A 52,668-nucleotide genomic window follows, 5' to 3' on the forward strand; every position below is an offset into this window, starting at 1 on the left:
TTCTGGCTGGCAGCCTGGCGGTTTGGAAGCCGGGTAGGGCTCGACCTGGGAATGCGGCAGGAACCCTTCGAGCGGGCTTTTGCCGCACTCAAAGAACGCCTGCCGGAGCTACCCGAAGCGCTGCTCGAGCGCAGCCGGGAGGCTCTGGGCTGGGGGAAGGAAGAGCTGCGGGAGCTTCGGGCAAAATAGGGGGCGCATCGCCTTCATGCGCCGGGACGGAGAACGGTTGATCCTGATAACGAGCTTGCGAGCGTACAGCACCCGCAGCCTCAAGAACACCCTCAAGCGCATGGGATGGTACAGCCGAAGCAAGCAGGGTGAGGCGGAATGGGTGCGGGTCTACCACCCCTACCCGAAGCGGTTTGACCGGATGGAGCGGGAGGGGGGTCTGGAAGTAAGACCGGTGAGCGAAATCTTACCCCCGGAAGTTAATGGTGAGGAGTGAGGGGGGGCAAGAAAGGGCAAAAAAGAACCTCCCGAAGATAAGGACTATCCTCGGAAGGGAAGGACGGACGAGCTAGGCCAGCATCAGCATCCAGCGAGAGTTCCGGCCAGGGCGCTCTGGCAGGGGCCAGGCAACGAGGTCGCCTGAGCGGACAGACTTCCCCACCTCACTCGCCTCGATGCCACAAAGGCGGAGGAAGGGCAGGACCCGGGGCGCTGCCTTGACCGGGTAGAGGCTGGTGAGGCTCAGAAGTTTTTCTTCGGTGCATACCTCAAAGAAGGTTAACTGAGCCCGCAGCTCCGCCGGGGGCTCTTCGGCAAGGATGACAAGGCGCATTGTTGCTCCTTTCTTGCGCGAAAAGCTCCCCCTGGCCCAGGGAACCCTCGCGCGAAGGCGACGGATTCCCTGGAACGCCGGACGGCCAGAACCGGTTTTCAATGTGCTCGAGCTGACCCGCTCAAGTAAGATGATAGCAAAGATGCGAGCAGAATTAACTGACCTCTTTGATCGCAGCCTGTCCAGCGGTGTGCGGATGGTGGCCGAGCGGTATGGGCTCGAGGCGGAAGCAGCAGACGGAGCCCTCACCCGGCCCACGCTGGAAGCTGCCCTGGAAGCAGTCCCCCCACCGCACCAACGCTTTATGCAGGAACATCTGGACTATTACCGGCGGCGTCTATCGGTACTGGAGAAGGAGAGGGCGGAAGCGGCGCTGGTGGTGTGGAGCCTGGAAGAGCCGCTGGTCTGGCTCACCGGTATAGTCGATATGCTCGAAGTGGAGCGCCTGCCGTGGGTGCGCGGCAGGCCCTTGAAGGAGGGCTTCAGGGATGCACCCCCCCTGCTCACGCCGGGCGAGACCCTGCGGCAGGTGGTGCACATACTGAAAGCCGAGGGCTATACCCCGCGAGAGGAACCGAGGCTGCTCCCCCCAGAACCCCATCGCCTGGTGGAGGTGGTGACGCCCCGGCTGCGGGTCATTGCCCAGGGGCGAACCCTCGAGGAGAGCGCCCGGCTGGTGGTGGAGCGGACCATGACCCGGTGGAAGGAGGAGGGGGAGTGCCCCCAGGCGGTAGCGGTCGTGGACGTGGGCGGCCCGATTCCGGTGATGCTGGCCTTTGACGATCCCCGCCCCCTGGTGTGGGCGGAGGCGGGGGCCTGAATCTTGCCCCCGCCCGCGTGACCCCAGGCTCCCGAAGGGGGCAAGGGACTACCACCAGGGCGCAGCCAGCACGAACCGTCCATCCAGCCCGAAGGGGGCCAGCCTCTCCCGCAGGCTGGCGGCCTTCCTTTCCGTGGGAGCGCCCCAATACTGCCCCACGAAGCGCAGGGCAAAGGTCTGCACCTTGCGCTGGAGCAGGCCCAGGGAGTAGCTTCCCGCGTCGTATTCAATCGCAAAGGGGCCCAGCCTGCTGTACCAGTAGGCATCGGGTTGCTCACGGTAGTGGATGCGGTGGGTGTCGGTACGCCAGTCGCCCACCGCAGCCCCCAGGATGTGCCGCATCTCCCCCACCCCGGCCAGGTGGCGCAGCAGGGGCGGCCCCAGGCGGCTGACCCAGAGGTAAGGGGTGTAGAAGCGTACCTCCATAAGCCGGTTGGCGTGGTGCGAGGGGTTCAGCACCGCCCGCACTACGAAGAGGCCCATCTCGTGGGCCTCCTTCTCCGAGGGAACCACCCCGTAGTGACGCAACAACTGGCCCTCACTGAGGGCCAGGTCGCAGCGTATGGTGGTACGGATGCGCTCGAGGATCTCCCGGCGCTCACTTCCCCGTAGCGGCGTCTTGACCTGGAACAACAAGGATCACCACCTCCGTTCCTTTCTCGGCCTGGGCGACCCGTACTACCGCCTTCTTGTCCTGCTGAAGGGCAAACAGGTTGGCCAGGCTTCCGGCCATGAATAGTTCGAGGGGGGGCGTTTGCGAGGACTGCGCCACACCCCCGCCCGGCAGCACAGTCACGCTCTTGGCCTGGGAGGCGGCGGTGACGTAATCGCTCACCCCGCGCAACGACCCCCGGATCAGGTCGGCGGCGATGGAGGGGGCTTCCTCACGCACTTTAGCTGCCACCCCTAGCGTCCCCTCGGCGTCGAGGAGGGTTGCGCTGACCGCGTACTCCCGGCCATCCTTGATGACCCGGGTGAGCTTCCCCTTGAGGCGGCGGGTCTCATCCAGAGTGACCTCCCCCACCCAGGTCGAGCCGTCCTCGGCGTCTATCGCTACTGCCCCCGGCGTCCCCTCGGCGATGAGCACCCCCACCCCCAGGCGGCCCTTGAGGCGGGTGCCCAGGGTGTAGGGAGCCGCTGGAGGGGTGGCCGCAGCCGCCGGGGCGGAGGGCTGGGCCGGAGGGAAAGCCGGGGCCTGCGCCGGGAAGCCCGGCACCGAGGAGGGCGCAGCCGCGCTTGGAGGCGTCCCCACCGGGGCCTGGGCCTGGGGCCCTCCCACCAGGTAGAAGCTACCGCCCTGCCCGCCCTGGCCTTCCACCGAGCGCACCGCGAAGGTGGATTGGGTTTCCTTCTTGAGGGTCAGGCCGCCGCCGGGGGCGTTGCTGGCGCTGGCAGAGGCGGACGGCACCGGCTGGCCTTGCAGGCTCGCCGCCACATCCTCGGCCACGCTCCCGGTGATGGGGCGGGAGGAGGGCCCGGAGGCGGATGGAGCCGCCGGACGGCTCAGGGTGAGGGGCTGCGCTCCCTGGCTCCCCCCACCCGTGTAAAGGGTGAGGGGCTGGGACGACGCAGGGGTGGCGGTGTTGGTGTTGGAGCCGGTGGTGGGTGCGGTGGTGCTACCACCGGATGCAGGCTGTACCGCCCCAGGGCTGGCGGCGTAGAGGGTGAGAGGCTGGGGCGGGGCCGGTTGCGTTACGCCGCCGGTGGTTGAAGTACCCGTCGGAGGGGTGGAAGCCGGATACCCTGAAGGAGGGGGTGGCACCTCAGAGTAGCCCGAGGGAGGCGGGGGCACGCTGGAGGAGTCCGAGGCGGACGACTGAGCGTTCCCCTGAGCGTTCCCCGGCTCGCTTCCGGGAGCGGTGGGGCTGTCCTGGGCAGCGGTGCTCCCGGCCTGGGTCTGGGTGGTTTCCGGTGCGGAGGGAGCCTCTGGAGCGGGGGTCGGTTTGGGTGCGGTTGCCACCGGCAGCGGCAGGCCGCCCTGGGCGGCCTTGGTCTCCCGGGTGGAGAGGGCAAACCACAGGGAGGTGGCTACCACCAGGCCCAGAAAGCCCACCGCAATCTGCTTGGGGCGGGAGGGCACCCACTCCCCGGTGAGCTCGTCGTAGCGATCCAGCAGCCGGTGCTTGAGGGAGAGGAAGAAGCTACGTCGTGCCACCGCCCGGGCGGTCTCCTCTTCCGGGGTGGGCAGGTCGTCGAAGAGCACCCCCGACTCGAGCAGATCCGCCAGTTCAGGATTCTCTTTACGCAAGCGGAGCAGCAGTTCGTCGAAGGCCGGGTCGGTGGGCGGAGGGACTGGATTTTTCAGCGCAGCCTCCACCTGCTTTTTTACCTCTGGGTCAAGGCGCATATGGTAATATTATATTGCCCACAATGGGTAATAAAAAATCGTTGAGGTGAGAGAATGCACAAAGCGGCGATTTTGGCTAAACGGTTGGCGGCTCTGCCGGAGGTTCGCGGGTTGCTGATGGGGTTGGTGCTGGTGGGGATGGGCAACGTGGCCCACGCCCAGGCTGAACAAGCGTTCAACAACCTGACCATCGCCATCTGCAACATCTACAATGCGCTGCGCGGCCCTTTTGGCCTGGCGCTGGTGGTCATCATGTTCGCCATCGGCGGCATCAGCTTGATGATCGGCGGGAAAAAGGCCGTGCCGATCATGATCGGGGCGGCTATCGGCGGGGTGATCCTGGCGGCGGCCCCTTCGTTTGCGCGGATTTTCGTTTCCGGTACGGGCTGCGCCTGATGCGTCGTCGGGTGTACCGCCTCTACCAGCCCATCACCATCGTGGGGCTGGAACTCTGGCAACTCCCGGTCATCGGGCTGGGGTTCGTGATCGGCCTGCGCCTCATGGAAGGGGTGCATCCGGCGGCAGGGCTCCTCTCGGGGGCCCTGACCGGCTACCTGGCGCTGACAGCGGCGGAGAAGCTGCGGGAGCGCTACCCGGGTGCTTCGCTTTTGCATGAGGCGCTGTGGCTCACGCAGAGCGACCGCTATACGCCGGGAAAGGATCAGGAGACCACACCGCTGTTGATTCGCAATGACCACGAATAGTCCTACCAGTTTGCTCAACCGGCCTCGGGAGCGTTCGCTCACCGAGGAGTTTCCGTATTGGGAGATCCACGACGGGGCGATGTTTCTTGAGGATGGGCGGTGCGAGGTGGGGGTGGAGTTGTTGCTCCGCCCCACCCTGCTCCTATCCCAGAACGAGCTCGAGGGCCTCCTCTACATGGTGCGGAGCGTGCTCAGGAACGGGGTGCCACAGGGGGCACGAGCCCGGCTGGTGGTGGAGGCGGCCCCGGCTCCCCAGGAAACCGTGGAGGCGTATGGGAGGGCCTTCGACCCATCCCACCCTACCGCCCGCTTCTTGCAGAACGAACGCTACAGGTTCTGGAGCGATTTGTGGGCCAGAGGGCAGGTGATGACCCGGCGGGCCTTCCTTACCGTGCTCTACGGCAACAAGCGCCCCCGGCGGCTGCCGTTTGGCAAGGCTGAGCTGGCCGAGCGGGTCAAGGAGGGGGGCAAGATCCGCGAGCGAATCCGCATGATTGCCAAGGGGCGGGGGGTGGCGGTGCAGGAGATGGACTCGCAGGAGGTCTTCGGCCTGGCCTACCGCTACCTCAACCCCGGGATGCGGCAGGCCGGGGTGCCCCGCTACCGCCCCACCTGGCAGCGCTACCCCCGCAGTGCGGTGGAGAAGATACCGGGGCTCAGGCCCCCCACCCTGCGCACCCAACTGGTGCGGAGCGAGGTGGACAACTCCCACCGCGACGCCCTCTACATCGGGGGAAAGTGGGCCAGCATGTTCACCCTCTACACCATCCCCGACGAGACCTATACCGAGATGGGGGACGTGCTGGCCCTGGCCGGAGGGGGGGAGTTCTACCTGGTGGTGGATGTCTACCACGAGCCCTACGAGAAGGCCCTGAAGGCGCTCAAGGCGCGGGCCAGGCGGTTCTACGCCGCCAGCGCCAACACCGAGACCTACGTTGATCCCAACATCCTGGTCGGGCAGCGGGAGACCGAGGGGGCCATCCAGCACATCTCCCAGACGGGCGACCACGTGTACCGGGTGGGGGTAGCCCTGATCCTGATCGAAAAGGAGCGGGAGGCCCTGGAGCGCCGGGCGAGTCAGGTGGTGGGGCGGCTGTCGGAAATCCCCGGCAACCCTTTCCGGCAGCTCAAGAACGGCCTCTTCGAGCCCTGGAAGAGCCGGGCCCCGTTTAGCGGGGGGATGAGCGACGAGGTGGTGAGCCTGCTGGAATCCAACGCCGCCGACCTGATCCCCCTCACCGGGGCCTGGAAGGGGCACGAGAAGCCGGTGGCGCTCTTCCACAACCGCTTCCTCTCCCTCACCCGCATAGACCCCTTTACCCCTACCACCAACAACTGGAACGGGATTATTGCGGGCGGATCGGGCTCGGGGAAGACCTTTTTCACACAATACATTCTTTCCGAACTGCTGCGCCGCAACGAGGTGGACGTGGTGATCCTCGACCGGGGACGCAACTACGAGGCGCTGGTGGAGGCCTTTGAAGGGGCCTTCATTGACATCCGCCCCGGCGGGGAGACGGCGGTCAATATGTTCGACCTGGACGAGGGCGAACACACCCCCAGCCCGGAGAAGCTCCAGGACGTGCTGCGCTTTTTGCGGGCCATCCTCCCGGCGGGGGACGACCGCACCGAGGAGGCGGTGGAGAACGCCATCCTGGAAGCGGCCATCGAGCAGACCTACAAGCGGGCCAGCCCCGACCTGCCCCAGCCGGACGGCACGTACCGCAAGGTCTACCAGGGGGCCCGACTCTCTGACCTGGTGCAAACCCTGGTGCTGCTGGACGAGGTGGGCAGCCGCCCGGCCTCTCCCTCGGAGAAGGAAGTCGCCCGCAAGCTGGCCTTGCGGCTTCAGTCCTGGGTAGGTGACAGCCCCAAGGGGCAGTTCCTTGACCGGCCTACCAGCGTCCCCCTGGCCCGGGCGCGGGTGGTGTGCTACGAGCTCGAGGGCCTGAAGGACGACCTGGAGGTGATCGGCACGCTCCTGATCGCCGACCTGGTGTGGAAGCGGGCCAAGAAGGGGCAGGGGCGGCGGGTGCTGGTGGTGCTGGACGAGGCCTGGAAAGTATTTCAAAGCCCGTATGCCTCGCAACTGATCGAGGAGCTCTACCGGCGCTTCCGCTTTCTGGGCGGGGGCATCTGGAGCATCACCCAGAGCCTCGCAGACTTCGCCGGGGAGGGCCCCAAAGCGCTTTTGCAGAACACCAGCTTCCACTTCCTGCTGCGCCTTTCGGGCAGCGATGCCGAGCACGCGGTGATGCGCGACGTGCTGGGGATGCCCGACCGGGCCATTGCGGTACACGCCAGGCTGACCGGGGTCAAGGGGGTGTATTCGGAAGGCCTGGCCTGGATTCGCACCGGCGAGGGCCGGGAGGGCGAGGTGATTGTGGTGCGGCCCAACCCGGTGGACTACTGGATGTTCACCACGGACAAGGGCGAGGTGGCGCGGCGGCGGGCGGCGGTGCAGCGCTACGGCGACGTGATCCGGGCGGTGCGGGCGCTGGCCTATGGGGAGGAGAAAACATGAGAAGGCTGTTTTTGAACCTGCTTTTCCTTCTTCCGGGGATGGGGCTGGCGCAGAACTACTACATTGACCTCTCCCCGACCCCGGTGAGCGTGGCACCGGGGAAAAGCGCCAAGTCCACCCTGGCGGTGCTGTCGGAGGGCTTCACCGGCACGCTCGCCATCGGGATCACCGGCCTGCCTGCCGGGGTGACCTACAGCCCCACCAGCATCACCGTGAGCGACCCCCGGAAAAACGCCACGGTGGAGGTGGTGTTCACGGCAGCGGCCAACACCCCGAGCGGCTCGAGCCCGGCCCGGCTTACGGTGGGGGCAAAGACCATCTTCTTCAGCGTGGTGGTAGATCCGGCGGCGGAGCCGCCCTCGCAGAACCCACCGGCCCTGGAGGCCCTGTGGAACCAGGTGCAGCAGTGGGGCAGCACCGCCTGCGCCACCGTCAATGCTTTCAGCCTGGAGAGCGTGCGCTGGGTATGCACCCTCTACCGCACGCTGGATCGGGCGGTGGGGATGTGGGATGAGGTACGGCAAGACTTTGACATGCTCAAGCGAGAGGGCTTCATTACCGGGGTGAGCTACCTGGTCAACGGGCTGGGGGCGGAGATGGGGCTGGCCAGGGGCAACGTCGAGGCGGATCAACTCGAGCAGGATTTCCTTGCCATCAGGCGCAGCTACCGTCAGATGGTGGCGAAGGTGTCCAACTGGATGACCCGGGTGCGGGAAAAACAGGTGGACGCCATCAGGAACAACCCCTACCCCAACGGCAGCCCCTCGTGGTGGGCGGTGGAGGCCATCAAGCTCAACCCCAACCTGCTGATGGCCGAGCTCGGCAGCCTGCAACGGAAGGAGCAGCTTCTCCAGCTACGAACCAAGGTAGAGGCCAACAACGCCGCAGCGGAGAAGCAGGTGGAAGCCGCCACCAACCAGACCCAGGATGACCTGGCCAAGGCGCTCCAGGTGACCAACCCCCTGCCTTCGCAGGAGGGGGAGGCCGAGCAGGTGGTGCGGCGGGCGCGGGAGGCCAACTCCACCCGGGAGGTGCTGGAGATCCTGGTGGACGCCCAGGCCAAGATCATGCGGCAGAACCTCACCAACACCCAGGACGTGGTGGGGGCGGTGCGGCAGAGCGCCGCCCAGCAGGCCTACACCACACGGCAAATCGCCAACCTGATTGAGATTGAGCTCGAGCGTCGCGCCGACGAGATCGAATCCTGGAAAGCCGAGGTTGAGCGCACGATGGCCCAGGTCAGCGAGGAAGCCGAGAGCCAGACCGCCAACCTGCGGATGCTGGCAACCCTCTCCCGCACGGTGGCCTGCCCGGATGGGGTGCTGGGGCCGGGGGCGGATGGGAACATCACCTGCTTGCGTCCATAGGAGGGCTTTTGTGCGCTGGATTCCTGTTCTGTTGACCCTGGTGCTGCTGCTGGTGAGCGGGCCGGCCCTGGCCGAGCAGCCGCAGGTGCCGCCCCCCAGCGGCACGGCACAGCAGCAAAACCTGCTTCAGACCGTCTTCGACATCTCGCGCTGGCTCAACAGCATCAGCCGCGACATAGCCCGGCTGGAACGGGGGATTTCCGCCCTGGCACTGGCCCTGGTGATGCTGGGCTTCGTCTACGGCATCGTGCAGGGCATCCTGGGCGGAGGCCTGGAGGCCATCAAGGGGGCCTTCGTGCGGCTGGCGGTGGCAGGGCTGATGCTCTCGCTGTGGACGAGCGGGTTCGTGGGGAACACCCTGGATGCGGCCATGACCGCAGCGCGGGAGCGGGGCACCGACTCGGTGGCGGCTACCCTGTCCGATGCGGGGGATAGCCTCGATGCGCTGGCGATGCGGGTGGTACCCTTCATGGGTGCGGTGGGGGCGGTCAAGGTAATGACCGCGAAAACCGCCGAGAATGCGGCCAAGAACGCTACGACCCGATCCGTCGCCTCGGGCACCAGCGCGGGCTCGTCCAAGGTGCTGCAATACCTCAACTGGGCCACGCTGCTGCTCATTCCGCTGATGCTGTTTTTCTTCATCCTGATCGTGGTGGCCTCGTTCACGGTGGAGGTGGGGGTGGCGCTGTTCCCGCTGGCGGCGGCGCTGCTGGTCTTCCCCAAGGGCTCGGCGGCAGACTGGTTTGGCAAGTGGGTGGCGGCCATGATGGGGGCCCTGCTCATCGTGGTTCTGCTGCCGGTGGGGTTCAAGGCGGCGGTGGAGATCGGTATCAACCGCCCGGTCAACCAGGTCAACGCCTACGTGGATCAGGCAGTGGATCGGCTGGAAGCGGTCAAGGAGAAAAGCGAGGATGCGCTGGAGCAGGCCAAGCAGTCCCAAAAGTGCCTTATTGTCGATCCCTTCTGTGCGCTGGAGGCCAAGTTCGATGCGGTACGCACCGACCTGAGCCTGGCCTTGCAGGCCTTGCAGACGGTGATCACGGCCTGGCTGCTGGGGATCATCCTGCTGCTGGCAGGGATGGCGGCGGCGGCCTACATCCTGTTCAACGTCGAGCGGGTGGCGATGAGCTTCGTCGGGGGCTTCGTTGCTACCGGCGTGCGCCAGATGCTCGGCACCTCGAGCCTGGGCGGACGGATCTACGCCGGGCGTGCAGGGGGCGGTGGAGGAGCCGGTACGGAGCGTACCGTTGTACTGCCAGGAGAACGGGCCCTGCCCGCCGGTGGAAGCCCTGGGGCCCTGCCCGCCGGAGGCGGATCGCTGCCCCGCCCGGCGGCCTACGAGATGCAGCCCTATTCTTCTTCTATCCAGCGCTACGGGGATGACGTGATTGAGGGCGAGTGGAGGCCGGTGCGGGAACTGCCCAACCCCTCGCCACGGGGTCTGCCTCCAGCGTCCAGCGATAGCTAACGTGAGGGAGATATGTTGAACGTATCGGACTTGATCGAAGGAAAGCAACTGGTAGGACGTTGGTTCACCCACCAGAACCACGACTGCGTGGTGCGGGCGGTGGAGGCGGTGCTGGAGAGCCCGGGCCGGGCCGGTAAGGAGGTGGGCCTGTGGCAGCTTGAGGTGGATGGACGGGTGCTCGAGCGGGTCTACGGCACCCTGGATGCGGCCACCCGGAGGTTGGCGGAGCGGCTATGAGCGTGACCCGGCGGCAGTCGTTGCTCGAAGTGCCCACCTCCCAGAAGCTCCTGCGGTTTCTGGGAGGTCTGGTAATGCTCTCCACCCTGGCCCTGGCCTTCGGGGTTGGATGGCAGGCCGCGCTGGAGGTGGCCCAGGGGATGCTGCGGGCGGGGTGGGGAGCCGCGCTGAAGGCGTCGAGCCCTGCCGAGCTGATCCTGCGCTGCTACGGTGACCTGACCGGCAACTGCACGGAGGTCATGAACGGCCTGTGGCAGAAGGCCCTGCCCCTGGACACCCTGCGGATGGTGGTGGCCGGGGGGTTTGTCCTGGGGATGATCCCCTTCCTGATCCGCCCGCACCGCCCGCGCAAGCTGCCGGGGCAGGGGCGGTGGGCCAGCGCCAGCGACCTGAAGGGTTACTTAGGGGAGGGCACCGGCTGGTACGGGCTGTTCGAGGGGAAGCCGCTCAGGGTGCCCTCGATGGAGCGGCGCACCGGGACGCTGGTGGTGGGCAAGCCCGGCGGGGGCAAAACGACCGGCTACTACCAGCCCAACTTGCTGCTCGACGCGCGGGACGGCTGGAGCGCCATCGTTTTCGATCTCAAGTGGCCCGACGAGGGCGGGCTGATGGAGGCGATACGCTACTACAGCCACTTCGGGCGGGCGGTGTATGCCTACACGCCCTTCGCGCCGGGCTCGGCCCGCATTGCCCTGCTGGAAGGTGCGGAGAACCCCCAGGAAGCCAGCAACATCGCGGACATCATCGTGCCCCGCCTGGCCGACGGGGGGGCGGAGTTCTACGCCAACCTCGAGCGGATGCTCCTGGCCGGGTTGATATGGGTGGAGGGGCAGGAAGGGCGCTACTCCCTGCGGCACATCCTCGAACTGTTGCGCCAGGGCAAGGAGGAGATCAAAGCCTACGCCGAAGTCCGCCCACATCTGAAGGACCGGATCGGAGCGGTCATGCAGACCCGCGAGGACATCATCGCCGGGGTGGTGGCAGGGCTGGCAGGCAGGCTGGCCCTCTTCGAGAACGACCATTTGGATCGCTCGAGCCTGCCGGGTGCAGGGGCGGTGCCCTGGCCTCGCCTGTTCAGCGAGCCCAGCCTGCTTTACATCGGCATCCCCCAGGAGCACCTGGAAGGGGGCAAGGCCACGGCCCTCTTGTGGCTGGTCAAGCGCATCCTGGACCGGGAAATCCACCGGGCTGCTGCCCGGAACGGGGGGACGCTTAAAGCGCTCACCTCGGTCTACCTCGACGAGTTCACCGCCTTCGGCAAGCTCCCCGGCATCGAGGACAACCTCAAGACCATGCGCAGCAGGGGAGCGGCCTTCCACGTGAGCGTGCAGAACCTGGCCAACGGGCGCTCGGTATATGGGCGGGATGTGTGGGAGAGCATCCAGGGGACGTTCGGGCAGCAGGTGTATCTGCTCGAGCGCCTCTCGGAGGAAGACCGCAAATGGCTGGCCCGGACGCTGGGGTACGAGACCGTGGTGGGATACTCCAGAAGCGCCTCCAAAATGGGCTTCCTCTCGGGCAGCGAGGGGGAGGGCGAGCGCGAGGAGGCCCGCTTCCTGCTTTCCGCCGAGGAGATGCGGGAGGTGAAGAAAGGCGAGACGGTGGTGATCCTGGACGGCAAGCCGCCGGTGCGCACCTACCTGGGGGGGATGTGGGAGAAAAAACACCCCCTGCATGGGCTCTACGAGAAGGCCCGGAAGGCTGTCCCGGCAGTGCGGGCGGGAGCCGCCCGGGACAGGGCCTACGCCGAACCCCAGCCCCGGCCTGCTTCCTCTTCCGTGGAAGAGCGCCAGCCTGAGCCTGAACGCCAGCCCGTCGAGCTCCAGCCAGAGGAGCGTTCTCTGGTGCAGGAGGCCAGCGATCCCCGCAGCCTGGAAGCCTACATCCGGCGACTGGCCTCCACCCTGCCGGTCTTCCAGCGCTACTACCACAAGAAGACCACCACCGGGATTCGCTTCGTGCTGCCCGCGGGCTTCCCCCCACCCGAGACGGCCTGGGTGCGGGAGGGCTGGATCGAGGTGCGGGGCAAAGAGGAACTCTCGGTCAACCTCACCAGCAAGGGCCTGGAGACCCTGGAAAAGACCTTCGTGGCGGCCCTGGTGCGCTGGTGCCGGGTGCGGGAGTGGGCCCGGCGGCAGAACCAGGAACGCCAAAGCCTGCTCTATATGAGCGAGGAGGAAGCCGAGACCGTGCTCAGGGAGTACGCCAAACAACTTCCCACGGAAGGGGGGCGGGTGAGGGTCGAGATTTCATTGGAGGCGTTGGGCGATGCAAGGGCTTGAGGCGCAGGCGTTCTGGCAGATGCTCGAGCACGCTACCTGGGTGGTGTGGGACAGGCAGCGGCGGCACTGCTTCGTCTGGCTTCCCGGCGAAGGTGGCCGAGTGTTCCGATACGAGGGGGCTCGAGCCGTGCAGGTGGCTGAGGGAGAAGAAGCGGTGCGGATGGGCCGGGCAATGGGGGTAGAGGATGTTGCGGCTTAGCTTAACGGTGCTGTTTCTCCTAAGCTCTCTGGCGGTTGCCGAGACGAGCCTTTCGGAAGCCGAGGTGACCCGGCTGATCGCTGCTGCTCGCAGCGAGGTGCTGCTGGAGATGGCGGTCTTCGACGACCGCTCAATAGCCGAGGGCTACCGGGTGGCGGTGGCGGAGCGGGGGGCCAGGGGCTACATCCTCACCCGGGGGGACACCGCCGAGATCGGGGCCTCTTACCTCCCCTGGGCTTCCATCCTCCAGGGGACGGGGGCAAGATTGATAGCCTACACACGTGGCGACTACGCCGTGGTGGATCGCCGGGTGGCGCTGATCCGTGAGGTGCGGATGGGGTTGCCGGTCTACCGGCTGGAGGAGAACCCTGCCCAGGTAGCCGCCCTGGTGCGGCAGTTCGTGGACGCCTACGCGGTGGGCCGCCCCTACCGCATTGACGGGCTGGTGCAGCGCCTCGGCGCACGGTTTTTGAGGTGAGTATGGAGCGATTTGTACGCATTGCAGGTTGGGTCGGGGTGATCGTGGGGCTCTCGGGCGTGGTGCCGGGGGCGTTTCTCCTGCGGGGGAGCATGATCGAGTTCGGCATGGTGCTCTTGCTGCTGGGGGTGCTGGTGCTCTGGCAGGCCGCTGCTTTGGAGGAGCTACGGGCTACCCGAGCGGCGCTATCCCGGATGGTGCTGCTGATGCAGCGGATGAGCTCGAACGACGCAACCCAGATATCCGGCTACCGCATGGTTCCGGGAGATGTGACCGGCAGCTACGGGATAGTGGCGGAAGAGGAGAACGATGCTGCTGCAAACCGGTAGGGGCTACATCATCCCTCAAGGAGAGATCACCCTGGAAAACTGCGGCCACTCCGAGCGGCTGCTGTGGTTGGCTTCCTGGGCGGCGACCCGCTTCGGCCTGTGGGGCGAGTTCGTAGACGCGGCACAGATTCACGACGCGGGCAAGCTGTACCTGCCCCGCTACGACCTGCTGCGGCGTCCGCTCAAGGCGTCCGAACTGGAGGTGCTGCGCTCTCACGTCGCCCTGTCCTGGCAACATGCCTCGAAGAACGGATACAGCCGGACGGCGCAGGACGTAGCCCTGATGCATCACGAGCGCTGGGACGGGAAAGGGTACATCCTCGGAAGGGGAAAAGAGGAAATCCCCCTTTCCGCGCGGGTCATGGCGGTGCTGGACGCCTACGATGCCATGCGATCCGGGCGGCCTTACCGGGAGGCATTGAGCCCGGTGGAGGCCCGCCGTGAAATCCGGCAGGGGGCCGGGACGCAATTTGACCCTCAAATAGCGGGGCTGTTCCTGGAGTACCTGGAGGTGGAATGGCCCGACTGCTAGCCCTGTTGGTTCTGGCCTCGTGCTCGTGGGGGCTGGCTTGCGGTCGCATCCCCCCTGACCTGGCGGGGTGGGCGGCCTACTACGCCAGGGGGTACGGGCTGGACCCGGATTTGCTCGTCGCCCTGGTGTGGGTGGAGAGCCGCTTCTGCCCGGATGCGGTCTCTCCCGACGGGGCGGTGGGGCTGGGGCAGATTATGCCCGCGACGGGCAGGGCGATTGGCATCTCGAGGGAGCGGCTTTCGCACCCCCAGTGGAACCTGTGGGGAGCGGCGCGGCACCTGCGGCAGCTATGGGACAGCTTCCGGGACTGGCGGCTGGCGCTGGCGGCCTACAACGCCGGGTCGGGGGCGGTGCGTAGGTACAGGGGCATTCCTCCCTACCCCGAGACGCAGAAGTATGTGAGGGACGTGCTATGGGTGTACCGGTGGTTGAAGCAGAACAGAAAAGCCTAGTGCGGGTACACGAGCGCTTCCCCGAGGAGTTCGCCCGCCTGATGGAACGCCTGCCGCCGTGGGTGCGGGTGGAGGTGGAGGGGCACCGGGACAGCCTGGACGAGATCGTGCTGGATCTGGGCAAGCCCCTCATCTACACCGCAGCGGATCAGGTCTACGTCCTGGAGGGGCGCACGGTGAGCAAGGACGACCTCTCCTACCTGACCCACCGGCTGGGGGGGTTCAAGGAGAACAACCGGGCGGGCCTGGAGGGCACCCTGCACCGCATTTCCCGCATCCAGGACGCCTATGGGGAGACGGTAGGGGTGACCATCCGCATCGGGCGCTTCGTGATGGGGGTGGCCGAGGCCCTGCGGCCCTGGCTCGAGCAGACCGGCTCCCTGCTGGTGGTGGGGCCGCCCCGCACCGGCAAGACCACCCTGCTGCGGGACATCGTGCGTATCCTGGCCGGGCGCTACGGGCCACGGGTGGCGGTGGTGGACACCAGCAACGAGATCGGGGGGGACGGCAAGCTCACCCACCCCGGCATCTCCCCTGCCCGGCGCTTGCAGGTGCCCGACCCGCCCTCCAAGAACCAGGGCTGGGTCATCTACCAGGCCATCGCCAACCACTCACCCGAGGTGGTGGTGGCCGACGAAATCGGCTACAACGAGGACGTTTTCCAGTGCCTTACCGCGAGCCGCCGGGGGGTGCGGGTGGTGGCCACCGCCCACGGCGAGACCATCCTGGACCTGCTGGAGAACCCGGTGCTGCTGCCCATTTTGGGCGACCCGGTGGAGGGGAAGCGCAGAAGCCGCCCGTCCTTCGCCATGTGCCTGGAGGTGCGGGGCAAGGGGAAGTTCGTGCTGTACCCCGACTTTGCCGAGGCCCTGGACACCCTGCTCGCGGGAGGTGAACCCGAGGGCTTGCGACTGGGGAGGTGGGATTGATGCGATGGATGCTGGCCGTTTTCATTCTTCTGGGGTTGGGGTCTGCTTTGGCCCAGGACCCGCGCTACCCCGAGACCACGCGCTATCTGGTGAGCGCACCGGACTACCGGCTGGACCGACTCACCCTGCTCAAGTGGCCCTTCATAGAGGTCATCCGGGCCGACCGCTGGAAGGAGCACCAGGCCGCGAAGGAGGGGGGCAAACCGGCGGTGGCCCACGAGTGGCGCTTGCCGATGAGCGACCTCGCCACCACCCAGGAGGTGGCCCGCGACCTACGGAGGGCCTGGCAGAGGTTCGAGGAGCGCTACTACTGGCACGCCATCACCCGGCTCAACAACCCCGCGCTCTACGCGGTGTACTGCTGGGCCGGGCTCAAGGGGCCTGACCTCAACCCGCCTCTGCCGGAGGTGCGGGTGGACACGCCCTCGGGGATTGTGCCTCAGGGGTTTGATCCCGGCCTGGGGTGGCCGCAGCCCGCCGCCCAGGGCCAGCACATGCTGGATGCCTACTGGCCCATTCCGCAGCTAGACAACGAGGAGTTTTGCGACGACCTCAGCCTGCAAATCCTGCCCCTGATGTACGTCCCCGGCTTCTGCATTGACATTGACGCTATCGGCTTCTCCTGGTGCACGCCGGGGTACGAGGGGGGTGAGCCCCTGTGGTTCAACGACGCCGAGGCGCAGAAGCGGGTCTCGGACGGCATCGCCCACGCGGTGAGCGCCTACTACCCGGACTACCAGAAGGATGTGCTCACCGCGTTGCGGCCTCGAGTACCCACCGACCTGTCTAACCCCACAAAGCTCAGGGTCTTTGCCCCCATGCCCTGGCAGGCGCACGTCCTCGAGGGGGGCGCGGTGGTGACGCCGGTGATGCGAACGCTGGACGGGCTCACCCCCCAGAACCTCGTGAGCGAGGCCCAGGGCATCGTGAGCACCTTACGGCAAGCCCTGCCCCGCCTCCCGGAGGCCGAACGGCTGGCGGGGACGGCGTACTACTACCAGGCGGTGCGAGGCCTGGCCCGGCTGCCCTTCCTGGCCCCGGTGAGCAACCAGCTTTCCGGGCTGATCGGCGGGATGGACGAGCAGGTGATGGAGCGGGCCCTGCTGGCCCTGGCCGCCGCCGACGAGGGGAGCAAGCTGGTCGGACGTGACCTCTTCATCAACAGCAAGAACGCCCCGGGGGCCTGGCGGCTGGAGGAGCTCAAGCGGTGGTTCCCCCCTTCCAATCCCTACATCTACGAGCGCTTCGGCTACCTGAGCTTCTTCCAGGTGTGGAACCGGGCCGAGGTGAGCACGGTGCCGGACTTCCGTGCCGACCGCAATCCGCTGGGGGTGGCAGCCTCCCTGGGGATGCGGGCCCTTTTCTACTGGTGGGTGCCGGTGCGGATCAAGGTCAGCCTGCTGCCCACCCCGCCCTTCATCTCCCTCTCGGGGGCGCTGGACTGGCCCCGGCCCATCCCGGTAGCGCCCTACGTGCTCCCCTTCGCAGGCGAGCGCACCTATTGGGGCTGGGTGAGCGTGCCCGAGGGCTACGAGATTCCCAGGGTCAGGGGAACGCCGGGGCTGGGGGTGAGCGGGGTCAGCATCCCCGGCTTCGGGCCGGAGGTCTACAACATCCTGCTGAGGTGAACGATGCGCTGGATCTACCTACCCGTGCTCTGCCTCTTCCTCGGAGGAGGAAGTCTGGCGATTGATGCGAAGGACTTCAAGACCGCCTACGACCTGTTGCGGAACGGGCTGTGCAGCCTCAAGATCACCTGCCTGCTGCCAAAGGACATGATCTACCCGGCAGACTGGCAGAACGACGTGGAGGCCCGGCTGTCGCGCTCGAGGGAGGTGCTCCTGATCGGGGACGTGCAGTCGTTGCAGCCGGTCATCGGCTACCTGGACGGCTGGCTCAGAACCAGCGACCCCACCCGCAAGCAGAACCGCCCGCAGATCTTCGCCGTCGTGCCGCAGGAGCAGATGGTGTGGTTCCGGGGGTGGACGACGAACCCCGAGCTCGCCAGCTTCGTGAAGGTGGTGGCAAGCAGCAACGAGAACGAGCCGCTGGGGGTGGTGGGGCGCACCGGGCTGCCCCTGGTGATCCTGGATAACCAGGCGGTCTATATGCCCACCTGGTGGCAGCTTGAGGGCCCGACGTTGCGCCAGGTGCTCACCTGGGGGCGGTTGCTGGTGGATCAGATCAGGTCGGCCAACCAGCGCAGGGGGGAGGTCAAGTGAGGCTGCTCGCACTGCTTCTTCTTCTGGGGATGGGGCTGGCCCAGCAGCAACAGCAGATCCTCTTCCAGACCCCCAGTCTTGCCCAGGCGGTGGGATGGGTAGGCAGCGTAGGGGGGCAAGACGCCCTGGTGATCGGCGACCTGCCCGACCCCGCCTTTGCCCGTGTCCTGCCCAGCCGGACTCGAGTCCTGGTGAGCGGGAGCCTGCCGGGGTGGGTGCGTACCGGGATGGAGGTGCGCTATCTCAAGGGCTTGCGGGGCCGGGGAATGCTCCTGATTGACCGGAGGTACTTTGTGGTGAACAGCAAGGGTTTGTGGACGGTACTCGCCAGCCCGGAGATCGGGATGCAGGTGGCGTACTACCTCGAGCAACTCTGGAATCTGGGAGGCCGCACATGAGACGTCTGGCATTGGCGGCGGTGGCTTTCTGGGGGCTGGGGTGGGCCTGCACCCTCAGCATCGAGACCAATCCCCAGGGCGGGGTGACCGGCCCCACAACCGTGACGATCACCGTGCGGGCCGGGGCCACAGCGGAACGACTCACCCTGTCGCTGAAGCAGGAGGGCCGGTGGGGGGATTGGGTCACTTCCTGGCAATGGAGCCAGACCAGCACGGGCAGCGTGAGCCTGCCGGTGAACTTTTCCATGAACGGTCAGTACATCCTGACCGCCAGCGCCGACCTGTGCGGCCAGCCGGCCATCGCCCAGAGCCGTTTCACGGTGATGATCCCCTGGACAATCGGGGGTGGGGCGCTGGGCTGGTTGCTGTGGCGGGAGGCGGAGGCCACCAACTACATCAAGGGGTTGGCCAACGACGTGAACGGGGGCCAGCCCATGTTCATCGAGGGCCTGGTCACCGGCCTGGCCGAGCCGGTGCGGGCCATCTTGCGGGATTACCTGGTGAAGGGCTACCTCAACCGGGATCAGCGCTACCCCCCGGCGTGCTCGGGCCTCTGCTACGCCATTGCGCCGGTGCAGATGCGGCTCTATGCGGTGCAGGGGGTGGGCGGGCTGTTCCAGCAGGGATGGGCCGGGCTGGGCCTCTACGGCGGCCTGCGGGACAGCCGCTCCTATGAGCTCGGGACGAAAGGGGTCGCCGGGGTGCTCATCGTGCGGGGCTACCGGCACGACTACATCCTGCTGTCGGCCCGGGGCGATTTCAGCGATGCGGAGATCACGGTGGTGGAGATGCCCAAGGGGGGCAGTGAGCTTTTCCGCAAGGCGCTTTCCCTCAACGCCTTGCAGCAGGGGGCGCGGGAGGTGATGCCATGAGAGGATGGTGGTTGATCCCGCTGCTGGGGGTGGGCCTGGCCCAGACCACCGGCGGCAGCCTGAACGACCTGGCCGGACTGAGGGGCGTGCTGAACGCACCGGGGGAACTGCACCTGGTGGTGCCCCAGATCACCCCCTGGGCGCTCAGGCTGCGGGAGTGGCGTACCGCCGGGGCCACGACCTTCTACATCCCCCAGGAGGAGGCCCGCAAATACTGCGGCAGCGCCAATGTCCCCATCCGGGTACTCCCCGGCAGCGTGAAGCAGCCGGTGGGCTTCATCGTGGGACAGGGGGGAAGCCTGGAGGGCATCGCCCTGCGGGGGTTGGGGCTCATATACGATCCAGGGTGGGCCGAGAACGACCACATCGCCCTGTGGATGGGCCTCTCGGGGCCGAGGACGGGGCGCACCTGGGTAGAGGGAAGCTGGACGGGCAGCCTCAGCGCACGGGTGGAGTTCCAGGTCACCGAGCGCTACCTGGGCGACCCCCAGAGCGGCAGCTACCTGTTCAACCACGTCTGGAACGGCCAGGTACAGGACGTGCGGGCGCAGGGGTATGACCCCTACCGCATCTACAACGGGGAGACCCTCTCTTTGGTGGAGGGGAGCGGGACGGTGCGGGGGGATTGCACGCTGCGCTCCATCACTACCACGGTGGAGGTGGGGGTGGACACCAGCCGGACAGGGCGGTACACCGGCACGCTGGGCAACAACCACACCTTCAGCTTCGACCCCGGCACGGGGACGGAGACCTTCCGCTCGGTGGAGTACGCCGCCACTTGCGGGTGGTTCGGTTGCGGCTGGCGGGGGTACTACATCTACGACCTGCAAGGCCGCTACCGGGGGAGCGGTTCGGGGACGCAGTGCGGGTGGAACTGGTGCACCGAGGCCAGCATCTCTCCCCGACTGTTCGAGATCCGCAAGACGGGCGAGGAGGTCACCGCCCGCATCCGGCCCTGGCTCGAGCGCACCGTGTGGCAGCCCCAGGGCACCTTCCCGGTGGAGCCGGGGGGCTTTGTGCGGGTGAACGGGACGGCCTACCAGATTCCGGGGCTGGAGGGTTACGGCAGGAGGCCTCAGGGAGTGGGCATCGAGTGGATGCGGGGGGAGCCCTACGTGAGCTACCTGGCCCAGGCCAGCGGCATCATGGGCGGCGAGGTCTACCGGGGGCAGGTGGTGGACTTGCAGGAATATTGTACAAAAATGAGGTAATATGTTATTGCTATGCCTTTGCGAGAAAAACGTTGGTTGTTGGCAAAAACCGCTGTTTCTGTTTGGAGTGCCAGTCTAGGGCTGGCCCTGGCGCAGCAGGCCCCCTTCAAGGATGTTCCTCCCACCCTGGAGGACATCCGTTTTCTTTACCAGAAGGGCATCGTGCAGGGCTACCCCGACGGCACGTTCAGGGGGAGGGAGTACATGACCCGCTACCAGGTTGCCGCCATGCTCTACCGCACGTACCTGGCCTTCGCCGACGACGTGGCGCGGCGGGTACGGGAGGCGCTGAACCAGGACGCCCAGGCCCGGCTGGAGGAGGCCCTGGCCGCCATCGAGGACTTGCGGGAGGGCCTGCGGATTGTGCAGGAGGCGATGGGGGACTACCCCGAGGTCAAGGCCAACCTGGAGGAGACCCGCAAGAACGTGGAGGGGCTGGCGGAGGAACTGGCTCAGGTGTCCAGCCAGATGGTGACCCGGGAGGAGATTGGCGAGATCATCGGCTCGGTAGGAGCTCTGGAGAACCTCATCAAGCGGGGCGAGGATGGGCTGCGGGCCCTGACCGCCCGGGTGAACGCCCTGGAGCAGGTGGTGCGCGACCTCGAGCAGCGCTCCCAGGCCGCCCAGGGGGAGTTGAACAAGAAAGTCTTCGACCTTGGCGGACGGGTGGACGCCCTGGAGAAGCAGGGGAAGAGCCGTCCGAAGCTCACCGTGGGGGGTTCGGTCGGACTCTCGAACGGCGAGCCGGACGGGGAGGTGTTCGTCCGGGGTGAGGCGAACGGCGTCCGGCTGGACGGTCGGCTGACCTCGGACGGGGTGCAGGTGCGGGCTGAACAGGGCGGCCTCACCCTCGAGCACCGCGCCCAGGGCGGGCTGTCGGAGAGCCGGGCCGGGTATCGGCTGTTCGAGGGGGTGGCCCTGGGGCTGGAGTTGGGGTACGGCGACTCGGCCTTCGGGGTGGTGCGGATCGTGCACGAGCCGGACGGGGGCCTGATCCCCGGCGTGGTGGCGGAGGCCGGGGTGGGGGCCGGGTTTCACGAGGGCAACCTCTCCCGCAACCTGCTGTTTGTCCGGGCGGGCTACCGCTTCGGGGCGGTGACCCCCAGCGTGGGCTACTACCGTTACCAGGGGGAGGAGCCCTACAGCCTGCTGGAAGGGCGGCTGGACTGGGGGGCCGACTTCGGCAGCCTCGGGGGGTACTACCGGCTGGTGGCCTTCCCCGGAAGCGGAAACAGGGGCAGCGAGTGGGGGGTGCGCTTCACCTCGAGCTCCAACCCCTTCGTGGAACTCGGGGTGCGGGGTACGGAAGGGCTGGTGGCCGGTGAGCCGGGCAGCTTCAGCTTCCGCTACCAGAACGCCACGGCCAGCCGGACGGACTTCACGGTGCGGGTGGGGTACAGGCTGGAGTTCTAGGAGGCAGCGGTGAAAAAGTCTGTGCTTCTCGGGGGGGCCTTGCTGGCCCTCTTGGTCTCTGGATGCGACGTGATCTCAGGGGTGGCCGGGGAGTTCCAGCCTGCCGCCCTGGTGGAGGTGACGGGGGCGCTCGAGGGGGCCTGTGTCCGACTCGAGGCCATCAAGGACAACCGGACGGCGGGAAGCTGGACGGGCTGTACGGAGCCGTACAGCTTCCGGGTGGACCTGCCGGACGGGGCGATCATCCTGGTCGGACAGGCCGGACGGGATGGGCTGGTCTACCAGGAGGGCCGGACGGAGGCCAGTCTGAAGAAGGGTGGACGGACAGCCCTGGCCCTCTCCCGCAAGCGGGTGAGCGTAGAAGTCACGGCGGCCTGGCTCGACCCGGCGAAGGGCGGTCTGGCCGAGGCGTGGATGCTGCCCCAGGAGGCGGTGGGGGTGCCCACCTACGCCGACCCCCCGCCAGCGAGCCTGGAAGGGCGGGTGCTGGTGGCCCGTGAAGTGGTGGCCCAGGGATGGGCCACCCTCTCCGTGCCCACCGGACGGGACGTGGCCTTCCGGCTGGTGCAGGGAGAGGCGCAAGGGATCACGAGGGTCAGCCGCCTGGAGGCGGACGGGAAGGTGGTGGTGCTGTGAAGGAGGAACAGGAGCGGATAGAGGCGGGCAAGCGAGTCCCGGTCCTGGTTGTACGGACGAGCGAATGGACGCTGTGGGTACTGGCGGGCCTGGTCTACCTGGGGTATGTGGTGATGGCGGCGATGGAAGCGCCCACCCTGCCGGTGACCGTGGGGCTGGCCCTGCTGCCCGCCCTGCGGTTGCTGCCGGACAGGATGCTCATTGGGGTAGGGATCGGCGTGGGCTGGTTCCTGGGCGGGCTCGCCCTCACCCTGAGCGCGTACACCCTGGTCGGCCTGTTGCTGGCCTCGCAACTGCTGGCCCTGGCCGCTGGCCGGAGCGAACGGTGGGGCTGGATCATCGGGATGGTGGTGGGCTATGTGGCTGGAATCTGGTGGGGGGTGTCCCGATAGGACACCCCGGACAGGTCAGGGTGGACACCCTGGAGGACAGGTCGGGGCTGGACACCCGAAACTGCTGAAATGTGCCTATGTATTACAGACTTCCCCACCCCCCGGACACCCCCTGTCCAAACCGCTTGAGGACGAGAAAAATCACAGATGGCGGTGAGTCGAAAATGTCCAGCGAAGATAGCGAAAAAGACGTGCAGGCGAGAGAAAAAGGCGCTGAACCCCCTGTGATGGACAGGGTGGAGGGACAGGATGGACACCCCCTGGACACCCCCCCTGTCCTGTCCGTGGACACCCCTGAAGGACAGGGTGGACAGGGTAGGGACAGGGTGGAGGGACAGGGTGGGACACCCCCAAAGGACAGGGTGGACACCCCCCTGTCCGGCAAGACCCGGACACGCTGGAAGGAGGCGTACCGGAAGGTGTTTGGGGGGGTGGATGGCCTCTTCGAGGCGCGGGTGCGCCGGGCGATGGGCTTGATGGAGCGGGGTGAGGCCAGGAGCCGGGTGGAGGCGCTGGAAGCGGTGCGTCCCTGGAACCCGGACCATGAGTTCGACCCCCCGGTCCTGGGGCCGGGCGGCAGGCCGGTAGAGGCGGGGCGCATCCTGCCCCCGTCACCGGACGAGGAAGGGGAGCCAGGGGGCAAGACTGCCCCCATGAGCGAGGGGGAGGCACAGCCGGACAGGCCTGCTTCCTCTTCCGAGGACACTCGAGCGAATCGAGTGAGGATTGAAACCGAGGAAACTCAGAACCGCAGCCGGGCGAAGTGGCACGAGGCCTACCGGACGGTGTTCGGGGAGGAGCCGGACGGCCCGCTGGCCGAGGCCCGCATCCGGGCCGCCCTGAACTTCTATGACCCCGGACGCTCGGTCGGACGGCGGAAGGCCCTCGAGGCCGTTCGGGCGTCCGAGGAGGAGGCCGCCGGACGGACGAGGGAGGCCGGACGGGTCCTGGGGCCGAACGCCAGGGTGGGGACGCTGGACGGACTGGACGAGGCAGATTCCCTTCGGGACGGCGGGGCCGTACGCCCGGCACGCCCAGAGGACGGCTCCCTCGGGGATGAAGAACCGGAACCCTCCCTCGAGGCAGCTTCCCTCCGGGAGCGGCAAATGCCGGTACGCCGAGAGGACGCGCTGACCCTGGGGGCAGCCCTGATGAAGATTGGCCGCCTCGAGGCTGAGGTGGAGGAACTGCGCCGGGCGGTGGCCCGGCTGGAGGAAGGCCTGCACCGAACCGAGACCCGGCTGGGGGGGTTGAGGCCGGGGCTGAAGGCCTTCCGGGACTCCCTGAGGGAGGTGCGGGAGGCGGTGCTGAGGCTGGGCTCGAGGGTGGACGGGCTGGCGGCTCCTCTCGCTTCCGAGGAAAAATCCCTCCCCCCCGGCAAGAAGGTAGATTCCCTTCGGGGCCGGCAGACGCCGGTACACCTGAGGGAACTGAGGGAACTGCGGGCGAGGATGGACGAGGAGCGCGGGCGGATCCTGCTCGAGGTGGAGAACCGGCTGGAGGAGGCCGAGGAGCTCATGCGGCGCTCGACGGAGAGCCGCATCGCGGCGCTGGAGTCGTGGGTGCGGCGGGTGAGCCGGTATCTTGGAATGGGTAAGAAAGGAGGACTGTTCAGATGACCCTCGAGCACGTCGCTTTAGTCTGGCAGAACGGGGTGGGCTTCGGCTTCAAGGCCGGGGTGGGGGTGGGAATTGCGGTGGGTCTGCTGCTGGCCTGGCTGTGGCTGGCCTGGCTGTGGCGGTGGGTGCGTTCGCAGGCCGGGCGCTGAACGACGCGGGCCTCCTCGGGGACAGGGATGCCCAGCCAGACCTTGGGGTGGACGAACTGAGCCCCGGGCACGGCCAGCCGGGTGGTGAAGGAGGGGTGGACCCAGGCAAGCCCCTCGAGCAGTTCCCCGAAGCCAGCCTGGATGGGGCTCACTGACCACCCCGGGTGACAGACGCCTTTCCTCCCGCCCGCCGTAGGAGTGTCAACGCGGCTTGAACCTCACTCGGGTGAAGCCTAGAGTCTCGCTGTCGAAGGAGTAGCCCCGGCTCAGGTCAGCCTCCGGCTGGCTAGGATCAGCGAACGTCATCAGATCAATCAACGGCTCTAAAGTTCGGTCTAGCAAGACCGTCAAGCCCAGCCACTCCTCCCGCGCTCGCTCGAAGGCTGCACGATCGAGCAGGAGTTGCTCGAGTTCCATCACCCCTGCCCGCAGTCGGACCAGGTCCTTTAGGTAGCGCAGGTAGGCCTCATCCATGGGTTCCACTGGTCGAGCGGCAAGACCCAACAGCAGGGCATTGACTTGTCCGTTCAGCTCCGAGACAGCCTGGGTTACTGCGGCCGCGAGCTCGAGGCCTCCTGGGCCAGGCTCCCGAGCCAGACGGCTCAGCGCTTCGGCTGCCTCGAGTAGGCTCCCCCGCAGCAACTCTAGATCAGGATCAGACATGGGCTGCATGTTGCCAGTATAGACCTGGGACCTTTGCATACCGCCCAGCAGGTCATCCAAACATCCTTGGTCTAGTTCTTACTGTTAGACTTAAGTCCATGAACAAGGTTCGTTTTTTGTTAGCGTTAACTGCATTGCTATCAGCTTGTTCTGTCAGTCCCAGCAAGGTGAATCTTGGTCAGGAACGACCCGACCCTGATGCTGTCACTGTTCAGTTCGATCCCATAGGAGGTACGGCTGGGGGTGTAAGCGCACAGGGGATCGACATCAGCCTATGCGTCTTCACCCTGAATTATCCGCACCAGTCGGGGTACAATCCTACCGAAGTCAAAGCCGATGCCATCGGTCGATGCCCGCCCAGCAGTGAGCCCTTCCTCCTCACAGCGTTCCTGGAGCTAGAACGCAACCAGGGCGGGGTCTGGACCAAGGTTGCCACCGGCCCCCGGGTCCGTAAGGAGGTGGGAGCGGCAGGTGCGACCTGGAGGCAGTACGAGCTGGTCGTTGTGGCCACTTGCCGTGACGGAGTCTACCGAAGCAAGCTCAACATCGAGGCGGTCAACCCTGATGGCGGGGTGATCGCGATTCCGCTAGCACGGCGGTACTCCAACGAGCGCAATGTTCAGTGCAGACCCCGCGCAGTATCGTTGGTGGTCGATGATACCGGCTCAATGGGCAGCGTCATCGGAGCGGTCAAGGCTTCCCTCGCCGGGTATATAAATAGCATCCCTGAGGACGAGTACACCCTGTGGAACCTGATCACCTTCAAAGACGACGTCAGGGTCCTGGGCACCACCACCGACCGCAACGCCATCCTTGGTTGGGTAAATGGCCTCTACGCCTGGGGTGGCGATGACTGTCCCGAGAACGTGCTAGGCGGAATCAGCTCGGGGATCTTGGCCCTTTGGCCTTATGTGGACCACACTCGAGATCTGGTGGTAATCACCGACGCCTCAGCCCAGCCCGGCGACGTGAGCGGGATCCTCGCGGTGGCCAAGCTCAACAATGTCCGGGTGAACGTGCTGCTCTCAGGGGATTGTGGTCTCCCGCCCGCTTCGGTATCCAGCCGGGCAGGCATTGGCGTTCAGAGCGTGAGCACAACGGCGCTTTCTAGCCAGGTCGTGCTCAAGCGCATCGCCGAGGAAACCGGGGGCAAGTACTTCTACCTCCCCGGCGGAAGCCAGTCCGATTTCGAGTATGCCCTGGGTGAAATCTTCAACAACATCCGGGACACCGACCCTTCCACGGTAGACCGTGAGCCCCCCAGTGTTACCGTGAGCGTTACCCCATCTACCCTCTGGCCACCCAACCACAAGCTGGTCGAGGTCAAGCCTGCTGTAAGTGCCAGCGACAACCTCGACCCTACCCCAAGGGTGGAGCTGGTCGGGGTGAAGGTAAGCGAGCCCGACGACGGCCAGGGCGACGGGAACACCGCTGATGACGTGCAGATCACCACTAACGGCCGGATCTTCGTGCGGGCCGAGCGCAGCGCCCAGGGCAACCGCCGCGTCTACACAGTCACGTACCGGGCCACCGACGCCAGCGGGAACACTGGCTACGGCTCGGCCGACGTGGTGGTACCCCATGACCGCTCCGGAAAGTAGGCTACTGAAGGTTCGCAACGCCGGGCGGGTCCGCCCGGCGTTGCCGGCTGCGGAGAACTCGACGCTTCTCCAAGGGCCAGGGCGCCCGTATGAGGATGCGCCTGCCGTCGTATATCTGTTGGCGGTAGACGTCGGACCCTGCGTAAGCGCGCTGACCGGAACGGAGGTATGCGGGCCTTAAAAACACGACCGCGGCCATACATAACACCTAGACACCTAACCCCCCTTGCGGGGGGCTTCGGTGCAGGAAGTAAAACCATCAGCACTCGGCTGTGGCAGCCTTCGCAGGCGTCCTCAGTATGTCACTTCTTATTGCCGTTATCAAGTATTATATTCCCAGGAGGTAAAGCCATGTACGACAGCATCCGGCTGATGGTCGGCGGCCTCGGGCTTTTGTCGCGGGAGATGGTCATGCGGAACTACATCGCTTACAAGCACGGGGATGGCCAGGCTTTCGAGGCCCTGGTGGCGCACTACGGCTACCTGGCGTTCGAGAAGGCTTTCCGGCTGTTCCACCGCCTCGGCGACGAGGCCCGTGACCTGGCCCAGGAGCTTTTGTGTGAAGTGGTGGAGGTGCTCTCGAAACCGCTTCCCTCCGGCTCCAAGAACCTCACCTTCTGGGTGAACGTGGCCCTCGACCGCAAGGTCCGGGAGCGGCTGACCCAGGACGGCGTGGGCACGTACCGCGAGAACCGGCTTCTCAAGAAGCTGGTGGCGGTGCGGCTGGAGCTGGAAGGGGAAAAGGGACGCGCCCCCACCCACCCCGAGCTGGCGCAGGCCCTCGGGGTCGATGAGGAGACCCTCGAGCGCCTTCTCGCTGTGGAGGAGGCAAACCGCATTCTCAGCCTATCGGCTCCACACCCGGAGACCGGCACACGGCTGGAGGAGATGGTTGCGTCAACCGAAGAGGAAGACGTGCTCGAGGAGCTTGAGGAAGCCCTGGAGAAAGCCCGACTGGGGCTGAAGGCTGAGGAACTCTCTACCCTCGACCGCTTCCTGGCGGGAGAGGAAGTCTCCCAGGCCAATCTGGACGCCCTGGCGGCGACGCTCAAGGCCCGCATGGTCGCATAGCAGGCAAGCCTTTTTGCCTTCCGAGGATCATCCCTGTCCTTGGAAGGTTCTTTTTTGGGCCGGTGGCTAGTTCATCGGGCCGCGCTCGCGGAAGTAAGCCCCGTTGCTGTCCCATACCGGCACCAGACGCCCGTTGAGACACCCCTCGAGGAACTCGAGCATCCGTGGGGCAGTCTGGCATTCGATAACCACCGTATCGCCTGAAACATCAAGCAGAGGCTCTTCCCCGAGTGACGCAGCCATGTGGCGCAGAAAGCAGGCCAGGTCCTCCGGGTGATCGGTGTCAACGAAGCGAACTCGGGTTCCTTCGTGAATTGCTTTAGGCATAGCTCCATCTTAACGCAAAATGGCCGGGAAAGCCCGGCGCATCTGCGGTCAGGAGGGGAAAAGGCTTCCCCTTCCACTTTTTATGGTACTCGAGGGGGATTGAAGCGGTCAAGATTGAACAATACAATATTGTCGTCAGGAGGTAAAAATGGAAAAGGTTTTTGTCTGTCCAGATCTGCGCACCGGCGAGAAGCTTGCGGAGTTGCTCTACCTGGGCTTCAAAACAGGTGGACTCGTCGAATGGGAAGGAGACCAGGGTTGGCTCAAGCCCGCCTATAGGATCACTTTCCGCAGTGAAGCCCTTCAACGGGGTTTTGTGGAGTTTGTGAGGGCTCTCTTCCCTTCGGTCGTCATCCTTGACTGACCCTTCCGTCCTTCTTTGCCTTCTGGGGATCGTCCTTTTCCTCAGGGGGTTCTTTTTTGCCTAGCGCAGCAGGCGTGGGTCGAGGAAGAGCGGCTGGGGCTGGCCGACCCTCACCTCGGGCATCGCGGGGTGGCGGGGGTTGAGCAGCAGGTTGAACTCGCTGGGGACCACCGCCGAGGGGACACGCAGGGCCAGGGAGCGCAGGCTCAGGGCCCACTCGCTGCCCAGCCTCTGGGTGGACTCGGGGTAGGGCTCGGGCAACTGCCGCCAGTCGGGGGGCAGTTCGCTCAGCTCCTCGACGTGGGGATCGGGGATCTCCACCTCGATGGCCACGAACGCGGCCAGGTGAGCCCGGTCGTCCACGTGAACCAGCACCTCCAGGATGCCGGTGGAGAGGTGTTCGGCCAGGTACACCACCGGGACGATCCCCTTCGGGACGCTCTGCGAGCGTACACCCAGGGGGACCCCGAGGCGGTTCCAGCGTCCGGGGCTCTTGGCTGCCCCTTCCCCGGTGAAGGCGGTGTGGGCGTAGCTGCGCGAGGCGATGCGCCAGGCCCTCACGTCACCAGGCCGTCCTCCAGGCGGCCCAGGAGGTGCTCCACCGCCTGGAAGCCAGGTTCAGTGTCCAGGTACGCGAGGGGGCTCGAGCCGTGCAGGAACACCTTGGGGCTGTTCATCCAGGAGGCCGCCAGCTGGGGCGAGCCGAAGAGCTCCTCGGCACGGCGCAGCAGGTAGATCACCCGGTACAGGCGGTTGGACTGCTCCCGGTTCAGGCGTCCCAGGCCCTTGTAGCGGTGGACGCTGCTGCGGGGGATGCCGGCGGCTTCCAGCACGTCGTGCTGGCTGAGGCCGTAGTGCCGGGCCACCTCGGTGATGAGTTCGACCGGCAACCCCTCCCGGACGCTCGCCACGTCAGTGGGTGAGCCGTCGAAGCGGAGGGGGAGCACTGTTCCCATATGGGACATTATGGCGTTCCACCTTGAACAAGTCAACGCTCCAGCCCCAGCCTCCTCGCCGCCCGCAGGGTGCGGGGGGCCTGGGAGAGATCGGCCTCGAGGTAGTCCCGCCCCCGGCGGAAGCGGGCGTCTTCCCCGTAGCGCTTCGCCAGCACCCGGAAGTAGTCCGCGCTGAAGTGCAGGAAGGCGGTGGCCGCCTCCCCATCGAAAGACAACCAACCCGTAAGTCCTGACTGCGCGGCGCACAGGCAGGTCGTAGACCCCATGGCTGAAGCCAGGGGCTTGGAGCCCGTCTATGACGAGGCCAAGCGATGGAGCCCATGGACAAGGCGCTGATGTCGCTACGTTGCGAACAGGTTCAAGACCCACTCCGGGGTGCTTCCCCAGCCCCGGACCCTGGCAGTCCCGGTTGCAGACAAGCTTTGGGGTGTGCGCGAAACGGATCGGGACGTGCACCGGTTCGCAACATGGCCGAGGGGAGCGGTACGGGAGCGTCCGCCCATATCCGTCACCAGCCCCGTAAGGGGTCCCGAAAGGGAAGGAGAAAACATGGTTTTCGTGCTGGACAAAAGAAAAAAGCCGCTCATGCCTTGCAGCGAGAAGCGTGCTCGGTTCCTGCTCACCCGAGGCCGGGCGTTTGTAGTTCTACCTATATTGTTAAGAGTCCCGAGTCATCTAAATTCGAGGCTATGCTGGAAGTTAACCGCCGATGCAACAGCATCGAAGAGCTCAGGCATGACCCTGAGCTTCTTGATAGTCCAGTCGGTCGTGTTTTTCCGGGCGTGAATCATTCACTCCGGGCGGTTCGCCCCGACCTACCCCCAACTTCAGCAGATATCGTGATTATTGGAGGCGGGATTATTGGCAGCGGCATAGCCTGCCACCTCTGGCACGTACCCAGCCTGCGGCGCCGGATGATCCTGCTGGAGAAACACTCCTTCCTCGCTGGGCAGTTCTTCCAGGCCATGAACGCCACCGGGCAAAGGGTCATGCGCAGCCCCTACGAGCACCACATCGCCCCGGACGGCGACATGCAGATGCTAGACTTCGCTCGTCTTCACCTCGACCAGTTGACGTCGCTCGAGCGCGAGCAGGTCTGGCTGGGCCTCTCGGGCCAGCGCGCCGTAGTCCCGCTCGACGTGTTCATCGGCCACTCGACCCACATGATCGGGGTACATCAGCTCCGCAAGATCGCCTACCGCGCGCGGGTAATCTCGGTTAGACCTGACCCGGGGCGGGACGGATATCTGATCGCTACCGCCGAGGGGCCGGTCATCCGGGCCAAGACAGTCATCCTGGCAGCGGGCAACCGCGAGGCTGTGTGGCCGCAGGTTTTCTCGGAGGCTGCCCGCCGCTATCCCGCGCAGGTGTGTTCGGTATACGCGAAGCCAGCGCTCAACCCGGGCCAGACGATCGCCGTCGTCGGTAGTGGGCTCAGCGCGGCCCACACCATCCTCCGGGCGCTCGAGGCCGGAGCACGGCCCGTGTGGATCCTACGCCGCGAGGAGCGTTACCGGTGTGCCGATTTCGACACGGCTTATTTCCGAACGGAGGGTATTGCGCGGTTCCGGCGGCTGCCTAGCCTGGCCCGGAAGGTCGGTACGTTGCTGGAGGAATCCCGTGGCAGCATCATGCTGGAGTTCCTGCCGCGGCTGGGCAGCCTAGAAGAAGCGGGCGTCTTACGGGTTCACCGTCATGCCACGGTGTTGGCTGTCCGAGCATCAGCCAGCGGCCGCCTCGAACTCAACCTGTCATCGGGCGCCGATGAGCATGTGGACTTGGTGATTTTGGCGACCGGCCTATCCCCTGACACGCAGCTTCTGCCGGATGAGGTCGAGCTCCTCGCCGATCGTTACCCGGTCCTGGAGGACGGCACGCTTGAGGTCAGCGGCCACCCAGGCCTCTTCGCAGCCGGGCCACTGGCCTCTTTGACGCTTGGTCCCGCCGCCAAGAACGTGGATGGGGCTAGGCTGGCCGCACAAGTGATCATCCCGGCACTCATCGAAAAATTCAGTGGCAGCCGTCCAGCTTCCTTCACGGTTCGGGGGAATTTCGCCGTCAGTTTCCCGCTGAAGGCAGGTGTGCGATGACCCAGCACCGGTCAGGCGCTTACTACCTCCCCGAGGAAGAGTTGGAGCGCGCCATGGTACTCATGCGCTACGGAACGTCCGAGCTCCACGCGGTCTTCGGGCTCTGCCACGTCGCCCAGGATCTGACCGCACAGCTGTGCTGGATCGAACGCGCAAGCCATAGCGAGCGGGCTGCTGAGCTGTTGGAGGATCTGGAGGCAGAGGGGCAGCGCGAGGCCGACAGCCTGATCCAGCTCTTGAAGTCCGCAATCTGTGAGGAATGGGGCTACTGCAGGCGCCGTGTGACGGATGGGCTCGGCGATCCCCGCCGCCTGGTTCAAGAGCTTTTCCGCCTCATTTACAACTACTTATGCTTAGACGAAAAGGGGGTGAGAGCCGTAGATCGATCTTGGGTACTCCTGGCAGCGGTAGTGCTTGCGAGATCAGACTTGGGAAAACTCTGCCGCTGTGCGGGTTGAGAGGAGTTAGGGTCTAGGTTTCCTTGCAGACACGACGGAGGGAAAGATGCTGAGGTCGAAGGACTTGCACATGGCGGCTACCATCGACATGGAGAGCCGCACCATCATGGTCTCAGGGGCGATTGATGTCAACCGGGTCACTATCGTCATGCGGGTGCCGATCCCGGAGCCCGGGGAATACACGCTGGTCAAGGCGGAGACCAACCTGACCGATGAGCCCTGGCTGTGCTGGCAGATCACCCTCGGAGAAGGGGTTTCGCTCCCGCTGCAAAACCCTACGAATCTGCTGCTTTCGCGCCAATTCCGCAAGGCCAAGTACCTGGCGGACCGGGGCGCGATCCTTTTCTGGGATGGCGAGGTCCGTCCGGGCGACGCCATCTTCAAGATGGCGCGGCTGAACATCTCCGGCAACTACATGATCCTGTCGCATAACCGCGGGGGGTTAACCGACGGCATCTTTGACGAAGACGAGGACGAGTCCGACGATACCGGGCTTGAGCAGGACACCCCGCGGATCGACCTGCCCGGGGCCTTGGACCGCTACTACGAGCACATCACGAGGCACGGCTTCGGTGACGATCTGCCCAAGATTGAGGTCGAAACACCGGTAAGGATCGTGCAGCCTGGGGAAATCGACATCCTCTCCTTCACGAACCTCCCCCAAGCCCATTCGGGCGGCATCCGGCCGCGGGAGCGAGCCTGAAGGAGTGCTGGTGCCGTTCAGAGGAGGCCTTATGGCCTCCGCTTTTGTAGGATCAGCCGGCTTATGATTGTCCTGGAGGGGGTTTCCAAACGCTACCGGGTGCTCGAGCCCGGGCGTGGCCTCGGGGGCTTCGTGCGGAGCCTGGTGAAGCCGCGTTACCGGGAAATTACCGCCCTGGACAACATCAGCCTCACCGTCCCGCAGGGGCAGGTGGTCGGCTACATCGGACCCAACGGGGCAGGCAAGTCCACAACCATCAAGATCATCGCGGGGATCGTCCGCCCCTCGGCGGGTCGGGTTGTTGTGGCGGGCCGAGACCCGTTCCGCCAGCGCACCGCCCACCAGCTGGAACTCGGGGTGGTGATGGGCCACCGCACCCGGCTTTTCTGGGACCTGCCGGTGCTGGAGTCGCTCCGCTACCACGCCAAGGTGTATCGCCTCAGCCAGAGTGGATTGGATCAGCGCATCGGTGCCATGGCCCGGCAATTCGGCATCGAGGGGTTGCTCTCGCAGCCGGTACGCCAGCTGAGCCTTGGACAGCGCGTCCGGTGCGACTTGGCCCTCGCCTTCCTCCACCACCCCAGGGTGCTCCTGCTCGATGAGCCTACCATCGGCCTGGACTTCGACAGCAAGGCGTTGCTGCGGTCCGCTATCCGTCAGGTGGCCTCTGATCTACAGACGACCGTCATCCTGACGTCGCACGACTTGGACGATGTTGAAGCCTTGAGCGATCGTATCGTCCTGCTCGACGAGGGCCGAGTCCTCTACGACGGAACCCTCCGACAACTCCGAGCCCAGCACGGCGTACTCCCCGAGCTCCGGCTAAGGCTCGAAGCCGGGGCGGATCAGGTGCGCGCTTGGCTTGAGGGGCTGGGCGGAGTACGGGAGGTCTACACCCACGACGGCTGGGTGTGCGTCGCCCATGAGGGGGGAGGAGCCCCTGCGGCTGTGCTTGCGCGCCTTCTTCCACAAACCCCGGTCAGGGAGATGACCACCCACGAACCCTCGATCGAGGAGGTACTCCGGCGGGTCTACCGGGGAGCAAGGTAGAGATGATCCCTTATACCGCCAACCTCCGTGTCGGATTTCAGCTGGCCCTCGCATACCGTAGAGCGGCCGCGGTCTGGGTCGTCGGAGAGCTGGCGCTCCTGGTGGCATTTTACTTTTTGTGGCGCGCGGTTTTCCTTTCCGTACCCGCAGGGTCATTTGCGGATCGGGACTTCGCTGCTTTCTACTTGTACTTATTGACCGCGCGACTCGCAGCGCGATTCACCGGCGGGCCTGCCTGGGGGTTCTTTGCCCAGCGCGTCCGTGTGGGAACCGTTGTGTACGACTTGGTACAGCCGGTCGAACTGGAGTATGCCCTCCTAGCCCGGTGGTTAGGGCAGAAGGCCGGACAGTTGGTCATGGCGCTGCCGGCCTACGCCACCGCAGCGTTCGTCTCCGGGGCCTGGAGCGCTGGCGAGTGGCGGTTGGGGTGGTTCTTCCTGAGCCTGGTGGTGGGTTTTGCCTGTGCCTACTTTTTCGAGTTCTTGATGAGCCTCTCGGCTTTCTACACTAGCGCGCAGCAGGGGATCAACGAAGCCAAGGCCCTGGTCGTGGCGCTCCTGAGCGGGGCATTTTTCCCCATTGACCTGCTGCCGGATCGCTACGCCCTTCTAGCCAGTCTGCTGCCTTTCCAGGCCTTTATCTACCTTCCTGCGCGCATGCTGCAGCCGTCCATGCCGGAGAGCGAGATCTTCCGCGGACTGGCGGTGCAGCTGTTCTGGCTCCTGGTGCTTGCTGCAAGCTCCCGCTTCCTCCTCGGACGAGTACGCCAGCGGTTCAACGTGCAAGGAGGATAAATGACCCACTACCTCGCCCTCGCGCTGGCCGCCCTGAGGCTGCAATTCGCGACCTGGAAGCAGTACCGGGTGGACTATACCGCTGGCGTGCTCACCGTGCTCCTGGAGCAGGCCCTGACCCTGGTGCTTTTCTCCGTCATCTTCACACACGTGCCGCAAGTCCGCGGCTGGACCTTCCCCGAGATGCTCGTGCTTTACGGGTTGAACCGAATGGCGCTCGGCCTTGCCGACACTCTGGGGGAGAGCCTATGGTGGGTCGGCAGCTACGCCCAGGACGGCAGCCTGCTGCTCTACAAGCTCCGTCCGCTCGGGGTACTCTTCCAGCTCCTCACTGAGCGGATCCACTTCGAGCGGATTTCAGGATGCCTGACCGGGCTGATCCTGGTCCTCCATGGAGCGTCCGCGGCCGGGGTGGAATGGACTGCCGGTAAGGTTGCCACGGTCCTCTTATTTGTTCTCCTGGGCGCGTTCATCTATCTCGGGCTCATGATCCTGGGGGCTGCCGTAGCCATGCGGGTCATCGGCAGTTTGGACGCCATCACGACCTTGTGGAGCTTAACCGAGTTCGCCAAGTACCCGCTTCCCATCTTCGGTCGAACCGGGGCCTTTCTCCTGACGTTCGTCGTCCCGCTGGCGCTGACCGGCTATGTTCCTGCCGCTCTCCTGCTCGACGAGCACACACGCACAGCAGGCACCATCGCCCTTGCCGAGGCTTTGGTCGCTGCCGGCGCGTTCTTCGGCTTGTGCCTGCTGGCGTGGTCGTGGGCCCTCCGCGCTTATGAGGGGACTGGGAACTGAGAGCCAACCTGCGGCGATAGCGGTGGGGGTGCTTAATGGGCATGAGGTATCGCAAGGTCGGTAAGTGGGGCCTTCAGGTCTCCGAGATCGCCCTGGGTGCCTGGGCCAGCTTCGGAGATTGCGTGAAGGATGTGGGCGAGGTCAAGAAGATCGTGTGTCTGGCCTACGAGTCCGGCGTCAACTTCTTCGATAACGCGGACACCTATGCGAACGGATGCGCTGAAGAACTCATGGGCAGCGTGCTCGCCGAGTACCCACGCAGCACCCTCGTCCTCGCCTCGAAGGCGGGATGGCCTGTGTCCGGGTGTCCCAATAGCCAGGGCCTCTCCCGCAAGCACCTGCGCGCCTCTCTGCAGGCCAGCCTTCAAAGGCTACGAACGGATTATCTGGATATCTACTTTGCTCACCGCCACGACCCGGATGTACCCCTCGAGGAGATTGTCACGACCATGAGCGCGTTCGTTGATCAGGGGCTTATCCTCTACTGGGGAACCAGCGAGTGGCCTGTCGCACGGCTGGCGGGTGCATGCGAGTTTGCCAGGGCGAATGGGCTGCATCCACCTATCTGCGAGCAGGTTGACTACTCGATCCTTTACAGGAAGCGGTGGGAAAACACCCTGGCGCCGGAGGCGGAGCCGCTCGGATTGGGCTTGATGGCCACGAGCCCGTTGGCGATGGGGGTGCTCACCGGGAAGTACGACGACGGGATCCCCCCCGGTAGCCGGTTGGCCCGGCATAAGGTGCTGAAGGAAGCTCTGCTGACGCCTCACAACCTCGCTCGTGTGCGGGAATTGGCGGCGGTCGCTGCCGAGCACGGAATGACCCGGGCTCAGCTCGCGCTAGCTTGGGTTTTGCGACGCAAGGAGCTTTCATGCGCCATCGTGGGAGCCACCGGGATAGGGCAGCTTCAGGAAAACCTTGGTGCGGCCGGGGTAGTGCTCGCACCCGAGGCCGTGGCACAGATCGAGCGGATTATAGGTGGCAAAAGCTCAACCGCGAGCACCACTTGACCACCTACTGTCCTTATCGGAGTTGGCGACGGTATGCACGCACGGGACAAACCTCTCCCGATCCTCCGAGCAACTACCCGCCGGGAACGCCTCGAGAGGGCCCGGCACATCGCAGATTGGATCCTGGGCCATTACTCGGACGCGGTTGTGGCCATCGGAATCTATGGGTCCACCGCACGGGGCTCCGACGAGCCCTACTCCGACCTGGAGATGTCGGTCCTCATGCGAAGCTCACCCACCCCCGGCAGGGACGAGCGCTACGTGCAAGGGCTCAAAATCAGCGTCGAATTCCACACCGTGGGGTCGGTCTACCGGCGCCTGCAGCGGGTAGACCTGACCTGGCCCTTGTGCGTAGACCAGTTTGTCTCGGTCTTATCCCTGTACGACCCGGAGGGGCACTGGCCCAAGCTAAAGCTGCTCGTTGATCAGCTGCCGTCCGGATCGTTCGTGCAAGCCATTCGCGAGGGGATCGTGGGGGAATTGTTGGAGAACTTCGCCAAGCTGGAGAATGCCCGAAAACGCGACGACGCCCCTGCAATGCGATGGATCGCCTGGAACCTCGCGTGGGATGTGGCCATGATCTCCGCCCTCATGAACCGGGCATACTTCACCTCTTGGTCGCGCACACCCGACGAGATCCTCCGACTGCCGTCGCTGCTGCCCGCGGTTAAGAGCCTCGTGGAGAAGTTCCGCAACGGCGATCTGCGCAGCGCCAAGGGGCTCCATCGTTGTTGCGAAGCCGCAGTGAGGGGGGTTGTGCAACATGTGGCAACCCTTGGCGTCCACGTCCAAGTCGAACCGTCCCTGGCAGGACCTCCCCGGGAGCAGATCGGGGGAGGTGGGCCCGGATCGAAACGATAAGCGTTGTGGAGGAGGAGGATGGCTAATAAGGACACCCGAACACTCGAGGAAAGGATAGAGGAACTACAGGCGGTGGTGACGAAGCTCTTCGTCCAAATGGATGCCCAGCGTATTGGAGGTCCGGGGAATGCCGGTGCTGCTGATGGCGGCGAGTTGCCGGACTTTGGCCCTTGGATGGACACGACATGTTGCTACGCCAGGGTCATCGCCCTTCGGACCGACCTCCAGGGTCGCTTCCAGTTTGCCACACTTAAACTGCTGCACGACTGCTCTGATGAGCGCCGACCTGCCTGGAGAGAGGGCGCCATCTTCGACCTGCGCAACCCGGCCTGGGAGGCTGAACTGAAGCGAGCCCAGAACTATGACCTGCTGGTTGGTGTAAGGGTTCTTCCGGACGGACGAGTCGTCGGGATCGAACTGGCACGCCCTAACAAGAAACCCCGGGCCTCGACGCCCGGCGTTTCCCAGTTGCGAGCGGAAAGGGCACCAAAAGTGGACAAGGAGGCTCCGTAACTTTAGAAGGTGGTGAAGTCCAGAGCTATGCCCCCAACGGCCCCAGTCCCACCCTTTGACCCCCTGTCGCCGGAGGTCCTTGCCGACCCCTATCCAGCGTACGCGCGCCTGCGTATGTCGGACCCTGTGCACTGGGGGATTCCCCACACGCGCGCCGGAGCGTGGTATGTATTCCGCCACGCCGACATCGCGAGCCTCCTCAGGGATCCGCGGTTGTCGCGACGACGACCGGCTACTGGGAGGGGAGTCCCCTCTGGAAGACCCATTTCCGAGCCATACCGTGGCTTTTTGCGGATGATGGCTCAACAGGTGGGATTTCAGAATACTGTTGGTCACGCTCGTCTGCGGGCGGTGATGGGGCCGCTTTTGTCTCCGCGTGCAGTCGCTGGTGTAGTCCCGCGAGTCGAGTGGGTCGCCCGCAAGCTGCTACAGGACATCGAGGACCAGCATTCCATGGATGTACTCAACGAGTATGCTCTTCCGCTGGTACTCAGGGTGTTGGCGGAATTGCAGGGCGTTCCGGAGAGTTCGTTCGAGGAGTTGCGCGCCTGGATCGGGGTGATCTCCAGTGTGAGCTCTTCCTCTCCCAAGGAAGAGCTTCTAAGAGCCAACCGGGCGGTGGCCGAGTATGGCCAGCTGGTAGAAGGACTCGCGGGGGAGGCTGGGGGGAGCCCCCAGGGAACCGTGCTGGCTGGCATGTTAGCTGCGCGGGAATTAGGACAGGTCAGCCAAACAGAATTCGTCGCGAACCTGCTGGCCTTGCTCGACGCTGGTACCCAGACCACCGCTGACTTCATTACGAACAGCGTGTTGGTACTCTTGAGCCACCAGGACCAGCTCAAGCTTCTCAGGGAGGACCCGCAGTTGCTGGGCTACGCAGTCCAGGAACTCTTGCGCTTCGAAAGCCCAGTGCAGATCGTTGGCCGCTGGGCAACTGAGAGCTTCGTTTTTCAGGGTAAAGGGATCGAGCGGGGCCAAGTCGTGTACCTAGTCCTGGGCTCGGCTAACCGTGATCCCAGCTGGGTGAGCGATCCGGACCGGCTTGACTTAAAAAGGAAGCTGGACCGTACAGCAGCCTTTGGCGGAGGAACCCACTATTGCCTAGGTGCCCCGCTAGCCCGCCTGATAGGGGGAAAAGCTCTAGAGATTCTTCTACAGTGGAAAGGCAGCTTGTCTTTGCAGACCAGCAGGCTTATATGGCGGCCCGCGTTCGGGTTTCGTGGGCTTACTGAGCTGAGGGTATCATGGTAATGGCAGCATGCGTATTTCAGAAGATTCGAGCCACACTTTTCGTCGGAAGCCGAGCCGGTGATTCAGTAACTCACCTTACGCGGCAAAGCTGAGAGACTGTCGTAAAAGTCCGCTATACTTGAAGGGTGGCTTCTACACGGAGATCTTACCCCAGCGACCTGTCGGACGCGGAGTGGGCCATCCTGGAGCCGTTGATCCCCGCCCCCAAGCCCGGTGGCCGACCCGCAAAGGTGCCGAGGAGGGAGATCGTCAGCGCCATACTTTACGTCCTGGAAAACGGCATCAAGTGGCGGGCCATGCCCCATGACTTACCCCACTGGTCTACGGTCTACCACTACTTCCGCAAGTGGCAGAAGGAGGGGGTCTGGGAGCGGGTGGCCCAGGCCCTGGTCCGGTGGGATCGGGAGCGAGAAGGAAGGCAGGCTTGCCCCAGCGCTCTTGTCATGGATAGTCAGTCCGTCAAGACCACGGAAAAAGGGGGCCCCGGGGACACGACGGGGCGAAGAAGGTCAAAGGGAGAAAGCGGCAGAACACGGGGGGCCGTCTCTTGAACGGAAGGGGTGTGGGGCGGCAGTCCCCGACCAGACCGCAGTTCGGTTGGTCGGGGAAGGATAGCCCCGCCAGGACAAAGTCCTGTATACTGTTTTTGTAGGTCGTCCCCGGAACGGGGATGCGCGTAAAGGGAGCCGCAGGCGAGTGTCCTACACACGTTTGAGCCTGTGAGGATGGTCGCGCGAAACTCCAACCAAAGTTGGTTGCGAGTAGTTCATGGCCTTTGTCCACCCGGCCAATGAGCACGACAAGTGGGGTGGGCAGGCGTTGCTTTTGGGGATGGACCTCTCCTTGTGGCCCCGGGTGGGCAAGCTCTTTGTGGACTGGGGCTACCGGGGTTTGCGGGAGGTGGCTAGGGGGCTGGGACTGGAGCTGGAGGTGGTGGCCCGTCCTTACGCGGGGGTGCGGGGGGTCTGGGTGCGGGAGGGGGAGGAGGTGCCGGAGATCCCGCGGGAGGGTGGGTTCAAGCCCCTGCCCAAGCGGTGGGTGGTGGAGCGGACCTTTGCCTGGATGGGGCGAAACCGACGGCTGGGGAAAGATTACGAGTACCCCCCTGAGGTAACGGAAGCCTGGATGTATTTAGGCATGATACGCTTGCTGGTGAAGCGGCTGGCCAGGGCCGCTTAAGCTGGAGGAGGGGACTTTTACAACAGTTTCTGAAATGGCATAGATTGAAAAGGTGAATCCCCAGCCCCTGGATTTGTACACCGATTACTTGTTGAGCAGCTTTGGAGCGGCGACGGCCACAGGATTGTCGCGGATGGTGGATGGAGCCATAAGCCACGACCAGATCACCCGCATGCTGGGGGGAGATTGACAAGGCTCGGTGCAGTTGTGGCGCAAGGTCAAAGCCACGGTGCGAAAGATACAGCGTGAGGAAGGGGTGCTGATTCTGGATGATAGCATTTTGGAGAAACCCTACACGGACGAGAACGATATAGTGGCCTGGCAATAGCAAAGAGCGGATGGTCAAGGGGATCAACTTTGTGAGCCTGTTGTATCACAGCCAGGGGCTGACCTTGCCGGTAGGCTACGTGCTGGTGGAGAAGACGGAAGTCTATGTAGATCAGAAAAGTGGCCAGCGCAAACGCCGCAGCCAGGTGAGCAAGAATGAACACGCCCGCTACCTGCTGCAAACCGCAGTGCATAACCAGATTCCCTTCCAGCACGTGCTCAACGACGTCTGGCTTGCCTCGGCGGCGAACATGCGATTTATCGTGCTGGACATGAAGAAGCACTTTGTGATGCCGCTCAAAAGCAATCGCAAGGTAGCGCCAGGTTATCGGCACCGCCGGTATGCGCTGTGCGCACCCCCTATGAGCCAAGAACAACAGCAAAGGGGTCAATGGACAGGAGTGGAGGGTCTGGACTACCAAGACCCCACCCCCCGGCAGGTATATCTGGAAGGGGTTCCCTTCCCCCTGCTGCGGGTTCGGCAAGTCTTCACCCACGAAGATGGGAGCCAGGGGGTGTTGTATTTGTGTAGCAGCGATACCACCCTGGACTTTGAACGGATGATCGAGCTCTATCAAAAACGATGGGAGATCGAGCGCTTTCATCAATCCATCCGACAAAACGCTGCCCTGGCCAAGTCGCCTACCAAGACCCTGACCACCCAGGCCAACCATTTCTTTGCGGCTATGTGGGCCTTTGTCAAGCTGGAACTCCTCTCCCACCAGACCCAAATCAACTACTTCGCCCTCAAGGCCAAGCTCTATCTGGTTGCCAGTCGGGCTGCTTTTCAGGAACTACAGCAGATCAAAGCTCAACTGACCGCGTAAGGTATACCTTCGTTTGCTACCGCATAGCCCCACCCCAGCCATTCTGAGGAGGACATGACTGCGAACCAGATTGTGGGCTAGGATGAGGAGGTTTATCCGGGCTACGAGGCCCCCGAAGCTCTTGCTCTCTACTTGGCGAAGCCGGAAAGACCTGACCAGGACGCCAAAGCGCACCTCTATCCAGTTTCTCCCCATCCACTCCCTCCACCTAGCGGAACCCCCGGTCCCCCAGGACCGGGCCCAAGCCCGAATCTTCCACCCGGCCCCGGGCCCAGATCTCCCCGGTGTTGCCCGGCAGGACGCCCCAGCGCACGGGGTATGAAAACCTATGCTGGGGTAGGAAGCAGGCGTGCGCCCGAGGATGTGCTAAAGCTGATGGGGAAGATTGCCCGGCGGCTGGCGGAGCGGGGCTGGGCGCTGCGAACGGGTGGGGCAGAAGGGGCTGACCGGGCGTTTGAGCGGGGGGCCCGTGCGGGCGGTGGAGCAGTTGAGGTGTTTCTGCCGTGGCCGGGATACAACGGCTACCGGGAAGGGGCGCTGAAAGCCCCGAGCCCGGAGGCGGTGCGGCTGGCGGCAGCATTGCATCCGGCCTGGGGGCGTCTGTCACCGGCGGTACAGCGGTTGATGGCCCGGAACTCCCACCAGATCTTGGGGCTCGACCTGAACGACCCGGTGGCCTTCGTCCTCTGCTGGACACCGGACGGGGCCGAGTCGGAGCAAGAATGCGGGCCGGAAACTGGTGGCACGGGGCAGGCGATCCGGCTGGCCTCGAGGTGGGGCGTGCCCGTGGTCAACCTCAAAAGAGAGGACGCGTTGGAGAAAATAGCTCGGCTGGTCAAGGGTTGAACCAGGGGGCGGCAGGAGCCGCCCCCCTCCGGTGGGCATGAAAACGCTAGCGATCACCATCGGGGTATTCAGGAATCAGGTCTACGCCTACCGGCTGCGACAGGGCGAGGTGGGACAGGTGCACCTCGAGCTTGGCCTCAAGCAGGGGCAGAAGGTGTGGGAGTGGCGGCCCTGGAAGGAGGGGAGCCTGGACGAGATGCGCACGCTGTACCAGACCCTCCAGAGCCACGACCGGGGGCGGTGGCTGAAGGTGGAGTAGTGTTACATGGTATGATAAAGCCATGCGAACCACCATCTACCTGCCCGATGACCTCGCCCGGGTGGTGGAGGCGTACCTGAAGGAGCACCCCCAGACCAACCTCTCGGCCCTGGTGCAGGAAGCGCTGGAGGCCCGGTTGCGCCGCAACCCGGCGGCCCTTTTGGAGCTGGCCGGGGTCGTCGAGAAGGCCTCGGTAAACGCCGGGGAGGGGGCTGAGGACCGCCTGTACCGCCAGGAGCGATGACCCCGCAGAGGCTGGTTCTGGACGCGGGGCCGCTGATCGCGCTCTTCCACGCCGCCGACCCTGACCACGAGGCGGCGGTGCGCGGGTTCCGCGCGCTGGCGGAGGGGAATAGCCGCCTGATCACCCCCCTGCCGGTGGTGTTCGAGGTGTACAAGTGGCTGCTCTTCGAGGGGGGTGCGGCGGTGGCCCGGCGGGCCCTGGAACGGATGGTGGAGGCGTTGGAGGTCGTTCCGCTCGGGCTGGAAGACCTCGAGGCCATCCGGGTGCTGCTGGCCTCGAGGCCGGAGTGGAGGGGCACCCTGGAGGACGCGGGCGTGGTGCTCCTGGCCCTGCGGTCCAAAGCCCAGGTGTGGACGCTGAACTACCGCGACCTGGGGGTGTTCAGGGAGCTGCAGTTCTGGGCGGGCTGAGGGGGCTTCTTGCCCCTCGACCCCTCGCCCTGACAGGGAGGCGCGAACAGTTGGCAAATAGCGCACATTACTTCACCTCAACGCTCGCACGCCTCCGCCTCCCGCCACCTCACCTCAACGAGCTCCCACAAAGCGAAAGCCACGAACCGGTATACTCTCTCACAGGAGGCGCCAGGTGAAGGCCAGGCCTGAAGTCGCGCGCAAGTGTAGCTCGCAGAGGGCGAAGGCCTTCACCGGAGTCCAGGCTCTTCTCGTCTTTCCCTCTGAAGAAGACCGCAAGGCCGTCCTGGACCTCATGCGACGCTTCTCCGCTGGGGTACGTTACGCCTACAACCGTCTTTTAGAAGGGAAGGACCGGGACAAACTCAAACGGCAAAACAGTCCTCTGTCCGTCCTCTTCGGTCTGAACACCCGCTACGCCGATGACGCGATCTTGAAGGCCCAGGCCGTCCTGGACTCCGCCAGGGAACTGGGAGAGGATCCCCGGAAGGTCGTCTTCGGGGGTAGAAAAGCTTTTGAACAATTAAAGCGCAGGCACCTCTCAGGTAAGCCCCTGGAGGAACTCCAGCGGGAGTGGAAGGAGAGGCGGCAGGGCCTCCTCTACTCCCGTGGGGACCAGACCAAGGGGGGCAACCTGAACCTGAGGCTCCTCGTCAAGGACGGAGCCTTGCGGCTCCGGATCAACCTCGCAGACGGAAGCTACGCCCACGCCCTGGTCAGGACGAGGCACCCCAACCTGAACGCCCTGGTGGAGAGGGTCTACGCCTCCCTTCCCTACAACGTGGAGCTCTCCTTGCGGGAGGGGAAGGTCTACGCCCACTTTACCTGGCAGGAGAAGCTTCCCGCTCTCCTTCACACCAGGAAAAGCGGCGTTCTGGCGATAGACATCAACGCCGACCCCTACCACCTGGCCCTGGCGGTGGTGAGCCCTGATGGAAACCTCAGGAAGCACCTCGCTCTCTCCCTGGAGGAGGTGGACCGGGCAGAGAACAGGGGAACCAAGGAACTCCTCCTCTGGAAGGTGGCCCACGAGGTCGTCTCCCTGGCCGAGGAGCACCGGGTAGCCGTCGCTACCGAACGCCTAAAATACCTTCCCAAAGGGAGGAGGGGGGACGGGTCCGGGCGAGCGTTCCGCAGGAAAGCCCACCGCTTCGCCTACGCTTCCCTCCTCCGGAAGATCCACTCCCTGGCGAGAAAGAGGGGCGTGGAGGTGGTGGAGGTAAACCCCCAGGACACCTCCACCATCGGGATGCTCAAGTACGCCCCCCTCCTCTCCCTCTCCAAGGACACATCTGCCGCTTACGTCATCGGGAGGCGGGCGTTGGGGTTTGAGGAGAAGATTCCCGGGGGGTACGAAAAGCTCCTTCAGGACGAGGGCTTCAGGGCCCACGTCGAAAACTTCTACGCTTCCAGGGCGCATGAACTCCGCGCGAAGAAGGCCGCCGAGCCCAATCCTTACCTGAAGCGCAGGCTTTCCCGCCAGATCGGGAAGACCGAGCGCCACCGATCTTTGTTTTCAAGCTTTCAGGGCTCTTCAGGGAGCCGGGAGGGGTCAACCGGTGGAAGGAACCCCCATGGCGCCCATCCCTGGCGGGTGCTGAGGGCAGGCACTTTCCTTCCCCTTCTCGGGCGCGAGGTGCCGAGGGACCTCTCTCCCCTCAAGCCCATCCTCTTCGGGGGATCGTGGAAGGGGTGGAAGGGAAGCCGAGGTCCCCATCCTGGTGGGGGGCCGGAGTGCGCTAATGTGCACTTTGGTTGACCAGGCAAGAGCCGCACTGTATTACCTCTCTGTGGTATCCTGTTACCAGGAGGTAAAACCATGATCAGCACGGCGATCTGGAGCAGCCGGATTCAGGCGGCTCTGGGGCGTGAGCCTCGGAGCGTACAGGAAGCCCTCGAGGGTTTGAGGGTGGTCCTCAAGGGAGACGAGGTGAGCAAGGAGGAGTTCTTCCAGGCCGCACGGGAGGGGGAGCGCTTCGAGCGTTTCTCCCGCGATGACCAGGTTGCCCTCATCGTCTGGGCGGCCCTGAAGGAGGCCCTGGAGAAAACCCGCAAGCGCCTCGACCAGGAGACTCCCTCCACCCTGGTCGTTCGCAAGGACGACTCGGTGAAGGAGGAGGTCAGGGGGGTCAAGCCCGTGGGTACGTGGAAAGGCCCGGATCGGGTCTACGACGTGTACCTCTGGGACTTGAAGGACACCTTGCGCAAGGGTGTCCAGGTCAGGCACCCCCAGTACGGCAGCGGCTATGTCCAGGCCGTGGAGGGTCACACCACCACGGTCCGATTCGCCTGTGGAACCAAGAAACTCCACACCAGGGCGGTGAGGAGCATGGTCGTGCGCCGCGACTGGGAGGATCGCCGGGTGGCCGACGCGAAGGGCTGGCTCGAGCGCTTCCTGGCTTCCGCTGAGGAAGTCCGGGGGATGAGCCGCCTCGAGCGGGAAGATGAGCTCGCGGGCAACCCGCACTTCTCCGAAGGGATTATTTCCGAGGAGGTGCGAGGGTACCTGGAACGCGCAGGCTACCGCGTAGACCCCCACAATCTGGAGGAACTGGCTTCGCTGGTGGATTCCCTCCCCGCCAGGGAAGAGAAGTTCAAGGAGGGCGTCCTGGGGATCACTATTCTCAGAACCCGTGACGGCAAGGCTGTCGGCTTCCGCAAGCCTGGCTTGTGGGAGACGAAAGTCGCTCCCGACGCAGAGCAGGAAAGCTTTGCAGCGCTCATCGAAGCGCAGGGGGCCCACACGGTTTTGGCGGAGATGCTCCAGGGAGAGGGCTGGTCGGTGAGCGAGGTGCGTGCGCACCTGAGCAAGCTGGCCAAGGCTCTTTCACCGGCTGATGCGAAGCGGCTGTTTGGTCTCTTACAGGAGATCGCCGCCCTCCGCCGGTTGAAGGTGGAGTTGCATCGCGCCGGATTTTCCCCCGTTCGGGCCGTCGCTTACCGCGACTCGAGCGGGGAGGTCGTCTACACCGCTCCGGTGTACGGCTAAGGTAAGCGTCCTTTTTCGCCTCTCAGAGAAAGTCCTTTTCTCTGGGGGTTCTTTTTTTACGGAGGTGCTATGAAGGTTGTCTCGTGTCCCAGGCTCCCCTACCCCAACTTCTGGAACGGGTACGCCTGGTGCGACGTGGATGTGTACCAACTGGGGTTGCACGTCCTGGTGGTTCTGCGGGATCAGAACGATCACGGGGGTACCAGCGTGACCAACGCCATCGAGATCGTGGCCCGGCGGGTGCGCGAGCAGATACTGGCCCCCGAGGGGCTGGAGGGCCTCGAGGTGCACTGGGTGGAGTGGAGCCGCACCGACCGAATAGCCAGTACAGTCGTCTTCCGCAACCCAGAGCGGCTGGAGGGTCCGACCTGGCAGTACCTATCCGCCAAGGAGTTCGAGAAGATTCTGAGCGCCTTCGAGGCCCCGGGCCAGCTCGCGGCGTGGATCCGGGAGGGGGCGCTCGACCTGGAAGGGTGGGAGGAGTCCAGGGGAGAGCCCCGCAGCCGGGGCAACTGAGGCGTTTGTTCCGCTGTGAAGGGGCGAACCAGGGGGCGGCAGAAGCCGCCCCCCTTCTTTGAGCGAGGAGGTAGCCGTGAAAGGCGACACGCTCGTAGAAGGCATCAAAAACCAGATCAAACAGCTGGCTGCTGAACTGAAGGAGGGTCGGAGCCAGGGGTTCCTGGCCTTTTTGGAAAAGGCGGGCCGCTTCCACCGCTACAGCGCCCGCAACGTCATGCTTATCCTCATGCAGCGCCCGGAGGCCACGCTGGTAGCCGGGATCAAGCGCTGGAACGAGCTGGGACGGCGCGTGAAGAAGGGCGAGAAAGGCATCGCCATCCTCGCGCCCACCCTGAAGCGGGTGGATGTGGTGGATGAGGCCACCGGGGAGGTGCGGGAAGAGCGCAATCTGGTAGGCTTCCACACCACCTACGTCTTCGACATTGCGCAAACCGAGGGCGAGCCGCTGGAGCCCCAGGGAGAGGAGATTCCCCAGGGGGCCGCGCTATACGCCCGGCTCAGGGCGGCCTGCCCGGTAGTGGTAGAGGAGGGATTGCTCCCCGGCGGGGCGCTGGGCAAGGCCGACGGGAAACGGATCGTGCTGGCGGCGGATCAGGGCCACACCCGCAAGGCCGAGACGCTTTTACACGAGTGGGCGCACGTGCTGCTGCACTTTGGGGGAATAAACCTGCCCCGGGAGGTGGAAGAACTCGAGGCCGAGGCGGTGGCCTACGCGGTGGGGAAAGAGGTGGGGCTGCCCATGAGCGGCAGTCGGGACTACATCCTGCACTGGCGGGGCACAGTGGAGGGGCTGGAGGCCTCCCTCGAGCGCATTCAGCGGGCGGCCAGGGAGATCCTGGAAGGCCTCGAGCGGGAGGAACGAGTCCTGGCGGCAGCCTAAACCAGGGGGCGGCAGAGACCGCCCTTTTTCCTTTTCCGAGGCGGATATATGAAAAAGCGCGTGCGTTTTGCTCGAGGCCATGCCTGGGGAATGGGCCGCAGTACCCAGACCCACGGCGATAAGCGGCAGAAAAGGATGAAGACTCGGGGAGCTCGGCTTCGGGCGGCCTTGCGAGACGAGTGAGAACCAGGGGGCGGCGGGAGCCGCCCCGCTTCTTTGGGTGAGGTGATCGCTATGCAGATCGAACTCAGCGAAAAGGAAGTCAAGGCCCTGCTGGAGCTCCTCAAAGAGCACCTGTACTACGGCTGGATTGAGCAGGACGGGGAGTTCGGGGTGGTCGCCAGCGGGCGGGCCTCGGCCACGCTCAGGGAGCTCTACCGGCGGCTCAAGGGGGGTCAGGCCAAAGCGGCCTGATTCTTGCCCCCGTGGAGGTGGGTATGGGTTTGGATCTGGGGCAAGAACGGGCGCGGGCGGTGCGGGCGCTGGACAACCTGCTGGCCCTGATCGAGGAGGCCGAGCGCGACCTCGAGCAGGCCCAGGCCCGGCTGGAGGGGCTGCTGCCCTTGCGGGTGGTGTGGAAGAAGAAGACCTGTGGCAACGATAAATGCCGCTGCACGCGGGGGGCGCTGCACGGGCCGTACCCCTACCTGATCGAGCACAGGGAGGGGAAAAAGATCGAACACTATCTCGGGAAGGGCTGGACGCCGCCTGAAGGAGCCATCGCGCCCGAGCGGTACAACGCCCTGATGCAGGACTTCAAGAGCAAAAGAACACGCCTGGAGCGGCTCATGGGGTATCTGGACGAGGCGGTGGAGGTCATGCGCAGGTATTGAATCTTGCCCCCTTTTTGAAAGCAAAGCGCTGCTCAGGGGGCAAGAAGAAAGGAGGAAAACAATGCGACGAATCAATGACCCGGTGATTTTGCGGGACTGCCTGTCCCGGCTCGCTTCCGGGCCTCTTACCCCGGCCCAGGCCCGGCTGTTGCTGGCCTCGAGGGGTATCCGAGCCCAGCACAAAGCAGTGGAAGCCGCCTTACAGGATTTTGGCAGAGTCAGTTTGCCCGTACCGAAGCAATCCAAGCAGCACAAGCCCCGTCTGAAGTCCCTGGACGACCTGCCCCTCACCCCCAGGGAGCGGGAGATCATGGAGCGCTTGCGGCGGGAACGGGAGCGGCTATGAGGAACCAGGGGGCGGCAGAGGCCGCCCCACTTCTTTTTTTGAGGTGATTGTATGCGTGAGGAGCTCTGTCCCGAATGCCAGGGCAACGGCTATGTCGAGTACATCGCTGGAAGCTACTACAGCGAATCGTTCGGCAACTACCTGCCGCTAGAGGACGTTGCGCCGTGCAGAACTTGTAGCGGTACCGGATACGTCGAGGTGGACGATGAAAGCGAAGCGGTTTTTGAAGAAAGTTGGTCGGCTTGAACTCTCCTACCTGCCCGAGGCCCCCGACCACGGCTGGCCGGAACTGGCGGTCGTCCTGGGCAGGCGGGTCATTCCGGTGGCGGTGGGCAGCGAGGCCACGGTGCTCTAGCACCACCCCCTGGACGAGGTAGGCTTCCGGGCCCTGGCGGAGCGGTATGCCACGGAAGAGAAGCCGGTATCGGCTTGAGGCCCATCGGTTGTGGGAGGTGCTCGAGCGGCTCTCCCTCAAGGACGGGCTCTTGCTGTGGGAGGCCCTGGGGGAAGACCCCAGGGACTTTCCTTTAGGGAAAGCGGAGGCGCTGAAGAAGGCGAAACAGCGGATTCGGGGGGACAGAATGTCCCCGGGAATCACGCGAAACGAGGGGACAAAATGTCCCGCCCCTTTGCGTGCTGGAGAAAGAAGACCCCTTGCGAAAAAGGAGAAACGAGGGGACAGAGTGTCCCCTGGAAAAAGAGGAAATCAGGGGACAGAACGTCCCCGTTACCCCGACCCCGCCGGAGCGCTGGCCCAGGAACTGGGGGGCTGGCGGGCGGGGCTTTTGTACCGGGCCCGCAAGGAGCAGAACGGGCTGATCCAGAAGCTGGCCCACCAGCACAGGGAAAGTCTGCTGGAGCTGCTGAACCTGGCCGAGGGGCTGCCCCTGCCGAGGAGAATCCCCACCACCCTGGCCTGGCTGGAGGAGTTTGCCAGGGAGCTCGAGCGCCTGGGCGACGCCGAGGTGCTGAAGGCGCTGCTCGAGGTGAGGAAGCGAGGCGCGGAGAACCCCCTGAGCTACGCGGCCCGGGTGCTGGCGGCGAGGGGTGTGCAGAAGAAGGAGGAAGTATGGACACCGACCGGCGAGCAGTTCTGAATCTTGCCCCCTGGCTGGAGGGCCTACGAGTCAAAGGGGGGCAAGAAGTCCCCACCGATCCCGGCCTGCCCCCCTGCCCCCTATGCGGCGCGGCGGCCCTGGCCGGCTACATCTTCGAGCGGCCCGGCCAGATCGAGCACGACTGCGACTGCCACTACCTCGAGCCCGAGCGCTACCAGACCGCGCTGCTCAAATCCTGGCGGCGCTACACCGCACCGAAGCTGCTCGCGAAAGACCTCGAGGGCTACCCCCGCTACCGCGACTACCTGGAAAAGCCCCTGGACGTGCACGCGGGCAACCGAGCGGCCATCGAGGCAGCACGGGCCTACCGGGGCGGCCTGCTCTACCTGTGGGGGCCTCCGGGGGTCGGCAAGACCCACCTGGCTTTGCGGCTGGCGGGGCGGCTGGTCGGTGAGGGGCGCTTTGTGCGCTTCCACAGCGAGCTCGACTTCCTGGCCGAGGAGCGGCTGGCGGCGGCGGGGGAGGGGGCCTTGCCCCAGTACGAGCGGCTCATCCTCGACGACGGGGGCAAGGCCCGAATCAGCCCCTTCAGCGCCGAACGCCTCTACGCCCTGGTCGAACGCGCCAGCGCGGGCGGGTGCGACCTGATCCTCACCAGCAACCTCTCCCCCGAAGCCTTCGCGGCCCGGCTGGGGGAGGTGGGCGAGGCGGTGCTCTCGCGGATAAAAGGTAGCGAGGTGGTGGAAGTCAAAGGGCAGGACAGAAGGGACCCGGGGGCGGCTGGAGCCGCCCCACACTCCACGGGGGAAAGGAGAAAAGATGAAGATGAACATTGAACCAGTGCTAAAAGACCTGGAAGGAGCCCTGCACGAGCTGGCCGAGGCTCAGATCACCCGCGAGCGTTACCGGGAGGCTCTCGAGGTCGCCCGGGCCACCGCCCTGCTCTCGGGAGTGATCAACGGCGAGAATAGCGAGGAACGCGAGGCCCAGGCCCGCGTGACCCTGATTCAGGAGCACGAGAATCTTCGCATCGCAGAGGAGCGGCTGACCTGGGCCCGGGTGCCCGGGTCCGGGCCGAACTCACCCGCGCCCGGTTTGAAGCGGCCAGAGTCCTGGCCGGAAAGGAGCGGCTATGAGCATACTAGGACGCGCCACCGCCCGCGTCCCCGAGGCCCGCGCCCTGCTGGAAGCGCGGGTAGCGCAGGGCAAAACCACCTACGGAACCACCCTGGACGAAAACCAGGCTCCGCTCGAAACACGGCTCCAGCACGCCCTGGAAGAGGCCCTGGATCTGCTGCAGTACCTCGAGTGGGCCCTGGAGAAGGCTCCGGAACCAGGCCGCGCCCAGCTCCAGATGCTGGCCGGACTGGCCGCCCTGACGGTACGGGGTCTGCTCCACCCCGGGGAGCGCCCGCTCCTGTGCGGGGTCAACGTCTTCAACGAAGCCTACGAGGTCAGCACCCACGTGCTCGACTTGAGCCAGGAGGAAGCAGCCCGCCTGGAAGGCTTCGACGACCTCATGAACCGGCTGAGGCACCGCCTGGTGGAGGTGATCAATTGACCCGGGGGCGGCAGGGGCCGCCCCGTTTTTTCTTCCGAGGTGAACCATGAAAAACATCCGCGAACGAGTAGAAGGTTTTCTGAACCGGCTGGAGCGGGCTGAGGGCCTGCTGCTGGAGGGTCGGATTCACCGGGTGGAAGGACTCCCGCACACCTACGTGGTGCGGGGGAGCGAAAACTACCTTGTGAATCTCGAGCGCGAGACCTGCACCTGCCCCGACCACGCCAGGGGCCACACCTGCAAGCACCTGCTGGCGGCGGTGCTGCTGGAGCGGGGAGAGAAGAAAGGGCTGGTTCGGACGCTCAATGAGGCCGCCGCGTGAACAACAGGCCATCGAATACATCCCCTTCTGAGCAGGGGAAAAGAGCACCAGGGGGTGGCTTCGGCCACCCCTTCACTTTTTTTGAAAGGAGTAAATCATGGACAGAATCAGCATCCTGACCCAACCCCTCACCACCGACGAGATCGAGTGGAAGATTATCTCGGCCAAGAACGGCCAGACCACCCTGGCCCCCTACATCGACGCACGAGCCGTCATGAGCCGCCTGGACAAAGCCTTCGGCCCCTTCGGCTGGCAGGTGCGTTACACTCCGGCTCAGGTGGGCAGCGAGCACGGGGTGATCGCCAGCATTACCATCAAAAACCCGGAAACCGGGGAGTGGGTGGAGAAGCAGGACGGTTCAGGCGCTTCTGACATGGAGCCCTTCAAGGGAGGCATCTCCGGCGCTTTGAAAAGAGCCGCCACCACCTGGGGCATCGGGCGGGAGCTTTACAGCTACCCCAGGGTGGTTGTGGAGGGGGAGCACAGGTTCATCCCCTTCAAGGTGCTGGAGCGGCTCAAGGGCTTGCCCAAGGCCGTTGCGGAGGGTAAGCCTCTACCGGAGGTCATCCGGCTCAACACGGAGGGGGAGAGTGTGCGGAAGGGGGGTTGATCACACCCCCCTCTTCTCTAAGCTGGCAGGGGCACGCTGCTGAGGAAGCCAGTTTTCCCTTCCCTATAAAAGCACAGCTTGCTATACTCTGCACTTGACCGCTCGATGCCCAGGGCGGCAAAAGCTGCTAAGCGACTGCCTATGATCGACCAAGCACACACCCTCACGCTTAATTGGGAGGGGCCCTTTGCCTGGCCGGGATTCGAGAGTGTGGCTGGGCTGCCTTCACTTCCCCAAAAACCCGGGGTCTACCTTCAGACCTTCGAATACCAGAACGGCTACCTGATCTACCTCGCCGGGATCACCCGTCGCCCGGTCTCCGCCCGCTTCAAGGATCACACCCGCAAATACCTCAACGGAGAGTACAACGTACTGGACATCGACGCGGCCCGGCGAGGGGTGCGTAAGGAGGTTTGGCACGGCTGGGGGTACGCGCGGGCGCACCGGGAGGAGTTCGAGGCGCGCAAGCCGGAGATCCTCGAGGCTGTACACCGACAGCTGGCGGGCTTTTGCATCTTCGTTGCGGACGTGGGCACTGGCCCTCGAGTCCTCGAGCGCATCGAGGCTGCGGTCATGAACCATCTGTA

The 52,668-nt window shown here is 65.0% G+C and carries 69 protein-coding genes and 2 pseudogenes (2 of these 71 cut by a window edge); 62 read left to right on the plus strand and 9 right to left on the minus strand.

The window, feature by feature from the left end:
• Positions 1-189, plus strand: the final stretch of a protein-coding gene (locus MRUB_RS02595; RefSeq protein ID WP_013012804.1) for a hypothetical protein. It extends 450 nt beyond the left edge of the window; 189 of the gene's 639 nt are visible here — the last part of the coding sequence; its start codon lies beyond the left edge, outside the window; the stop codon is at positions 187-189.
• A 16-nt stretch (positions 190-205) separates the two neighbouring features.
• Positions 206-445 carry a hypothetical protein gene (locus tag MRUB_RS02600; RefSeq protein ID WP_013012805.1) on the plus strand — a complete coding sequence of 80 codons (240 nt, stop codon included), beginning with the start codon at positions 206-208 and terminating at the stop codon, positions 443-445.
• A 72-nt stretch (positions 446-517) separates the two neighbouring features.
• On the opposite strand, the gene MRUB_RS02605 is transcribed toward MRUB_RS02600, so the two are convergent.
• Positions 518-781: a hypothetical protein gene (locus MRUB_RS02605; protein ID WP_013012806.1), complete on the minus strand. Its 264-nt coding sequence runs from the start codon at positions 779-781 to the stop codon at positions 518-520.
• Between MRUB_RS02605 and MRUB_RS02610 the strand changes: the two genes are divergently transcribed.
• On the plus strand, positions 768-1,601 hold the full coding sequence (locus tag MRUB_RS02610; RefSeq protein WP_244403986.1) for a hypothetical protein: 834 nt from the start codon (positions 768-770) through the stop codon (positions 1,599-1,601). The two genes, MRUB_RS02605 and MRUB_RS02610, sit on opposite strands and share 14 nt — an antisense overlap.
• A gap of 48 nt (positions 1,602-1,649) precedes the next feature.
• Here MRUB_RS02610 and MRUB_RS02615 read toward each other — a convergent pair whose 3' ends face one another.
• Both MRUB_RS02615 and MRUB_RS02620 read right to left on the minus strand, forming a co-directional pair.
• Positions 1,650-2,234 (minus strand): replication-relaxation family protein, encoded by a 585-nt coding sequence (locus MRUB_RS02615; RefSeq protein ID WP_013012808.1) that lies wholly within the window; start codon positions 2,232-2,234, stop codon positions 1,650-1,652.
• On the minus strand, positions 2,200-3,948 hold the full coding sequence (locus tag MRUB_RS02620) for a hypothetical protein (protein ID WP_013012809.1): 1,749 nt from the start codon (positions 3,946-3,948) through the stop codon (positions 2,200-2,202). Before MRUB_RS02620 ends, MRUB_RS02615 begins: the two co-directional genes overlap by 35 nt.
• Positions 3,949-4,002: 54 nt before the next feature.
• Here MRUB_RS02620 and MRUB_RS02625 point away from each other — a divergent pair, with 54 nt between their 5' ends.
• From MRUB_RS02625 to MRUB_RS15730, 24 genes are all read left to right on the plus strand, one after another.
• Positions 4,003-4,344, plus strand: coding sequence for a TrbC/VirB2 family protein (locus MRUB_RS02625; RefSeq protein WP_013012810.1), 342 nt, complete (start codon positions 4,003-4,005; stop codon positions 4,342-4,344).
• Positions 4,344-4,652 (plus strand): hypothetical protein, encoded by a 309-nt coding sequence (locus MRUB_RS02630; RefSeq protein ID WP_013012811.1) that lies wholly within the window; start codon positions 4,344-4,346, stop codon positions 4,650-4,652. The genes MRUB_RS02625 and MRUB_RS02630 overlap by 1 nt, the downstream gene beginning before the upstream one ends.
• Positions 4,639-7,176 (plus strand): TraG/VirB4 family ATPase, encoded by a 2,538-nt coding sequence (locus tag MRUB_RS02635; protein WP_013012812.1) that lies wholly within the window; start codon positions 4,639-4,641, stop codon positions 7,174-7,176. The genes MRUB_RS02630 and MRUB_RS02635 overlap by 14 nt, the downstream gene beginning before the upstream one ends.
• Positions 7,173-8,543, plus strand: a complete 1,371-nt coding sequence (locus tag MRUB_RS02640; RefSeq protein ID WP_013012813.1) for a flotillin family protein — start codon at positions 7,173-7,175, stop codon at positions 8,541-8,543. The genes MRUB_RS02635 and MRUB_RS02640 overlap by 4 nt, the downstream gene beginning before the upstream one ends.
• 10 nt (positions 8,544-8,553) lie before the next feature.
• Positions 8,554-10,011: a hypothetical protein gene (locus MRUB_RS02645; RefSeq protein WP_013012814.1), complete on the plus strand. Its 1,458-nt coding sequence runs from the start codon at positions 8,554-8,556 to the stop codon at positions 10,009-10,011.
• 12 nt (positions 10,012-10,023) lie between these two features.
• Positions 10,024-10,248, plus strand: a complete 225-nt coding sequence (locus MRUB_RS02650) for a hypothetical protein (protein ID WP_013012815.1) — start codon at positions 10,024-10,026, stop codon at positions 10,246-10,248.
• Entirely contained in the window at positions 10,245-12,530 is a 2,286-nt protein-coding gene (locus MRUB_RS02655; protein ID WP_013012816.1) for a type IV secretory system conjugative DNA transfer family protein, read from the plus strand. Before MRUB_RS02650 ends, MRUB_RS02655 begins: the two co-directional genes overlap by 4 nt.
• Positions 12,517-12,729 carry a hypothetical protein gene (locus MRUB_RS02660; protein WP_013012817.1) on the plus strand — a complete coding sequence of 71 codons (213 nt, stop codon included), beginning with the start codon at positions 12,517-12,519 and terminating at the stop codon, positions 12,727-12,729. Before MRUB_RS02655 ends, MRUB_RS02660 begins: the two co-directional genes overlap by 14 nt.
• Entirely contained in the window at positions 12,716-13,207 is a 492-nt protein-coding gene (locus MRUB_RS02665; RefSeq protein ID WP_013012818.1) for a phospholipase D-like domain-containing protein, read from the plus strand. Before MRUB_RS02660 ends, MRUB_RS02665 begins: the two co-directional genes overlap by 14 nt.
• 2 nt (positions 13,208-13,209) lie before the next feature.
• On the plus strand, positions 13,210-13,536 hold the full coding sequence (locus MRUB_RS02670) for a hypothetical protein (protein ID WP_013012819.1): 327 nt from the start codon (positions 13,210-13,212) through the stop codon (positions 13,534-13,536).
• Positions 13,517-14,068 carry an HD-GYP domain-containing protein gene (locus MRUB_RS02675; protein WP_013012820.1) on the plus strand — a complete coding sequence of 184 codons (552 nt, stop codon included), beginning with the start codon at positions 13,517-13,519 and terminating at the stop codon, positions 14,066-14,068. Before MRUB_RS02670 ends, MRUB_RS02675 begins: the two co-directional genes overlap by 20 nt.
• A complete protein-coding gene (locus tag MRUB_RS02680; RefSeq protein WP_013012821.1) occupies positions 14,053-14,520 on the plus strand; it encodes a lytic transglycosylase domain-containing protein in 468 nt (155 codons plus the stop codon). The genes MRUB_RS02675 and MRUB_RS02680 overlap by 16 nt, the downstream gene beginning before the upstream one ends.
• Entirely contained in the window at positions 14,493-15,449 is a 957-nt protein-coding gene (locus MRUB_RS02685; protein ID WP_013012822.1) for an ATPase AAA, read from the plus strand. Before MRUB_RS02680 ends, MRUB_RS02685 begins: the two co-directional genes overlap by 28 nt.
• The gene (locus tag MRUB_RS02690) at positions 15,449-17,077 is read left to right on the plus strand and encodes a hypothetical protein (protein ID WP_013012823.1); all 1,629 of its coding nucleotides are present in this window, start codon (positions 15,449-15,451) and stop codon (positions 17,075-17,077) included. Before MRUB_RS02685 ends, MRUB_RS02690 begins: the two co-directional genes overlap by 1 nt.
• A gap of 3 nt (positions 17,078-17,080) precedes the next feature.
• The gene (locus MRUB_RS02695) at positions 17,081-17,671 is read left to right on the plus strand and encodes a hypothetical protein (RefSeq protein WP_013012824.1); all 591 of its coding nucleotides are present in this window, start codon (positions 17,081-17,083) and stop codon (positions 17,669-17,671) included.
• The gene (locus tag MRUB_RS02700) at positions 17,668-18,069 is read left to right on the plus strand and encodes a hypothetical protein (RefSeq protein WP_013012825.1); all 402 of its coding nucleotides are present in this window, start codon (positions 17,668-17,670) and stop codon (positions 18,067-18,069) included. The genes MRUB_RS02695 and MRUB_RS02700 overlap by 4 nt, the downstream gene beginning before the upstream one ends.
• Positions 18,066-18,941 carry a hypothetical protein gene (locus MRUB_RS15980; RefSeq protein WP_013012826.1) on the plus strand — a complete coding sequence of 292 codons (876 nt, stop codon included), beginning with the start codon at positions 18,066-18,068 and terminating at the stop codon, positions 18,939-18,941. Before MRUB_RS02700 ends, MRUB_RS15980 begins: the two co-directional genes overlap by 4 nt.
• Positions 18,938-20,152 (plus strand): hypothetical protein, encoded by a 1,215-nt coding sequence (locus MRUB_RS02710; protein ID WP_013012827.1) that lies wholly within the window; start codon positions 18,938-18,940, stop codon positions 20,150-20,152. Before MRUB_RS15980 ends, MRUB_RS02710 begins: the two co-directional genes overlap by 4 nt.
• Positions 20,153-20,164: 12 nt before the next feature.
• Entirely contained in the window at positions 20,165-21,565 is a 1,401-nt protein-coding gene (locus MRUB_RS02715) for an S-layer homology domain-containing protein (RefSeq protein WP_013012828.1), read from the plus strand.
• Between the two features lie 9 nt (positions 21,566-21,574).
• Positions 21,575-22,201 (plus strand): hypothetical protein, encoded by a 627-nt coding sequence (locus tag MRUB_RS02720; protein ID WP_013012829.1) that lies wholly within the window; start codon positions 21,575-21,577, stop codon positions 22,199-22,201.
• On the plus strand, positions 22,198-22,593 hold the full coding sequence (locus MRUB_RS02725; RefSeq protein WP_013012830.1) for a hypothetical protein: 396 nt from the start codon (positions 22,198-22,200) through the stop codon (positions 22,591-22,593). The genes MRUB_RS02720 and MRUB_RS02725 overlap by 4 nt, the downstream gene beginning before the upstream one ends.
• Positions 22,594-22,757: 164 nt before the next feature.
• Positions 22,758-24,212 carry a GumC domain-containing protein gene (locus tag MRUB_RS02730; RefSeq protein WP_013012831.1) on the plus strand — a complete coding sequence of 485 codons (1,455 nt, stop codon included), beginning with the start codon at positions 22,758-22,760 and terminating at the stop codon, positions 24,210-24,212.
• On the plus strand, positions 24,209-24,361 hold the full coding sequence (locus MRUB_RS15905) for a hypothetical protein (protein WP_013012832.1): 153 nt from the start codon (positions 24,209-24,211) through the stop codon (positions 24,359-24,361). The genes MRUB_RS02730 and MRUB_RS15905 overlap by 4 nt, the downstream gene beginning before the upstream one ends.
• Positions 24,334-24,516 carry a hypothetical protein gene (locus tag MRUB_RS15730; RefSeq protein WP_157413562.1) on the plus strand — a complete coding sequence of 61 codons (183 nt, stop codon included), beginning with the start codon at positions 24,334-24,336 and terminating at the stop codon, positions 24,514-24,516. Before MRUB_RS15905 ends, MRUB_RS15730 begins: the two co-directional genes overlap by 28 nt.
• Positions 24,517-24,562: 46 nt before the next feature.
• On the opposite strand, the gene MRUB_RS02735 is transcribed toward MRUB_RS15730, so the two are convergent.
• Positions 24,563-25,084, minus strand: coding sequence for a hypothetical protein (locus MRUB_RS02735; protein ID WP_015586362.1), 522 nt, complete (start codon positions 25,082-25,084; stop codon positions 24,563-24,565).
• A 443-nt stretch (positions 25,085-25,527) separates the two neighbouring features.
• On the opposite strand from MRUB_RS02735, the gene MRUB_RS02740 reads away from it, so the two are divergent.
• Positions 25,528-26,625: a vWA domain-containing protein gene (locus tag MRUB_RS02740; RefSeq protein ID WP_244403987.1), complete on the plus strand. Its 1,098-nt coding sequence runs from the start codon at positions 25,528-25,530 to the stop codon at positions 26,623-26,625.
• Positions 26,626-26,976: 351 nt separating this feature from the next.
• A complete protein-coding gene (locus MRUB_RS02745; RefSeq protein ID WP_013012835.1) occupies positions 26,977-27,696 on the plus strand; it encodes a sigma-70 domain-containing protein in 720 nt (239 codons plus the stop codon).
• Positions 27,697-27,762: 66 nt separating this feature from the next.
• On the opposite strand, the gene MRUB_RS02750 is transcribed toward MRUB_RS02745, so the two are convergent.
• Positions 27,763-28,023 (minus strand): hypothetical protein, encoded by a 261-nt coding sequence (locus MRUB_RS02750; RefSeq protein ID WP_013012836.1) that lies wholly within the window; start codon positions 28,021-28,023, stop codon positions 27,763-27,765.
• A gap of 148 nt (positions 28,024-28,171) precedes the next feature.
• On the opposite strand from MRUB_RS02750, the gene MRUB_RS02755 reads away from it, so the two are divergent.
• On the plus strand, positions 28,172-28,387 hold the full coding sequence (locus MRUB_RS02755; protein ID WP_013012837.1) for a hypothetical protein: 216 nt from the start codon (positions 28,172-28,174) through the stop codon (positions 28,385-28,387).
• A 60-nt stretch (positions 28,388-28,447) separates the two neighbouring features.
• On the opposite strand, the gene MRUB_RS02760 is transcribed toward MRUB_RS02755, so the two are convergent.
• From MRUB_RS02760 to MRUB_RS02770, 3 genes are read right to left on the minus strand one after another with little or no spacing between them, the layout of a single operon-like run.
• Positions 28,448-28,948: an RES family NAD+ phosphorylase gene (locus tag MRUB_RS02760; protein WP_013012838.1), complete on the minus strand. Its 501-nt coding sequence runs from the start codon at positions 28,946-28,948 to the stop codon at positions 28,448-28,450.
• Positions 28,945-29,352, minus strand: a complete 408-nt coding sequence (gene parS / locus MRUB_RS02765; RefSeq protein WP_013012839.1) for a type II RES/Xre toxin-antitoxin system antitoxin — start codon at positions 29,350-29,352, stop codon at positions 28,945-28,947. Before parS ends, MRUB_RS02760 begins: the two co-directional genes overlap by 4 nt.
• A 23-nt stretch (positions 29,353-29,375) precedes the next feature.
• Positions 29,376-29,558, minus strand: a complete 183-nt coding sequence (locus tag MRUB_RS02770) for a hypothetical protein (RefSeq protein WP_015586364.1) — start codon at positions 29,556-29,558, stop codon at positions 29,376-29,378.
• A 334-nt stretch (positions 29,559-29,892) separates the two neighbouring features.
• Here MRUB_RS02770 and MRUB_RS16315 point away from each other — a divergent pair, with 334 nt between their 5' ends.
• The 14 genes and pseudogenes from MRUB_RS16315 (at position 29,893) to MRUB_RS02835 (ending at position 41,204) form a co-directional block, all read left to right on the plus strand.
• Complete coding sequence (locus MRUB_RS16315) at positions 29,893-30,129, plus strand: RRXRR domain-containing protein (RefSeq protein ID WP_081439936.1); 237 nt, start codon at positions 29,893-29,895, stop codon at positions 30,127-30,129.
• Entirely contained in the window at positions 30,033-31,433 is a 1,401-nt protein-coding gene (locus MRUB_RS02775; RefSeq protein ID WP_013012841.1) for an FAD-dependent oxidoreductase, read from the plus strand. Before MRUB_RS16315 ends, MRUB_RS02775 begins: the two co-directional genes overlap by 97 nt.
• Positions 31,434-31,961: 528 nt before the next feature.
• Positions 31,962-32,594: a DUF6423 family protein gene (locus tag MRUB_RS02785; RefSeq protein ID WP_244403988.1), complete on the plus strand. Its 633-nt coding sequence runs from the start codon at positions 31,962-31,964 to the stop codon at positions 32,592-32,594.
• Positions 32,595-32,657: 63 nt separating this feature from the next.
• Complete coding sequence (locus tag MRUB_RS02790) at positions 32,658-33,644, plus strand: ABC transporter ATP-binding protein (RefSeq protein ID WP_013012844.1); 987 nt, start codon at positions 32,658-32,660, stop codon at positions 33,642-33,644.
• 2 nt (positions 33,645-33,646) lie between these two features.
• Positions 33,647-34,438: an ABC transporter permease gene (locus MRUB_RS02795; protein ID WP_013012845.1), complete on the plus strand. Its 792-nt coding sequence runs from the start codon at positions 33,647-33,649 to the stop codon at positions 34,436-34,438.
• A complete protein-coding gene (locus tag MRUB_RS02800; RefSeq protein ID WP_013012846.1) occupies positions 34,439-35,236 on the plus strand; it encodes an ABC transporter permease in 798 nt (265 codons plus the stop codon). It begins immediately after the preceding gene.
• A 35-nt stretch (positions 35,237-35,271) separates the two neighbouring features.
• Positions 35,272-36,246 (plus strand): aldo/keto reductase, encoded by a 975-nt coding sequence (locus tag MRUB_RS02805; protein ID WP_013012847.1) that lies wholly within the window; start codon positions 35,272-35,274, stop codon positions 36,244-36,246.
• A gap of 33 nt (positions 36,247-36,279) precedes the next feature.
• Positions 36,280-37,107 carry a kanamycin nucleotidyltransferase C-terminal domain-containing protein gene (locus tag MRUB_RS02810; protein ID WP_013012848.1) on the plus strand — a complete coding sequence of 276 codons (828 nt, stop codon included), beginning with the start codon at positions 36,280-36,282 and terminating at the stop codon, positions 37,105-37,107.
• A gap of 18 nt (positions 37,108-37,125) precedes the next feature.
• Complete coding sequence (locus tag MRUB_RS02815) at positions 37,126-37,620, plus strand: hypothetical protein (RefSeq protein WP_013012849.1); 495 nt, start codon at positions 37,126-37,128, stop codon at positions 37,618-37,620.
• Positions 37,621-38,073: 453 nt separating this feature from the next.
• Positions 38,074-38,871 carry a cytochrome P450 gene (locus tag MRUB_RS02820; protein ID WP_157413565.1) on the plus strand — a complete coding sequence of 266 codons (798 nt, stop codon included), beginning with the start codon at positions 38,074-38,076 and terminating at the stop codon, positions 38,869-38,871.
• Positions 38,872-38,996: 125 nt separating this feature from the next.
• A pseudogene (locus MRUB_RS16320) lies at positions 38,997-39,421 on the plus strand (IS5 family transposase); the annotation flags it as partial.
• A 218-nt stretch (positions 39,422-39,639) separates the two neighbouring features.
• The gene (locus tag MRUB_RS02830; RefSeq protein WP_015586369.1) at positions 39,640-40,050 is read left to right on the plus strand and encodes an IS5/IS1182 family transposase; all 411 of its coding nucleotides are present in this window, start codon (positions 39,640-39,642) and stop codon (positions 40,048-40,050) included.
• Positions 40,051-40,249: 199 nt separating this feature from the next.
• Positions 40,250-40,378 (plus strand): hypothetical protein, encoded by a 129-nt coding sequence (locus MRUB_RS16170; protein WP_272867781.1) that lies wholly within the window; start codon positions 40,250-40,252, stop codon positions 40,376-40,378.
• A 10-nt stretch (positions 40,379-40,388) separates the two neighbouring features.
• On the plus strand, positions 40,389-41,204 hold the full coding sequence (locus MRUB_RS02835) for a transposase (protein ID WP_015586370.1): 816 nt from the start codon (positions 40,389-40,391) through the stop codon (positions 41,202-41,204).
• Here MRUB_RS02835 and MRUB_RS16325 read toward each other — a convergent pair.
• Positions 41,172-41,514 (minus strand): annotated as a pseudogene (locus tag MRUB_RS16325) (hypothetical protein); the annotation flags it as partial. The gene MRUB_RS02835 and the pseudogene MRUB_RS16325 sit on opposite strands and share 33 nt — an antisense overlap.
• A gap of 8 nt (positions 41,515-41,522) precedes the next feature.
• Between MRUB_RS16325 and MRUB_RS02840 the strand changes: the two are divergent.
• The 18 genes from MRUB_RS02840 to MRUB_RS02920 form a co-directional block, all read left to right on the plus strand.
• Positions 41,523-42,050 (plus strand): LOG family protein, encoded by a 528-nt coding sequence (locus MRUB_RS02840; RefSeq protein ID WP_013012852.1) that lies wholly within the window; start codon positions 41,523-41,525, stop codon positions 42,048-42,050.
• Between the two features lie 37 nt (positions 42,051-42,087).
• Complete coding sequence (locus MRUB_RS02845) at positions 42,088-42,309, plus strand: hypothetical protein (RefSeq protein WP_013012853.1); 222 nt, start codon at positions 42,088-42,090, stop codon at positions 42,307-42,309.
• A 22-nt stretch (positions 42,310-42,331) separates the two neighbouring features.
• Positions 42,332-42,553: a ribbon-helix-helix domain-containing protein gene (locus MRUB_RS02850; RefSeq protein ID WP_013012854.1), complete on the plus strand. Its 222-nt coding sequence runs from the start codon at positions 42,332-42,334 to the stop codon at positions 42,551-42,553.
• Positions 42,550-42,963, plus strand: coding sequence for a type II toxin-antitoxin system VapC family toxin (locus MRUB_RS02855; protein WP_013012855.1), 414 nt, complete (start codon positions 42,550-42,552; stop codon positions 42,961-42,963). Before MRUB_RS02850 ends, MRUB_RS02855 begins: the two co-directional genes overlap by 4 nt.
• Before the next feature lie 175 nt (positions 42,964-43,138).
• Positions 43,139-44,722, plus strand: a complete 1,584-nt coding sequence (locus MRUB_RS02860) for an IS200/IS605 family accessory protein TnpB-related protein (RefSeq protein WP_013012856.1) — start codon at positions 43,139-43,141, stop codon at positions 44,720-44,722.
• 60 nt (positions 44,723-44,782) lie between these two features.
• A complete protein-coding gene (locus MRUB_RS02865) occupies positions 44,783-45,952 on the plus strand; it encodes a hypothetical protein (RefSeq protein ID WP_013012857.1) in 1,170 nt (389 codons plus the stop codon).
• Between the two features lie 69 nt (positions 45,953-46,021).
• Complete coding sequence (locus tag MRUB_RS02870) at positions 46,022-46,468, plus strand: hypothetical protein (RefSeq protein ID WP_013012858.1); 447 nt, start codon at positions 46,022-46,024, stop codon at positions 46,466-46,468.
• Positions 46,469-46,544: 76 nt separating this feature from the next.
• On the plus strand, positions 46,545-47,351 hold the full coding sequence (locus MRUB_RS02875; protein WP_013012859.1) for an ArdC family protein: 807 nt from the start codon (positions 46,545-46,547) through the stop codon (positions 47,349-47,351).
• 234 nt (positions 47,352-47,585) lie between these two features.
• Entirely contained in the window at positions 47,586-47,765 is a 180-nt protein-coding gene (locus MRUB_RS02880; protein ID WP_013012860.1) for a hypothetical protein, read from the plus strand.
• 23 nt (positions 47,766-47,788) lie between these two features.
• The gene (locus MRUB_RS02885; protein ID WP_013012861.1) at positions 47,789-48,184 is read left to right on the plus strand and encodes a DUF6788 family protein; all 396 of its coding nucleotides are present in this window, start codon (positions 47,789-47,791) and stop codon (positions 48,182-48,184) included.
• A gap of 61 nt (positions 48,185-48,245) precedes the next feature.
• Entirely contained in the window at positions 48,246-48,530 is a 285-nt protein-coding gene (locus tag MRUB_RS02890; protein WP_013012862.1) for a hypothetical protein, read from the plus strand.
• 205 nt (positions 48,531-48,735) lie between these two features.
• The gene (locus MRUB_RS15740) at positions 48,736-48,885 is read left to right on the plus strand and encodes a hypothetical protein (RefSeq protein WP_015586376.1); all 150 of its coding nucleotides are present in this window, start codon (positions 48,736-48,738) and stop codon (positions 48,883-48,885) included.
• Between the two features lie 328 nt (positions 48,886-49,213).
• Positions 49,214-49,627 (plus strand): hypothetical protein, encoded by a 414-nt coding sequence (locus MRUB_RS16065; protein WP_244403989.1) that lies wholly within the window; start codon positions 49,214-49,216, stop codon positions 49,625-49,627.
• Positions 49,600-50,424 (plus strand): ATP-binding protein, encoded by an 825-nt coding sequence (locus MRUB_RS02900; protein ID WP_013012865.1) that lies wholly within the window; start codon positions 49,600-49,602, stop codon positions 50,422-50,424. The genes MRUB_RS16065 and MRUB_RS02900 overlap by 28 nt, the downstream gene beginning before the upstream one ends.
• Positions 50,425-50,720: 296 nt before the next feature.
• A complete protein-coding gene (locus MRUB_RS02905) occupies positions 50,721-51,149 on the plus strand; it encodes a hypothetical protein (protein ID WP_013012866.1) in 429 nt (142 codons plus the stop codon).
• A gap of 46 nt (positions 51,150-51,195) precedes the next feature.
• The gene (locus MRUB_RS02910; protein ID WP_013012867.1) at positions 51,196-51,471 is read left to right on the plus strand and encodes an SWIM zinc finger family protein; all 276 of its coding nucleotides are present in this window, start codon (positions 51,196-51,198) and stop codon (positions 51,469-51,471) included.
• A gap of 97 nt (positions 51,472-51,568) precedes the next feature.
• Positions 51,569-52,081, plus strand: a complete 513-nt coding sequence (locus MRUB_RS02915) for a Rad52/Rad22 family DNA repair protein (protein WP_013012868.1) — start codon at positions 51,569-51,571, stop codon at positions 52,079-52,081.
• A 141-nt stretch (positions 52,082-52,222) separates the two neighbouring features.
• On the plus strand, positions 52,223-52,668 hold the 5' portion of the coding sequence (locus tag MRUB_RS02920; RefSeq protein WP_013012869.1) for a hypothetical protein. Its footprint extends 139 nt past the window's final position; the window shows 446 of its 585 coding nt (coding positions 1-446); it begins with the start codon at positions 52,223-52,225; its stop codon lies off the right edge, out of view.

Origin of the sequence: Meiothermus ruber DSM 1279, assembly GCF_000024425.1 — a bacterium.
Taxonomy (GTDB): Bacteria; Deinococcota; Deinococci; order Deinococcales; family Thermaceae; genus Meiothermus; species Meiothermus ruber.

What these genes read in the sequence shown, in the direction of transcription:
- MRUB_RS02600 (WP_013012805.1), top strand. Translation starts at nt 206, where the DNA reads ATGCGCCGGGACGGAGAACGGTTGATCCTGATAACGAGCTTGCGAGCG.
- MRUB_RS02610 (WP_244403986.1), top strand. Translation starts at nt 768, where the DNA reads ATGACAAGGCGCATTGTTGCTCCTTTCTTGCGCGAAAAGCTCCCCCTG.
- MRUB_RS02605 (WP_013012806.1), bottom strand. Translation starts at nt 781, where the DNA reads ATGCGCCTTGTCATCCTTGCCGAAGAGCCCCCGGCGGAGCTGCGGGCT.
- MRUB_RS02620 (WP_013012809.1), bottom strand. Translation starts at nt 3,948, where the DNA reads ATGCGCCTTGACCCAGAGGTAAAAAAGCAGGTGGAGGCTGCGCTGAAA.
- MRUB_RS02625 (WP_013012810.1), top strand. Translation starts at nt 4,003, where the DNA reads ATGCACAAAGCGGCGATTTTGGCTAAACGGTTGGCGGCTCTGCCGGAG.
- MRUB_RS02630 (WP_013012811.1), top strand. Translation starts at nt 4,344, where the DNA reads ATGCGTCGTCGGGTGTACCGCCTCTACCAGCCCATCACCATCGTGGGG.
- MRUB_RS02635 (WP_013012812.1), top strand. Translation starts at nt 4,639, where the DNA reads ATGACCACGAATAGTCCTACCAGTTTGCTCAACCGGCCTCGGGAGCGT.
- MRUB_RS02640 (WP_013012813.1), top strand. Translation starts at nt 7,173, where the DNA reads ATGAGAAGGCTGTTTTTGAACCTGCTTTTCCTTCTTCCGGGGATGGGG.
- MRUB_RS02650 (WP_013012815.1), top strand. Translation starts at nt 10,024, where the DNA reads ATGTTGAACGTATCGGACTTGATCGAAGGAAAGCAACTGGTAGGACGT.
- MRUB_RS02655 (WP_013012816.1), top strand. Translation starts at nt 10,245, where the DNA reads ATGAGCGTGACCCGGCGGCAGTCGTTGCTCGAAGTGCCCACCTCCCAG.
- MRUB_RS02660 (WP_013012817.1), top strand. Translation starts at nt 12,517, where the DNA reads ATGCAAGGGCTTGAGGCGCAGGCGTTCTGGCAGATGCTCGAGCACGCT.
- MRUB_RS02665 (WP_013012818.1), top strand. Translation starts at nt 12,716, where the DNA reads ATGTTGCGGCTTAGCTTAACGGTGCTGTTTCTCCTAAGCTCTCTGGCG.
- MRUB_RS02670 (WP_013012819.1), top strand. Translation starts at nt 13,210, where the DNA reads ATGGAGCGATTTGTACGCATTGCAGGTTGGGTCGGGGTGATCGTGGGG.
- MRUB_RS02675 (WP_013012820.1), top strand. Translation starts at nt 13,517, where the DNA reads ATGCTGCTGCAAACCGGTAGGGGCTACATCATCCCTCAAGGAGAGATC.
- MRUB_RS02680 (WP_013012821.1), top strand. Translation starts at nt 14,053, where the DNA reads ATGGCCCGACTGCTAGCCCTGTTGGTTCTGGCCTCGTGCTCGTGGGGG.
- MRUB_RS02690 (WP_013012823.1), top strand. Translation starts at nt 15,449, where the DNA reads ATGCGATGGATGCTGGCCGTTTTCATTCTTCTGGGGTTGGGGTCTGCT.
- MRUB_RS02695 (WP_013012824.1), top strand. Translation starts at nt 17,081, where the DNA reads ATGCGCTGGATCTACCTACCCGTGCTCTGCCTCTTCCTCGGAGGAGGA.
- MRUB_RS15980 (WP_013012826.1), top strand. Translation starts at nt 18,066, where the DNA reads ATGAGACGTCTGGCATTGGCGGCGGTGGCTTTCTGGGGGCTGGGGTGG.
- MRUB_RS02710 (WP_013012827.1), top strand. Translation starts at nt 18,938, where the DNA reads ATGAGAGGATGGTGGTTGATCCCGCTGCTGGGGGTGGGCCTGGCCCAG.
- MRUB_RS02715 (WP_013012828.1), top strand. Translation starts at nt 20,165, where the DNA reads ATGCCTTTGCGAGAAAAACGTTGGTTGTTGGCAAAAACCGCTGTTTCT.
- MRUB_RS02730 (WP_013012831.1), top strand. Translation starts at nt 22,758, where the DNA reads ATGTCCAGCGAAGATAGCGAAAAAGACGTGCAGGCGAGAGAAAAAGGC.
- MRUB_RS15905 (WP_013012832.1), top strand. Translation starts at nt 24,209, where the DNA reads ATGACCCTCGAGCACGTCGCTTTAGTCTGGCAGAACGGGGTGGGCTTC.
- MRUB_RS02745 (WP_013012835.1), top strand. Translation starts at nt 26,977, where the DNA reads ATGTACGACAGCATCCGGCTGATGGTCGGCGGCCTCGGGCTTTTGTCG.
- MRUB_RS02750 (WP_013012836.1), bottom strand. Translation starts at nt 28,023, where the DNA reads ATGCCTAAAGCAATTCACGAAGGAACCCGAGTTCGCTTCGTTGACACC.
- MRUB_RS02755 (WP_013012837.1), top strand. Translation starts at nt 28,172, where the DNA reads ATGGAAAAGGTTTTTGTCTGTCCAGATCTGCGCACCGGCGAGAAGCTT.
- parS (WP_013012839.1), bottom strand. Translation starts at nt 29,352, where the DNA reads ATGTCCCATATGGGAACAGTGCTCCCCCTCCGCTTCGACGGCTCACCC.
- MRUB_RS16315 (WP_081439936.1), top strand. Translation starts at nt 29,893, where the DNA reads ATGGTTTTCGTGCTGGACAAAAGAAAAAAGCCGCTCATGCCTTGCAGC.
- MRUB_RS02775 (WP_013012841.1), top strand. Translation starts at nt 30,033, where the DNA reads ATGCTGGAAGTTAACCGCCGATGCAACAGCATCGAAGAGCTCAGGCAT.
- MRUB_RS02785 (WP_244403988.1), top strand. Translation starts at nt 31,962, where the DNA reads ATGGCGGCTACCATCGACATGGAGAGCCGCACCATCATGGTCTCAGGG.
- MRUB_RS02790 (WP_013012844.1), top strand. Translation starts at nt 32,658, where the DNA reads ATGATTGTCCTGGAGGGGGTTTCCAAACGCTACCGGGTGCTCGAGCCC.
- MRUB_RS02795 (WP_013012845.1), top strand. Translation starts at nt 33,647, where the DNA reads ATGATCCCTTATACCGCCAACCTCCGTGTCGGATTTCAGCTGGCCCTC.
- MRUB_RS02800 (WP_013012846.1), top strand. Translation starts at nt 34,439, where the DNA reads ATGACCCACTACCTCGCCCTCGCGCTGGCCGCCCTGAGGCTGCAATTC.
- MRUB_RS02805 (WP_013012847.1), top strand. Translation starts at nt 35,272, where the DNA reads ATGGGCATGAGGTATCGCAAGGTCGGTAAGTGGGGCCTTCAGGTCTCC.
- MRUB_RS02810 (WP_013012848.1), top strand. Translation starts at nt 36,280, where the DNA reads ATGCACGCACGGGACAAACCTCTCCCGATCCTCCGAGCAACTACCCGC.
- MRUB_RS02815 (WP_013012849.1), top strand. Translation starts at nt 37,126, where the DNA reads ATGGCTAATAAGGACACCCGAACACTCGAGGAAAGGATAGAGGAACTA.
- MRUB_RS02820 (WP_157413565.1), top strand. Translation starts at nt 38,074, where the DNA reads ATGGATGTACTCAACGAGTATGCTCTTCCGCTGGTACTCAGGGTGTTG.
- MRUB_RS02830 (WP_015586369.1), top strand. Translation starts at nt 39,640, where the DNA reads ATGGCCTTTGTCCACCCGGCCAATGAGCACGACAAGTGGGGTGGGCAG.
- MRUB_RS02835 (WP_015586370.1), top strand. Translation starts at nt 40,389, where the DNA reads ATGGTCAAGGGGATCAACTTTGTGAGCCTGTTGTATCACAGCCAGGGG.
- MRUB_RS02840 (WP_013012852.1), top strand. Translation starts at nt 41,523, where the DNA reads ATGAAAACCTATGCTGGGGTAGGAAGCAGGCGTGCGCCCGAGGATGTG.
- MRUB_RS02845 (WP_013012853.1), top strand. Translation starts at nt 42,088, where the DNA reads ATGAAAACGCTAGCGATCACCATCGGGGTATTCAGGAATCAGGTCTAC.
- MRUB_RS02850 (WP_013012854.1), top strand. Translation starts at nt 42,332, where the DNA reads ATGCGAACCACCATCTACCTGCCCGATGACCTCGCCCGGGTGGTGGAG.
- MRUB_RS02855 (WP_013012855.1), top strand. Translation starts at nt 42,550, where the DNA reads ATGACCCCGCAGAGGCTGGTTCTGGACGCGGGGCCGCTGATCGCGCTC.
- MRUB_RS02865 (WP_013012857.1), top strand. Translation starts at nt 44,783, where the DNA reads ATGATCAGCACGGCGATCTGGAGCAGCCGGATTCAGGCGGCTCTGGGG.
- MRUB_RS02870 (WP_013012858.1), top strand. Translation starts at nt 46,022, where the DNA reads ATGAAGGTTGTCTCGTGTCCCAGGCTCCCCTACCCCAACTTCTGGAAC.
- MRUB_RS02880 (WP_013012860.1), top strand. Translation starts at nt 47,586, where the DNA reads ATGCAGATCGAACTCAGCGAAAAGGAAGTCAAGGCCCTGCTGGAGCTC.
- MRUB_RS02885 (WP_013012861.1), top strand. Translation starts at nt 47,789, where the DNA reads ATGGGTTTGGATCTGGGGCAAGAACGGGCGCGGGCGGTGCGGGCGCTG.
- MRUB_RS02890 (WP_013012862.1), top strand. Translation starts at nt 48,246, where the DNA reads ATGCGACGAATCAATGACCCGGTGATTTTGCGGGACTGCCTGTCCCGG.
- MRUB_RS15740 (WP_015586376.1), top strand. Translation starts at nt 48,736, where the DNA reads ATGAAAGCGAAGCGGTTTTTGAAGAAAGTTGGTCGGCTTGAACTCTCC.
- MRUB_RS02900 (WP_013012865.1), top strand. Translation starts at nt 49,600, where the DNA reads ATGGACACCGACCGGCGAGCAGTTCTGAATCTTGCCCCCTGGCTGGAG.
- MRUB_RS02905 (WP_013012866.1), top strand. Translation starts at nt 50,721, where the DNA reads ATGAGCATACTAGGACGCGCCACCGCCCGCGTCCCCGAGGCCCGCGCC.
- MRUB_RS02910 (WP_013012867.1), top strand. Translation starts at nt 51,196, where the DNA reads ATGAAAAACATCCGCGAACGAGTAGAAGGTTTTCTGAACCGGCTGGAG.
- MRUB_RS02915 (WP_013012868.1), top strand. Translation starts at nt 51,569, where the DNA reads ATGGACAGAATCAGCATCCTGACCCAACCCCTCACCACCGACGAGATC.